The organism is Stenomitos frigidus ULC18 (assembly GCF_003003795.1).
GTDB lineage: Bacteria > Cyanobacteriota > Cyanobacteriia > Leptolyngbyales > Leptolyngbyaceae > Stenomitos > Stenomitos frigidus_A.
This window is the reverse complement of sequence record NZ_PVWK01000081.1, coordinates 1-56,607: the sequence shown is the minus strand read 5'-3', so window position 1 is coordinate 56,607 and position 56,607 is coordinate 1. Positions and strand designations below refer to the sequence as shown.

Genomic DNA, 56,607 nt, shown 5'->3' with positions numbered 1-56,607 from the left:
GTACTCTCACGCCAGAACTGCTGTAGCGTTCGTCGTACGTTTTGCCACTCTAAAGCGAGAGCCAATTCCTGCCAGAACACACGACGGCGGTTATTAGTCTGCAAGTGAGGAGGCGAGATCGCTTCCGTTGCCTCAATGTAAGTGATGGTGTCCCCAGCCTGCACGCGGGTATCCGGATCCCACTGATAGAAGGAATTTGCAGGCGGCATTACAGTCGCCCTAAAATGCCTCAGCACCCGTCGATTGGGTGTATTCAGTTCATACAGCAGGCGACGATCGCACCAGCGATGGTCTGGTTGAATGTGTGTAGTCGAGATTCGCAGCCGCTGCTTTTCTAGCGTAAACAAGCCTTGCGTTTCACTATCCAGGGCTGCCAGTGCAAAACTAGGGGCGGGAAGTTGGGTCGCTTCAAAGGCGATAAAATTCCCCAATTGCTGACCTAGCAACTCGTTGAGATTCTCCTGTGCTGAGCGCACCACCAGGCGAATATTGGGATTCAGCGATCGCGCCGCAAAGGCCGCTGCAATGTTGACACGCTCATCGCTGGTGACGAGTAAAATCGCCCGACAGTCGCGAATGCCTGCCTGTTCAAGCAGCTTTGGCTGCCGACAGTCTCCAATCAGCAGACAATCCATCAAATCATTCAGATCTGGGATTTCCCAGATGGGCGCTTGGGAGGCTTCGATCGCATTAACCGTCACTTCAAATTCTTTCAATACTGAGACGCAGTACTGCCCCAGACTGCCTAGCCCACAGACTAGAAAGGAATCTTTCCGACCCTTATTACTCTCTCCCATTGCTTACATCCATCAATGGCAACGCTATGCTTCATGCTCTTAGCAACGTGATAGCACAGTATTCAGATAGTCCGTGCCGATGCAGCCAAAAACGTTAGTTTATTAGAGGTGCGTGACTCAATTAACTGTTTATGGTGGATGCGTCTCGATCAGATCATGCCAATACGGCAACTGATTCGCTTTTGTCAGTGACCTTTGCTGATCTTGAAGCAGCAGCGGCTCGTCTCAAAGGGCAGGCACATCCTACGCCTGTGATGACTTCGACGACGATCGATCGCCAAACAGGGAGCCGGGTTTTCTTCAAATGCGAGAATTTTCAGCGCATTGGAGCCTTCAAGTTTCGCGGCGCCTACAACGCAATGGTGCAGCTACCAGAAGCACAGCGTCGGCGTGGTGTGCTGGCGTTTTCGTCGGGGAATCATGCTCAGGCGATCGCCCTTTCAGGTCAGTTGCTCAATATCCCAACTACCATTGTCATGCCAGAGGATGCACCAACCGTTAAGCTGATAGCCACGCGCGGCTACGGTGCTGAAGTCGTGACTTACAATCGCCTCACTGACTCGCGCGAAGCGTTGGCGCAGCAGTTGGCAGACGATCGCGGCTTGACGCTCATTCCACCGTTCGACCATCCTCATGTCATTGCAGGGCAGGGCACCGCGGCGAAGGAACTGATCGAAGAAGTGGGCGCACTGGATTTGCTGCTGGTCTGCTGTGGGGGTGGTGGGTTGCTGTCCGGTTGCGCGATCGCCGCTCATGCCCTTTCGCCCTCGTGTCGAGTCATTGGGGTAGAACCCAAACGTGCCGATGATGCCACGCGATCGTTCTATGCCAAAACGCTGCAAACGGTCGAGAACCCGGATACGATCGCTGATGGTGCCCGTACGTCGTCTCTTGGCACACTTACCTTTCCACTGATCCTGCACTACGTCCACGACATGGTGACGGTTTCAGAAGCTGCCATCCTCCGCGCCATGTTCTTCCTGTGGGAACGTCTCAAGATCGTGGTTGAACCGACTGGAGCCTTAGCGACTGCGGCGTTGCTAGAAGGCATTGTCAACGAGCCTGGTGCCCGTGTTGGGGTCATTATCAGCGGTGGCAATGTTGACCTGAAGCAAGCAGGCAAACTGTTTGCCAAAGTCACCAAAACGCCGAGACCCCAACCACACGCTCCATGGGCAGCAGAACTGAGCTAGAAGAGGTTCGGTTTATTTTCTTACAGATCTCTAAATGAAATTTTTGGGTATCGATTTGGGCTGGAGTTCGGGGGCAAGCGGGCTGTGCTGCCTCGATTGGCAGAATGGCAGGCTAGAACTGGTCGATTTGCGACGGGAGGACGCAACTGAGGACATTCTTGCCTGGGTTGATGCCTGCATAGCACCCGATGAGTCCGGCCTGATTGCCGTCGATGCGCCCACGCTGATTCCCAATGCGACTGGAATGCGGCTGTGCGATCGCCTCACCCACAAACACTTTGGACGCTACCATGCGGGTTCCTATCCTGCCAATTTGGGTTTACCGTTTGCCGCACGCACCGTTGCCTTTGGCCTCAGCCTAGAAGCAAAAGGCTTTCACCATGCGCCTACGATCGCACCGCAACAATCGGGACGACATCAAATTGAAGTCTTTCCCCATCCCGCGATCGTGCATCTTTTTGGGCTAGAGAAAATCTTGAAATACAAAAAGGGCAAGTTGGCAGACCGACGGTTGGAACTTGCTCGATTGCAGGAGTATATTTGCGATCGGCTCCCCACCCTGGAACCCGCCCTTGATGTCACCCAAAGCAAACTCTTCCCGCCAGAAATCCCACTCAAAGGAACGGCTCTCAAAGCAGTAGAAGATCAATTGGATAGCCTGATGTGTGCCTACGTCGCCGCGCACTGGTGGTACTGGGGACTGGAACGCAATCTAGCCCTCGGGAACCTCACCGAAGGCTACATTATCGTTCCAACACTCTCAAGAGGAGCTTCAGTAGTATGCTGATCGCTGATTGCTGACTACTGACCGCTAATCAATCTAAACCGGAGGCACCTGCGGCAACTTCGGATCTTGCTCCAAATTGCCCATATTAGGAACATCAACATCGCCAGTCGTCAGGAAGCGGAATGTCTCCTGATAGAGGCTTTGCCAGAAGCGGTTACTCATACTCTGACTGACTTCTGTGGGGTCAACCATTGGGTGCGGCACCAGATCCATAGCGCGGTAGAGATAGTAACGATTGCCGTCCTGCTCTGCGCCCGTTTCTTCGTAAAATGCCTGGTTTGTCTTGATATCAGCCGCGTCTTCGTTTTCAGTCAGGACCATGAAAATGGGCACTTTTTTGAGCGAGTCAAGCGACGCAGGACTCATCACGACACCACTGCCAAAGCGATCGGCGGCTGTAAAACATCCCACTGGAAAGAGAAGGTTCGGGTCCCATCCCATTTCTTTGATGTCGAGTGGGCCAGTGAGGTTGACGTATTGTCGCCGCTGTTCCCCATAGACCTGCAACAGCGGTGCAAAAACAACTGCTTTCTGCACACGATCGGGATCGGCTGCCGCCAATGCCAGTGCCACGGCTCCACCGACCGATAAGCCCACTGTGTAAACAGCACCAGGAATAGACGACACTTCTGCCAATCGCGCTTTTGCGTGGTTCAGATAGTCCAGATGAGAGGAGATATAGTATTCATCGAAGTCAGGATCATCGTCGGTCTCAATCGACTTCATAATATCCAGCATTCGCGGCTCAATCTTAACCAAACGCGACACGAGCGCTGCCTGCTGCACCGGATTGAGTTGGGCACCTTCGGGATTGTTGGCAAGGTTGGCAATAAAAGCTTGGAGCACTGGATCTTGCGAGGCTTTTTCCTTCAGCGGACCCGCGATCGCAGGCAGGAGGTCAATCTGCGGCCAGTTCCTGGCAGGATGGATGAATGGATGTCCGGCGATCGACGGCTGATAAACATTGAATCCGTTGCGAAACAGGTAGTCTGCTAAGCGCCACATTTGATGTGGTTTAGCGCTAAAACCGTGAAACAGCAGCACAGTGCCGAGAATTGGCCGTCCTGGTTCGTGAAACAGGTAGTAGGGATACGCGCCCTCACGACGATCGGGGTTGCTGTCAATGCTGTGGATATAGGCAGCAATCGCCCGCTTTGCCTGATCGAGTTGTGTAGCAGTCGGCGTAACAGATTTCGGACTCATGCGCAATTCTCCTGAGGACTAGAAGGATGAACCGGGTTGTTTCAAGAACGTTATCTCTGCTGGCATAGACTCACGACCAGGTATGGGGCTGCAGTGAGGAAACGACCCAACGACTCAATGACCGCCCAGTATTTTACAACCTGGTAATCAATACCCGTCGCAACCGAATTATTCCGCAGAGGGTGAAATAACTCAACGGCTTCATTCTAAATGTTCACTGCGTTTCAACGGCATGTAAAGAAACCAACGCACTAAAATTCCCCGTTTTTGATGATAGCCCCGACGTTCGATCGCCAGACACCTCCACCAACAACGGGGAAATCAATTTAGGATGACCTATCCTTACTCTTGACTCAAGACATCGCTTGAATGATGTAGTCAAAATAGGGCAACGCTTCTGCCGCATCATCAGCCGAAAGCAACCCTAGAGAGGCTACTTTCAGGCAACGAATGGCTTCTGCCATACCAGGAACCGGTACGCCTAGAGCGTTGTACATTTCGCGCGCACCAATTAAACCGATTTTTTCGATCGGATCCTTATCGCCAGCCAAAATGCCATACGTTACCAGACGCAGGTACCAACCGTAGTCACGCAGACAGAGGGCACGCTGCTTATCGCCATAAGCATTGCCACCCGGGGCGATAAAGTCTGGGCGTTTTTTCCAAAGCTGCTTACTCGCTTCTTGAACAATTTTTTTCTCATTTTCCGATAGCGTGGCAGCGATACGGGTACGCTGCTCGCCAGTTTTAAAAAAGCCTTGCAAGCCCTGGAGTTCGCCCAAGGTGGGATAACGCAGTTCATCGTCGGCTTGCAGGATGACTTGGCTAACTACACTCATAATTATGGCTGTCTCTGCAGATATCTCTCTGTAGTTTACTGACTCAGGGGGACAGAGCGAAAGAGTAAAGAAAAAATCGCTGAGTGAGGCTTTACAAAAGTTTACTTTTAGGGATATTTCGATCGCTCAGTTCCACTGGCCTCTTGACTGCTCAGCACTATGTTTGGCGGGCATTATAAGCATCTGCTTTTGCAAGCTTTACCCTCTAAAGCCAACCCGTTATATGTAACGATCCTAAGGAAAAGAGCTCCAACCCCTGGCTTAAGATTGCTTACTTTGCGGCAATCAAGTACACCAACTCAAGTGTAGGGACTTCCGGACAGATAGATTTGAGCGTCGGGGCAGTGCAATGCAATACCCCGACCAGAATTTGTGATTGACTGTTCGTTATTTCCACGCCTGTCCCTCAAGCGTGGCGATTCGCTTCTTCTTGCAGCCAGGCATCAGCAGGCTGACCATCTTTGCGACGCAGCTCGATCTCAACCGTCATGACCTGTCCAGAGCCAGGAGGTGCAGGCTTTTGATGAAACAAGATGTCATAAGCGTCGGGCTCTTCGTTGCGTTCCCTCAACCAATCCTGCACCTTTAGCGAGGCAAAAAACGACTGCCCCTGCTCAAACATGCGGGTGATTTCCATCTGGAGAGTGAAAGGGTTCAACCGGGGCATTGTCGCGACTCATCAAGTACCGTGCTTATTTTAGCCTACGGATTAACCGCGCTTCTAAAACGTCTGCGTGTTTGAATCATCTGAAAAGAGACCCAGCAGTGGACCCAACACCGCACCAAAAACAAAACCGCCTGCGTGTGCCCAATAGGCGACACCACCGCTTTCCATGCCAATGTTCATGGGTGCTTCCAGGCTAGCTAAGCCATAAAGTGCTTGCTGCAAAAACCAAAAACCCAAAAAAGCGAAAGCGGGTACTCGAAACGTCCAGAAGAAGAAGCCGAGAGGAATCAGGGTTAGCACTTCTGCTTTGGGGAAACGCAAGATGTAGGCCCCCATCACGCCAGCGATCGCGCCACTTGCACCTAACGATGGGATCGCTGACCCGGAGGAGAAAAACCATTGTGTTAGCGCTGCTAATGCGCCACAGGCGAGGTAAAAGATTAAATACTTAACATGTCCCAAACGGTCTTCAACATTGTTGCCAAAGATCCAGAGAAACAACATATTACCAGCGACATGTAAAAAACCGCCGTGTAAAAATTGAGACGTAAAGAGGGTAATCCACTCTGGTAGTGGCTGAGCTGATAGTTGACCGGAGAAACTAGCAGTCAACTCTCTAGGAACGACGGCCCAAACCCGAAAGAACTGCTCAAGCTGGGGTGGTGATAACGTCAATTCGTAGAGAAAGACCAGAACATTCGCAGCGATTAACGCATAGGTTACGACTGGAGTAATAGTCGTTGGATTATTGTCACGCAGAGGAACCACTAATTTTTCCTTCTCTGTAGCTAGCTAGAAGCGAGAATACTACACTTCGTTTCAAATAGACGTTGATCCAGAGATAGATTGCTAAAAAAAGCCCTCTACTGCGTTAAAGAGGGCTTACAGGGAAATAATTAAATGACTTACCAACCCATTTGAGACTGTTCCAGAACATAGGTTGCGACATCTTCAATCTGCAAACTATTCAAGCGTCCCCGAAAGGAAGGCATCGCGTTTTTGCCCTTGGTTACCTGATTTTTAATTGCGTCGATCGAAGCCATGCCGTATTGCTCCAACGCTTCTTTCTTAAGCGTCTTTTTAGCAAGAATGACATTGTTGCCACCCATATGGCAGGCGGCGCAATTGGCGTTAAAGAGTTTTGCACCGTTCGCAGAATTACCTGCCTGTGCCGGAGAGCCTGCCAGACCCATAAACAATCCGATCATTAGCAAGGCTATGAGCAACAGTCGCTTCAAACGGTTTCCCCTATGACTATATGTTTTTGTAAAGATTTCAGGTTACCAGCAAGAAGCTGATCCAGCGTGGTAATCGATCAATTTTGAATGGATAGACGAAGAGTGTTTTGGGAGTAGATTTTTGAGAGCGTTTAAACACCGTCAAAAAACCTGAACAGAACGCTAAAGTAACAGCGATCGGGGCGAAGAGATCACATGACAAAAATGGAACTATCTATACTCCTGGGAGATAGTTCCATTTGTTTTGTCAATTAGCCTGCAACAGTCACCTTACCAATCATGCCAGCGCCCCGGTGGGGGGCGCAGAAGTAAGAGTATTCACCCGGTGCAAGATCTTTGGGGATCGTCAACTCGTAACCTTTGCCGGGAGACATTTCGAGCTGAGGATGAGAAAGAGATTTAGCCAACGCTTTATCGTTGCCAGGGATCGCCTTGTCATCGAAGATCACGTTGTGAGGAGGCACTTTATTGACAACCCACTTCACGGTATCGCCTGGCTTAACGGTTACGTTAGCAGGCTGAAACACCAACAGCCCATTATCAGCGCCCATTTTGACAGTAACGGTTTCGGCAGCAGCCGGAGCAACAGACACGAAAAAGCTACCAATAACAAGCAAGGCAGCCATTAAGCTGAGGCAAAGGCTTTTCGTCACAGAATTGATTGATTTCATAGCTCTCTTGGGGATTTAAGCGCATATACACAATTAGATCTTAAACCAAATCTACGACAGCGCGTCGAAGAATCCAAACGGTTATGCAGCGCAAGCTACGAGAGTTTGACAATTAGCGATCGCCTACTTATCTGGAAACAGTGCGCCGCCCCATCCCGGCGCTGTTTGAGCCGCCCTCAGCACAAAGCCAGCAAGCTTTTCAACCTGTGCTTGAGACAACCAGGTTTCAGGCACTTGACGACACCAAAAGGTCTCTTCAGTACCGCTATAGGTCATGGGTTGCCTAAGATAAGCAACCAGACTGCTGATGGTATCGCGCCGTGGTGTTGCGCTCTGCAAGTCCTTCAACGAAAGCGACACAGATGGATCAGGCAGCGTCGCCCCGCCGACGTGACAATTAAGACAGTTACGTTCAAACAACTGTTTGCCAGTTGACATTTCCTCTGCTGCAAAGAGCCGAGTGTGACCTTGCTCATCCAAAACCAGAGGGACTGGTTCAACGACATGCAGATAGCGAGTGACATAAGCATCCGCTGCTGCATAGGCTGGAGACGCGATCGCTAGCAAACAGGAAGCGAAAAGAGCGAGTAGAAACAAATGCATTCCTAAAAGGCGATGCTGCATGGCTGAAAGCTCACTCAAACAAAACTAAAGCCTCCCATCGGCAAACCGTAAACTTCTATAAGCCTATAGCTTGCCGATGAGAGGCTTTCAGCACAAGTATTGATCAGTGGATCTTTGATACGTGCTTAATAATAAATCTTACCGCCGCCCCACTTATCGCCAACCACTTTGGGTTGCAGCAAGATGTGACCCGCGATCGCAACCAGATCATCTTCTGTCAGGTTACGCATTTCGGGGAAACTGTCTTTACTTTTAAGGCTAGGATGCACTTCAGCAATGGACTGGGCCCCATCGTAGGTAGTGGGGTCTTTCATATAATCCACCAGTGCATTGACACTATTGCGGGGTGGGGTTGCCAGCGATAGTGATTCTGGGTCAAGACCAACGTTTGGGTCTGTCTTGGTGACACCACCGGCATGGCATTGGGCACAAGCATATTGAAACAGACGTTTGCCTTCTTTGACTTGTTTGAGGCTTAGCTCAACGGTTCCACCGTTATCATCAAGCGCAATCGTACGCGTCGCTGGGTCCAGTTCAGCCGCTGAGACGCTGCCGACAAACATTTGAAAAGCGAAGAATACAGTGGCTACAACAAGCCAAATGTACCTTTTAAGCATGGTTCTCCTTACTGTGGCTCAGGTATTTGGGTTATTAAGACGCCGGACTCAGTCAACTTCCACCTGGATGCCTAAGAGCCTGCTTAAAAGCAGTATTCCAGGTAATAGCCAGCTGTGTTAAAAGCACAAGCACTAGGGAATGAAGAACGTTACCTTCACATCCGCCAAAGCCAGACGAGTCTGGGGTTTAAAATGAATTCCTTTCTGATTGTACAGGCGAAGCGTACCCTCAATAGAACGGTCAAAGTTCTTCACAAGTGCTGCTGTTGCTGGATCGCTCCAAACCCATGCGATCGCCCAACCGTATGGCTTGAGTGGACAGCTGTTGCTGCTTGTCTACAGCGCCTAAAAGCACCGACTCACACCATTCGCTCGCTCTCAATCAAACCCTCATACCTCTGGAGTAGTCACACTGAGCGATCGCACGCCTGACAGGTGAGCGGGCAAGTGAGCCAGTGGGGCAGAGGGTTGATGCAAGCGAATGAGTTGTGCCAGGGTTTTCTTGAGCTGAGTCCGAGGCACGATCGCATCAACGAATCCATGCTCCAGCAAATATTCGGCTGTCTGAAAATCATCGGGCAGCTTTTCTCGCAGCGTTTGTTCGACCACTCTGCGCCCAGCGAAGCCGATCGTTGCTTTGGGTTCGGCCAAGATAATATCTCCCAGCATGGCGAAACTTGCAGTAACACCACCTGTCGTCGGGTGCGTGAGTACAGGAATGTAAAGTAAACGAGCTTCTCGATGACGTTCCAGAGCGCCGGAAATTTTCGCCATTTGCATCAGGCTCAGCATGCCTTCCTGCATTCTGGCACCGCCCGAAGCACAAACAATAATGACTGACAGACGCTCACGAGTCGCACGTTCAATCATACGGGTCAGCTTCTCGCCAACCACAGACCCCATACTGCCACCCATAAACCGGAAATCCATGACGCCGAGCGCCACTGGCAACTCATCTAGTTGACCAATCCCGGTTTGCACAGCATCCAAAAGCTTGAGTTTGTCTTGCGTTTCGCGCAAACGATCGCTGTAGGGTTTGCGATCGCGAAATTTCAGCGGATCAGTTGCAGAGAGCCCTTCATCCAGTGCAATCCATGTATTAGCATCCACAAGCTGTTGAATCCGTTCGTCGCTATAAACCCGAATGTGATGGTTGCATTCTAAGCAAACCATTTGGTTCGTTCGGAGATCTTTAGCGTAAGTGAGCACGCTGCATGCTTCACATTTGGCCCAAAGCCCATCTGCGATTTCCCGTTCTTGCCGATCTTTGCTAATGGGACCAGCTTTTTGCCGATTAGCAAACCAATCAAATAACGACATGAGCGCGGTAGTTCCTTACTAACTCGCTACCTGTCCATACCTCAGCCAGAACTCTAGACATGCGATCAGAAGCCGAGCAGATAGCCTGATTTTTCAAACTTTAAACGTTGAGACAACAATCAAAAACATTTAGTTTCCGACTGATCATAGCAGGTTACTCAGACGCTTCTGTTGCCTCGTTGATAACACTGAGCAACTGGATGGCAAATTGCTCATCCTCAGCATGCACTTGTAACGCTGCCAGGCTGCCTTGCCCCATGTAAGATTCGATACCCAGATCGATAATGCGGGCTGGTACTTCGTGCGCTGCCAATACCTGCTCCATGAGTTCAGCTTCCCAACGCAGACTGGTTGTTTTCACAGTCGCCCAACGGAGGTGATCGATGCTGCTGTTAAAGCTTTTATTGGTTTGCAAGGCCACTCGACTGGAAAAGGGATCGGTTGCCTTCAGAACGCTAGCGACTCCAGTACAGAATTTAATCAATGTATTCAATAGCACGACGTTAATTTTAGCGGCGGCTGGGAATTCTAGAGTGAGGTCAAGATTAGCACAATGATATGAACGGCAGCACAATTTCAGGATTGGTGGGCTCTTCCGAACACGATGCGATCGCAGATGATTCGCTTAAAGACGAAGATAACGCGGCGTGGGTGATGGAGTTAGAGCCTTGTGTGCGCGAAGCCTGGATTGAGCGCATTGGCTGGATTCGCCTGATTGATCGACTCGCTGAGAATGAACTGGTTGATTCTAGCAGCTCTGAGTTCCGCAAGTTTTACTCTAGTTGGAAGTGGCTCTTGCTTTGGGGTCGGGTCAAGCCGGGATGCGCATATCAAGAGGTGCTGAACCGGATTTGCACCCTATGGTTTGGCACCTTCTCTAGCCCCGTCGATCGTCTCTCAATTTGGTCGTGGAACCGCTACTTGAAAGCGATCGAACGGTATCACGAGCACGATCTCATCATTGACACGCTCGAGCAGTATGAAGTCATGTTGAAAGATTTGGGTGGCGCGTATTTCCAAGTCTTACCATTCTTAGATCAACCTTACTGGCAAGCTGCCTGCTATTTTGGTGCCTTAGACCAGTTTTTTAATAACCTCCGTGACATTCAAGAAGATGCTCAGCGCGGTATTTGCTACATTCCCGCAGACGTGCTCATCCAGTTTGGTGTGACACGCGAAGAAATCATTCAGCAGACTGCCCTGCAGAACCCAAGCTACACAAAAATGATGGAGTTTTTGCTCGATAGCTATCTCACCGGGTTACGGCAAAAAGCCTATCCACTGATCATGGCGGAGAATTTGCACCCTTCATGGACGATCCTACGAGATTGGTCAGTGCATCGCTATCACCGCATTGAGCGTATCTTCCGCGATTGCAATTTTGACTACACCCAGTTTCCTAAGCTTTATTGGGCGGAAGTGCAACAAGACCTGCCGCTACTCATTGGCCAATTGCACCAGCAGCAACCGATGATGCGTAGCCCAGCCAAACGCTTTCTTGGTCGCGATACCTCAACGATGCCGCCACTACTGCGGGCGATCGGTCGCAAAGTTATTAGGGTTATTGGTATGGTTCTCCAGCGTCCATCCTTCTTTGGGCAGGAATCGAGCTAGGGTGTAACAGACGCTAAGTCTTGGCGCTAGCCTCCGAACCATAACGCTGCGAAAGAAATGCTGATGAGCCCACCATCGTTGAACCCACTGCTAGGGCGTGCCGTCGCGATCGCTGCTACTGCACACCAGAACCAAGTAGATAAGGCCAATGCGCCCTACATTTTGCATCCACTTCGACTGATGTTACGGGGGCAAACACCTTTAGAGCAGATTGTAGCGGTGCTTCACGATGTGGTGGAAGACTCTGACTGGACGCTAGAGCGACTCGCGGCTGAAGGGTTTCTCCCAGAGGCGATCGCAGCCTTGGACTGTCTCACGCGGCGTTCTGATGAGAGCTACGACGAGTTTATCGATCGCGTGCTGACCAATCCCCTGGCAATGCGAGTCAAGCGCTACGACCTGGAAGACAACATGACGCTGACCCGTATGACAGCGTTAACGAACAAAGATATCGAGCGGCTGCAGCGGTATCACACAGCACATCAACGTCTCTTGAGAGGCTTAGAGGCAGAAGAAAAGCGATCGTGAGCATGCCTGGAATCAGTCGTCAGGAGTCCGTCTCCACTGCTTCACGAAGTATAGACTACTGACACCACCAACCAGACGCCATTCCCAACCTCGCTGCCAATTACAGCAACCCGATCGCATGCAACGGACCACGCCCCATAAAGAGCTCTAGCAGCACCGCGAGAATGCCCAGCATGGCAAGACGACCGTTCCAGACCTCAGCTGAGATCGTCATGCCCCATTCCCATCGCTCTGGTGGATACATCTTCACTTGCTTCTCTGGATGCATGACTTGAGCCAGCTTCAAATGCGGTGCATCGAGGGCTTCTACCACCAAATTTGCCAGGTCATCAATAAAGCCAGGATGAGTATTGAGGGCAGGGACACGATGGAAATTTTCAATCCCTGCTTCCTCTGCCAACTCCCGGTATTCCATGTCAATTTCTTGCAGTGTTTCAATGTGCTCTGACACGAAACTAATGGGTACTACCGCGAGATCTTTCACCCCTTGCTCGGCAAGTTCCTTCAGCGCATCGTCGGTATAAGGCTGGAGCCATTCTACAGGGCCCACACGACTTTGGTAGGCCAGTACGTGAGGGTTGGGTCGGTTCAGTGTCTGCATAATCAGCGCCACGCACCCTTCAATTTCGCGCTGGTAGGGATCGCCTGCTTCTTCAACGTAACTAACAGGAACACCGTGAGCGCTGAAGAAAACGTGAACCTTGTCTGGTTCAGGGAATCGATCGAGTTCCGTAGCAATCAGGTCTGCCATTGCCTGTAGATAGCCTGGGCGATCGTACCAGGATGGAATCGCAGTGTAGTCAATTTGAGCCAGACTGGGATCTTCGTGCCAAATTTGCTCTAGCAGGCGGAAGCTGGAACCACTCGTACTGATCGAAAAATGGGGGTAAAGCGGCAGTATGACTAGGCGCTCGACGTGATCGCGCTTGATGCGGGCGATCGCTTCTTCGGTATAAGGATGCCAATAACGCATACCAACATAGACGTTAGCCTCGTGCCCTTTATTTTGGAGCTGTGCTTGGAGAGCTTGAGCCTGTTCTTCAGTAATACGTCGCAGGGGCGAACCACCGCCAATCTGCCGATAGTTTTCCTGAGACTTTTGGGCTCGTGTGGTTGAGATTAACCAGGCAAGCGGCCGTTGCAGCCAGGGAAACGGCAGCCGAATAATCTCCGGGTCGGAAAACAGATTGAACAGGAACGGACGAACGTCTTCTAATTGGTCTGGCCCACCCAGATTTAGCAGCAATACCCCAAATCGACCCATAACAGCTACAGCTTTTTCTTGCTCTCAGGTTTGTAACTGATTTTAACCTTATGTATGGAGCAAGGTAGGCTAGAGAACCACAGATCGCAGATTTTCTCTAAAAGTTCGTAACAGAACGTTAAATTTGATGATGATCAACGCGATAAACTTACCCCAGACAACGATCGCCCATTCTAGAATGAGGACGCAGGGGCTCAAGCGCTGCTGACCGATAACCGACTCTAGCTTTTCTATGACTGATGCGAATGCCGCGATCGATGCTCGGATTTTGCAGACCAATCAGCGCTTAAAAGCAGCACATATGGGCTTTCAGATTGAGCGTCGGGGACAGAAACTGGGTTTACGCGGAATGCTGCCACCCCGTCCTGGCAGCTTACGGCTCAAGCCGTCACAACAGCGCCTCAGCCTGGGACTGCCAGCAACGTCTGCTGGTTTGAAGCAAGCAGAGCAAACGGTGAAAGTCATTGTGGCACAGATCATCCAGAATTCCTTTGACTGGCGTCAGTACGACAGCGGTTCTGGCTGGGGACGCTTAGACCAGATCGGTTTAGCACAACAATTGCAAGCGTTTGAGCATCACTTCCTCACTGAACCATCGCGGCTAAGCCACCCTGCCTCGGCTAAAACGACTTGGGAGACTGCCTACTCTCCGTATCTCCGGAAACTGGAGGCGATCGCGCAGGCGAATCCTCAATTAAGCTTCGTCGAAGTTCTCTACGCTACAGTGCGTGCCACAGAAGACAATTCTCGCAGTCGTCAAGTTTGTTGTACCGCGTTAGGCGCTTTGGCTAAGTTTCTCAGCGTTGAGTTGCCGATCGACCTGAAATCGCTCTGGGGCAGTTATGGTCTGAGCCAAATGCGAGCCCGTACACTGCCCTCCGATGCACTGATTGCGTCCACCTGGGAGAGCATTCCCAATCCGGGTTGGCAGTTTGTCTATGCGGTCATGGCAACCTACGGCTTGAGAAACCATGAGGTGTTCTTCTGTGACTACTCCGCACTGCTGCAGGGCAAACCTGAAGCGACCATTCGCGTCCTTAATACCAGCAAAACGGGGTCTCATGATGTTTGGCCCTTCTACCCAGAATGGGTCGATCACTTTAATTTGCGATCGATTCAATTACCAGCGATTCAGACTGATCTCACCCAAACTACACTGCAGCGCATTGGGCAGCGTGTAACCTCTCAGTTCCGCCGCTACGACTTACCCTTCTCCCCGTACAATCTGCGTCATGCCTGGGCAGTCCGCACTATTCACTTTGGTTTAGCCGATACAGTCGCTGCTCGTATGATGGGGCACTCCGTCGCGGTGCACAATCGCACCTATCACCAATGGATGACTCATCGGGACCAGCAGCAGGCAGTAGAAACGGCATTGAATCGAAATCAGTTGGTCGCACCGGGAGGGGGAAAGGCCGAAGGCTAAAGGCTAAAGGCTAAAGGCTAAAGACAGAACTCAAAACTCCTTGCTCCTTACTCTTCTCCAACAACTCAAAACTCAAAACTCTCATCCCCTCTTATGGCAACGATTCTCAGAGACTGGAGTTACCAATATCAGTGGCTCTACGATGGCTTCTCGCGCTTAGCGGCATTAAGTGTAGGAGGTGAGCGGCGGTTTCGGCAATTAGCTCTGGAGGGGTTGCCGATCGCCCCTGAAACCACCATGCTCGATCTGTGCTGTGGCAGTGGGCAGGCAACGAAATTTTTGGTGGAGCGATCGCGCCATGTCACTGGCCTGGATGCTTCACCACTGTCGCTTAAGCGTGCGCGCAAAAATGTACCCCAAGCAGACTATGTCGAAGCCTTTGCGGAAGCAATGCCGTTTTCTGACAATCACTTTGATGTGGTGCATACCAGTGTGGCGCTGCATGAAATGGAGCCCCAACAACTCCAGCAAATTCTTCGGGAAGTGCATCGCGTTCTTCGACCCAATGGCTATTTCACATTGGTCGATTTTCACAAACCGACCAATCTGCTCTTTGTGACTGGTCTGACGCTCTTTCTGCTGCTGTTTGAAACGCAAACTGCGTGGACGTTGATTAGAAGTGACCTGACCGCACTATTGGAGAACGTTGGCTTTCAGGTTGACCAGCAAACGCTCCACGCAGGCGGCAGTCTCCAGGTCATTCAAGCGAAGAAGTTGTCTTAACCCGTTGGGTCAAGCTTATGCCTGCTGTGATGAACAAGAATGTTGTAATGGATAAAAAGGCGTTACGAAAATCGCTGCTACAGGCTCGTCAGTCGATCGCGCCCGAAATCTGGCAAGCGAAAAGTAGCCAGCTTTGTGACCACCTGCGATCGTCTGCTCTTTTCACGCAGGCTCAAACCGTCCTTGCCTACTTTAGTATTCGCCAAGAACCTGATCTTAGTTTGCTGTTCCCAGCGTCAAAAACCTGGGGCTTTCCGCGTTGTGTTGGTAAGCGCTTAACCTGGCATGTTTGGTCACCTGACGGTTCACTGGCACTACAAGCCGGAGCGTATGGCATCCCAGAACCGTGTCCAGATTCGCCTATTCTAGAACCCGATCAGGTGGATTTAATGCTGGTGCCCGCGATCGCCTGTGATACTGGTGGCTACCGTCTAGGCTACGGCGGCGGCTTCTACGATCGCTTGCTTGCTTCACCCGTCTGGGCAGAAAAAATAACGATCGGCATTGTCTTCGATAGCGCCTATCTGTCTATAGTTCCTGAAGATGCATGGGATCAACCACTCACAGCCGTTTGCACAGAAAAGGGGCTGTTTTTTTCGGAGCAGCGTTTATGACGTATGGTTTGACCAATCAGTAAGGAGACTTCCAAGAAAAAATGCCGTTGGGTACGGGCAGGTTTTGCCAGAGTCTTCCCCTCTAGCTGTTAACCTTGTGATCAAACCTGCTCCTACGGGGCTTTTGTTTGCTAGAAAGCTACCAAGCAAGCGCTGTGATTCGTGGTGCAGGCTTGACATTTCCCCTTAGAACTAGCGATACTGGAAAGCTGACTGTCTATTCCTGCTCGGATCAGGTCGGACATAATAAAAGCCCGAGAGTAGTTATGAGTTAGAAGCATTAAGTGTTGAGTTAGCGAACATTGTATTAACTCAAAACTTAGAACTCGGAATTCAAAGCTACTAAAGGCTACCTGTACGGCGACTCTTAAGGTACTTTCATGACTTCTTACGCGATTATTGAAGCGGGTGGCAAGCAGTTGCGCGTTGAGCCCGGTCGGTTCTATGACATCAACCGTCTTCCCGCTGAACCTGACACTCAAATCACCATTGACAAAGTGCTGTTTGTTCAGGATGACGGTAACATTAGCGTTGGGCAACCTCTAGTTGAAGGCGCAACGGTTGAGGCAACCGTGTTACAGCATCTGCGCGATCGCAAGATCATCGTTTATAAGATGCGCCCCAAAAAGAAAACCCGTAAAAAGCAAGGGCATCGTCAAGAGTTAACCCGTCTGATGATTAACTCAATCAGTATTGGCGGCTCTGATATCGCAGCAGGCAAAGGCAGTGCATCGAAATCAAAAGGTGCTGAGCCCGACGCTGCGGATACTGACGACGCATAACAACAAGAATCTGATGGCAGCAGCGACGTTTGATAGCTTGCATCTGCGATCGATGGGTAGCTTTCACTGGACTTCTTTTAGCAACGATTAGACTGAGGGAACTATGGCTCATAAAAAAGGTACAGGCAGTACACGTAACGGTCGTGACTCTAATGCTCAACGTTTGGGTGTGAAGCGCTATGGTGGGCAGACCGTTAAAGCAGGCAATATTTTGATCCGCCAGCGTGGCACCAAGGTTCATCCTGGCAACAACGTTGGTCGTGGTAGTGATGACACACTGTTTGCGCTCATTAACGGCATTGTGACCTTTGAGCGCTATGGCAAAAGCAAAAAGAAAATTAGCGTCTATCCTGTTGCTGAAACAGTCGCCACTGAGCCTGTAGCCGTTAACGCGTAGTCGTCTACTCAACTGTTTTTGGATCTCTCAGCGTGAAGCTCCTCTTGAGAAAGATTGGGCTCCGCTGAGAGCTTTTTTATGGCCACTTACTCAAGAAACTCTGCCGCCGCGAAACCCATAACCTTTGACAAGATAATAGTTTTTGATCCAGATGCCGAAGCGAATGATCGGAACTGTGATTGGTGCTGAAGTGCGGTCGAACTGAGCGAGCAATTCTGATTGTACAGGATGCCAATCATCCGATAGAATCAGCGCATTACGCCCTTTGAACGCCGCATCACTGGTGTACCAGAAGTCAAATTGGTCAACGCGATCGGAAATTGCGGTTACACTTTTGTCATTCAGTTGATAGGCTAATGCAGAAGCAGAGCGGTAGTCTGTTGTAGCTAAAAAGCGATCGTTACCAGCCGCTTCTGATTGGGTTTTAACTACATCTGCAACCTGACTCCAACCAAATAACATCCGAGAATCTGGGTCAGTTTCTTTGTCAAATAACGCAGATATTGGAAAGACGCTGTAATGCACTACTAACAACGTCGCAAACAGCAACCCATAGAACTGTGTGGCTAAGAAAAGAGGTTTCTGGGAGAGGCAATGAAGAAAGCTTTGAGTAGCGCTTTGCGCCGCTACGCTAAAGTGTTTTGAGGTTTGAATTTGAGCTTGAGGCTTAATAGCTGGACTTTGGGCATTCAGCTTTTCTGACTCCTGACTCCTGACTCCTGACTCCTGACTCCCTAATCCCCTGTCGGCTAGCTTCTGGCTAAAGAAAGCTGGCAGCAATGGAAATAGCAATAAATATGCCGTGATATTCCAGTAATAAAGCGCCGCAGAAGTTAGAGAGATCCCAGTGAGTATAATACTGGAGATCATGAACACCCAAAAAGCAACTGTCGGATAAACTGAGTGAATTTGATGCTGTCGAATTGAGCGTTTCAAGCCATGAAAGAAGCCGAAACAAAGCATCGGCGAAACGAGCAAGATCGAGAACAGCACAAAGTTAAAAAAGGGAGAGAACTTAAGATTAAAGCTACCTGTCCCAACGCTACGATCGATATAGTAGTGAAATGACTGAAAACGATTGGAGAGATTCCACAACACGATGGGAATGAGGGCAGTCAGCGCGATCACACTCGCCAAATACAGTCGACGATCGCGCCACAACGAACGTAGCCGCTTATCTGCTACCAATGTCGCGGCAAAACCCAAAACGACAAAAATTGCGTTGTATTTGGACAGCATTGCCAGCGCGATCGCTCCTGCTGCTGAATATAATCGCCAGCTTTCGCCCTTGCCGTTCTCTACATAGCTATCTAAAAAGCGAATCAATAGGTATGCCGAAACAAGCGATAGTGTGATCAGTAAATGGTCATGCCATGCAAGCGCCAGAAATAAGAAATAGAGTGGTGATGCCAGTATTAGTAACACTACTAGCCAGAATGATTGCCTGGCATTCTCACCATAGAGATAACGAATAATCTGATAGTAGGTGTAGAAAAAAGCAGCATTACTCAATAAGTTGGGCAACCGCAATGTAAAGGTAGAGCGTCCCAAAACAGCCGTAAATAATCCTTGTATCCAGGCTTCTAACGGTGGATGATCGTAGTAAGAGAACGCCGGATGCTGTCCCCACAGCCAGTAATAAGCCTCGTCGGGATTGGGAAAGGTCGTGAACCAAAAGACCAATCGCAGCAGAATAAAGGCAATGAGAAACGGCAAGACCGATAGCAGCATGAGTATTGATGCAAAGAGAAAGCAAAAGGCAGATACAGAGGAGCAAGGGTGATCGAACACGCTAGGAATAAGATAGTGTTCATTAGAGCTTGTTTTGACTACTCGGTTTAACCGCTGCCAAAAACCAATTTACTGTCTCCTAAATTCCCTATCGCTATGCTCACCCATCCTAGTGACGAAGTCCGGCCCTCCTGGAAAGCACGGTTTCTGCCAACCCTTTTGGTCGTTTTTACGTCTCTGCTCTTGACCGCCACAGGCTGTTTAGCACCCGTCGCTTCAGCCTCTGCGTTACCGCTTCCCTCTGCACCTGTGCTTAGTGCCTTGTTCTCTTTGGCAGGCACTCGTCCCGCAAACTTGGGCGTTGTAGACGGTAAGTTTGCGCCCTGCCCAACCACACCGAATTGTGTCAGTAGCCAGAGCCAGGATAAAGAACACGCGATCGACCCACTCCGCTACACCTCAACCTCAGAGGATGCGTTTAGTAAGCTCAAAGCAATGCTTGAGGCACAGCCGAGAGTCAACATTCTGACGACGACAGACGATTATATCCGTACTGAATTTACCATCCCGATCGTGGGCTTTGTCGACGACGTGGAATTCTACCTCGATCGTGCCGCCAACCTGATTCAAGTCCGCTCCGCATCCCGCCTGGGCGAATCTGACCTCGGCGTCAACCGCAAGCGTATTGAGACCTTGAGGACGAAGATGAGGGATGAAGGCTAAAGGCTACACTCTTACACCTCTCACCTCTCACCTCTCCTGAAGCTCAAAACTCAAAACTCTTCTTCTGCCTTCTGCCCCCATACTGACAAACTACGTACTCCCCTCTCCTCTCATTCTCAGGGAAACAACGGAGTTGTAGTCGAGCACCTGTGGCTATAGTTGAGCGGTAAATTGCTACCGATCCCCAACTATGAACGCAGAAGCTTTCTTCAATCAGGGGTTAGCCAAGGCTCAGAAAGGTGATCACAAAGGAGCCATTGCTGACTTGACCGAGGCGATCGCACTGTATCCCAAGTATGCCGGGGCACTGTTGCATCGAGGCAACTCGCGGACAGCGCTACATGATCACAACGGCGCAATCACTGACTTTAATGAAGTTTTGCAAATCAATCCCAAAATTGCCGAAGCGTTTATGGGACGCGGCACCGCCTTGGCTCATGCCGGTGACAAGCAGGGTGCTGTGGCAGATTTTAATCAGGCGTTGCAGCTTAAGCCCAAGTCTGCGGCTGTTTACGTGCAGCGTGGGATGGTCCGGGCTGATCTGAAAGATCCCGCAGGCGCACTGGAGGATTTCAATCAGGCACTGCAGATTGCACCCAACGCCGTTTCTGCCTACATTCAGCGCGGCACAGTGCAGGCAGGGATGAAGCACTTTTTAGACGCCCTGCAAGACTTGAATCAGGCGTTACAGATTGCACCTAACGCGATCGCGGCCTATGTTCAGCGCGGCATCGTTTACGGAGAAATGGGCGAGACGGCACGGGCGATCGCTGACTTTGATCAAGCGCTACAGATTAGTCCCAAAGCAGCCAGCGTGTATGTGCAACGGGGCATAGTGCTGGCGAAGCAAAAGGATCAACTGGGCGCGATCGCCGACTTTAACCACGCGCTCACGCTCAATCCCAATCTGGTGACGGCTTACATCCAGCGTGGGCTGATTCGAGCCACGCTGGGCGATGCACAAGGTGCGTTGGAAGACTTGAATCGAGGGCTGCAACGGAATCCGCATGCGGTGGTGGCCTACATTCAACGGGGGATTGTGTGTGCGGCACTGGGCAACACACCCAAAGCGCTAGAAGACTTTAATCAGGCGTTGATGTTAGATCCGGGTTCAGTAGAGGCACTTTTGAACCGGGGCAAAATGCACGCTGCGTTGGGCGATCGCGAGGCCGCCGTTGCCGACTTCACCCAGACGCTTGAGCTTGATCCCACGACTGCCAGTGCTCATCTCTACCGCAGCGTGATGCAGCTTGAACTGGATGATCGCCAGAAAGCCTCCGAAGATTTCAACCTGGCAGTACAGTTACTACCCAATGCGGCAGATGCGTACATTGAACGGGGTTTGTTCCGCGCCGAAATGGGCGCGCAGCGAGAAGCTCTGGAAGATTTCAACCGCTGCCTGCGAATGCACGCTGATTCTGCGGCTGGTTACCTGCAACGAGGCATTTTGCGAACAGCGCTAGGAGAAGTGGAGGGCGCGATCGCTGACTTTGATCAGGCCATCACGCTGAACACGCAGTTCGATCAGGCGTATCTCCAACGTGGCATCGCGAAAGCTCAGCTGGAGGATTACGAGAATGCGTTGGTCGATCTAGACCACGCCCTTCAAGGCGACCCAAATTTGGTGAATGCATACCTCAACCGCAGTGCCATCCATCTGAAACTGGGCAATCCAGATGCGGCGGCGATCGCTTTGCAGGCGGTGCTCAAACTAAGCCCCAATCCGGCAACAGCTGCGTTGAATCGTGGCTTAGTTCTTGCCAAACTAGGCGATAAGCAGGGCGCGATCGCAGACTTCAATCAAGCACTGCAGACAAACCCAGCGACGATCGGCGCACACCTCAATCGAGGCATCCTGCTGGCAGATCTGGGCGATCAGCAAAACGCTTTGGCAGATTTCAATCAAGAACTCAAAATCAATCCATCGTCTGCTGACGCGTATCTCCAGCGGGGTGTCTTACTGGCAGCATTGGGCGAATCGGCGATCGCCTTGCAAGACTTTGACCAGGCGTTACGGCTCAATCCCCGTGTCCAGGCCGCACGCTTCCAACGCGGTAAACTGCTGACCGAGTTCGGCACGCCTCAAGCCGCGATCGCAGATCTTAGCCAAATCCTCACCAGCAAGGCGTCTTCAATCCCCGCTTACGTCCAGCGCGGTCTGGCGTCTGTGGAGTTGGGCAAGCGCAAAGCGGCTACAGATGACTTTGGCGAAGCGCTACGCCTCCAGCCTCGCACGCCTGACGACTATCTGTATCTCGGTCTGGCACATACCCAATTAGCCGAAACCCGTGCCACCGAAAACGATTTCAATCAAGCCGTCGAATGCAGTCACTATCCGGTCAAAACCTGCCTCCAGCGCGGTATTTTGCAGGCGCAGTTGGGCAATAAGCTCGGCGCACTGACTGATTTTGACTACGTGGCGCAGGTGAACCCCAAACTGGTGACAGTTTACCTGCAACGGGGCATCGTACGAGCGATGAATGCCGATACAGAAGGCGCGATCGCTGACTTCACAGAAGTGCTGCAACTGTATCCCACCGCTTGTGCGGCGTATCTGTACCGCAGCGCTGTCCAGAGCATCATGGGCAACCCAACCGCTGCTGACGATTTGAACCACGCACTGCAAAACGGTGCTGAGCCTGCCAATGCCTATTACCAAAGGGGCATGGTGCGGCTAAGGCTGGCAGATAACAAAGGAGCCATCGCTGATTTTGATGCCGCGATCGCTGCCAACCCCGACTTTGCCGCCGCCTACTTCAAACGCAGCAAACTACGAGCAACGCTAGGCGATCAAGAAGGTGCTGAAGCCGATTTGCAACGGGTCGCAGAACTAACAACCCACCTCACCATTTCCAGCAAAGAAGCTGACCGCTGACCGCTGACTGCTTTTTCCCCTACTACTTACAACACGTCACACTGAGCGATACACTCTGAGGAAGTTGGATGACTTGCAAACCTCCTCACACTGACGCTGTAACCCGTGAAGCCCTTTCTTTTTGTGACCGACCTGGATCATACGCTGGTGGGCGACGATCGCGCCATGCACGATCTCAACCAGCACTTAGAGCAGCATCGCCAGCAGTATGGCACCCAAATTGTGTACTCCACGGGGCGATCGCCCACTAGCTATCGCCAACTGATTAGCGAAAAACCGCTCCTGACGCCCGATATCCTCATCTGCGCAGTCGGCACCGAAATTTACCATCAAGGCAGCGACAAACCTGACTCCATCTGGGTACAAAAGCTAGCCGTTGGGTGGCAACGAGACTTGGTCGCTGCCAGTGCTGCCCGCTTTGTTGACCTCGTACCACAACCCGATTCGGAGCAGCGACCCTTTAAAGTCAGCTACTTTTTGAGCGAACAGGCTGCTGTAGAAGTTATCCCTGACTTGGAAGCCCTTCTGGAAGAACAAGGGTTAGATACGCAAGTCATTTTCAGCGGCGGGAAGGATCTGGATATTCTGCCACGTCAGGCAGATAAAGGGATGGCAATGACCTTTGTGCGCCAATTCCTGGAGTTTGAGCCGATGCATACCATTGCCTGTGGTGATTCGGGGAATGATGTGGCGTTGTTTCGCGATCGCTCCGAACGCGGCATCATCGTCGGTAATGCCCGTCCCGAACTGCTCCACTGGCACCGTACGAATCCCAATCCCAACCGCTATCTGGCACTCGCCGAATGTGCCGGAGGCATTTTGGAAGGATTACAACATTTTGGGTTTATTGTAGGTTGTTGATTGTTTGTGATTAAAAGCACTGAAGCTTGCTGTTCGGCGATCGAGGTTGGGCTTTCAACTACACTGATGATATGAACTTGTAATTGCCCTTGTTGCTCCGCTATGCCCGAAACGATCGAGATACCCATTGAGTTGGCGCATTTTGAATTACCTGAAGGTGTGCAAGAGCGCCTGCAATTTTTGCTCAATCGTCAGGACTCTGGTGAAGCGTTGACTCAGCCAGAGCGACAGGAAGCAGAGGGGTTGGTTGAGCTAGCAGAATTCCTCTCTTTGCTGCGGCTGCAATCACAGCGAGTCATGCAGCAGGGGTAAATGACCTCGATTCCAGCGTCTCTAAGGCGTTTAGTCATTCAAAAAGCGGGCGATCGGTGCGAGTATTGCGGGCTGTCTCAAGCCGGTCAGGCTGCGACCTTTCACATTGATCATGTGATTCCAGTGATGGCAGGAGGCGAGACAATTGCCGAAAACCTTGCACTCGCTTGTGTCTCGTGTTCCCTTTACAAAGGTGCTCGACAGACGCTTGAAGATTCAGAGACAGGGGAAAGCGTCCCTATTTTTAACCCTCGAAAACAAGTTTGGCGAGAACATTTTCGCTGGGAAGGTGTTCGTGTAATTGGGTTAACTGCCGTAGGACGAGCAACCGTTGATGCACTCAGACTGAAGCGCACAATCATCTTGGCAATTCGAGCAGAAGAAGCATTTTTCGATCGCCACCCACCAGCTTAAACTTTAGTTTGGTCAGATGCTCCTCTGTTGAAAACGCTCTAACACACCGCACAAGAACGCAAAGAGCCTCAGAGGGCTACCTGCAAACCCTTACGATCGCAGTCTCACAGATATCTCAGCGGACTCACAACTTGCATGATCGGTTACCTCAAGGGCACTGTTGCGTACATTCAAAAAGCCAATAACCGCGTCACGTTGACGTTGGAGGTTGGGCAAATCGGCTATGACATCCAAATTGTGCCGCGACTGTTGCAGCAGGTGTCTGGCGGAGAGACGGTGCAGATTTTTACCCACCTGCATGTACGCGAAGATCAGATCGTGCTGTTTGGCTTTGACTCTGCTGCCGAGCGCGATCTGTTTCGGCAACTGGTCAGCGTCAGTGGCATTGGTCCCCAACTGGCACTGGCATTGCTCGACACAATGGGGCTGCAAGATTTGGTACAGGCGATCGTCGTTGGCAATACTCGTGCCCTCTCTCGCACTCCAGGCGTCGGCACCAAAACCGCCGAACGCATCGCCTTAGAGCTAAAAACCAAGCTAGCAGAATGGCGACAGCAAGCGGGCATGATTACCGCACCATCTGCGGGACCAACACTCTCCATCCAAGAAGATGTCGAGATGACGTTGCTGGCCTTGGGGTATACCAACAGCGAAATCACCCAGGCATTGCAAACGGTTGGGCAAAGCAGCACCCTCTCAAAAACTGCCGATGCTGAAGAGTGGATTCGCAGCGCGATCGCGTGGTTGAGTCGGTAAGAAGTTTAGCTATAGTCAACTGCCAGGAGTGCTACCTGACAGTTGACTACAGCTAACTTGCAATCCGTAGTCATAACGAGTATGATTTAAGGGTGAGATCAAGAGAGATGATATGGTCAAGCTACAGGAAGTCCCCATTAGCAAGATTCGTCGCCCGTTGTTTCGGCAAAACGATCAGGCAAAGGTTGCGGCCTTGATGGAGTCGATTCAAGACATTGGGCTGCAAGAGCCGATCGATGTGCTTGAAGTTGACGGAGAGTATTACGGTTTTTCAGGCTGTCACCGCTACGAAGCCTGTAGTCGTTTAGGGCAAGAGACGATTCTTTGCCGGGTGCGCCGCGCCCCACGTTCGGTTTTACAACGACACCTGGCTTAGGCTGAACTTAACCGCAAGATGCGTCAATGGTGGCGTCAAGGTCTTTGCTAGAAAGCGTTAGAAGGTTCTAGAATCCCTTGAGAGACTCAATCGGCGTTCGTTGCCGCATACAGCGCCTTTCTACAATGTTCATCAGCTCATTTCAGAGAATTTTCATTTAATCGGAGAACAGTATGTCAGTTCCAATTGCAACGATTCCAATCAACACTGGTATTGACGAGAAATCGAGGGGTGCGATCGCGGAGGGGTTATCCCATCTCTTGGCAGACACCTATTCTCTTTATCTCAAGACCCACAACTTTCACTGGAACGTCACGGGGCCAATGTTTCAAACGCTTCACCTGATGTTTGAAGGGCAGTACACCGAATTGGCACTTGCAGTAGACCTGATTGCTGAACGCATTCGGGCACTGGGTTTCCCAGCACCTGGCACCTATTCAGAGTTTGGCCGTCTGAGCTCTATTCCTGAACCAACGGGTGTGCCTAAGGCTGAAGATATGATTCGTGAGTTAGTCGAAGGGCAAGAAGCCGTTGTGCGAACCGCACGATCGATCTTTCCGACTCTTGAACAAGTGCATGATGAGCCAACCGCTGACCTGTTAACCCAACGGATGCAGGTGCACGAGAAGACAGCTTGGATGCTGAGAAGCCTGCTGGAAGGTTAAGAGTGCAGAAAGTTAAGAGTTTTGAGTTTTGAGTTTTGAGTGAGGGGTAACCACTTAAAATTCAAAGCTTCTTACTCAAAACGTCTTTCCCTATGTCTCAAGATTTCACCCACCGTTTGCGCGAGTTGATGCAGGCGGTGGGTTTTTTAAGTTTTAGGGCACTCAGCCGGGCAACGGGCATATCAGAACAGCAAATTAGGCATCTGCGGCGAGGGGAAACGGCTAATTTGCGGGTTGATACTCTGTTGCGACTAAGCCAAACGTTGCAAGTGTCGGTGATGGAACTGTTAGCGCTGAGCGCTCAGGAGTCAGCGCTCAGCGCTCAGGAGTCGGGAGGTGAGCCTAAAAGCTCGGAACTCAAAACTCAAAACTCAAAACTCAAAACTCAAAATTTAGAACTCAAAACTCAAAACTCTGCCACGCTGCAAGAGCTATCAGATTTGAGGCAGGAGTACGATCGCCTCCAGCAACAGCTCGTACAACAGCGCCAGACGCTTTGGCAGGAGTTTCAGCAGGCAAGCATACAAACGTTGGAATCTCTGCTGCTACAACTGCCGACAGCGGCGTATGCAGCGCAGCAAAATCCCCAGGCTCCTGCGGTCAAGCTGCTCCCGTTATTGCGTCCGCTCGATCGACTGCTGGAAGACTGGGGCATTGAGGCGATCGCCCCGGTTGGGGCTGAAATTCCCTACGATCTCCAGTACCACCAGTTGATGACGGGTACTGCTCAGATTGGGGAGCCGGTCAAAGTGCGCTATACAGGGTATCGGCAAGGTGATCGCTTGCTTTACCGGGCGAAAGTGAGCCCGATCGCCTGATACAAGGGCGTTTGATGAAGAATCGTGCCGTTTGAGTGAGAGCGCATTATCGTAGGATGGAGTCATCTTTCAGACCCTTCCTGCTGAATGCAACGAGATTACTGCGATCGGGTTTCTTCACGGCTGTTAGTGCCCTTTATCCAATCCTTGCGATCCCAAAAAGGATGCTGGGCTACATTGTCAGCAATTTTCCTGTTGGGTCTATCGGCTGGATCAAGTGTTGCGGCCGACCGTAAAGATATTACTTTACAGGTAGGAGTGGAGCAGCGTTTCGGCAGCAAACCAACCGACGCACTCGCGTTGCAGGCACAGTCAGGCGATCGCCTCACCTTCCTCTTTGAAACAGAGGGTAAGCCGCAAACCGTCACTGGCACCAGCGCCACACTGGATGTTGTACAGCAACCATTGCCAGAACCAGCACTGCAAGAACGGGTCGTACTCACCACCCACCGCAGCTTTGAAAGCGCTGAAGATAGCGCCAGTCGTTGGCAGGCTCAAGGCATTCCGGTAGAAGTGGCCCAACCTGAGCGCTGGCAAGTGTGGGCAAAGCGAGAAACCTACTCCACACCGCTGTTGCGCCGCTTGCTGCTGCAAAGCTTGCAGGAACGCGGCATTCAAACGGCTTATATTGACACACAGGTTTTGCCCAAGCAACCGCGTGCATCGCTGGTGGTGAATGGTTACCGCTATACACGCGATCGCATCGAAATCGCGTCGGGGCAGGGCGTTATTCAAGTGACCCAGAAAAGCGGTGACAAGAATCGACACCTCTACACAGGCAGTTTGCGGTTACAGCCCAACACTTACGGCACGTATACATTAGTCAATCAGGTGCCGCTCGAAGCCTACCTTCGCGGTGTCGTACCTTACGAAATTGGCACGTGGGCCGTCCAACCAGTGCTGGAGGTACAAGCAATTCTGGCGCGGACGTATGCCCTTCGGAACCTGCGACGCTTTGCGATCGACGGCTATCAGCTTTGTGCCGATACCCAATGTCAGGTCTATAACGGCATTACGGGTGCGCATCCAGCCACCGATCGGGCGATCGCGGCGACTCGTGGCAAGGTGCTGACCTACAACAACGAACTGGTTGATGCCGTCTATTCTTCTTCTACAGGCGGGATTACAGCTCCCTTTAATGATGTGTGGTCCGGTGCCGAACGGCCTTACTTGAAGGCAGTCATCGATTCGGTCGGTACCCCCTGGGATCTGTCGCGCCAGAGCTTAGCCGATGAGAAAAACTTCCGCCGCTTTATCAGCCAAACCAAAGGCTTCAACGAAGCGGGTGGTGAGCTGTTCCGTTGGCGCATCGAGAGCCCAAAGGAGACGTTGAACCGGGACTTGCGGCGCTATTTAACAACGATTAAAAGCCCGTTGGCAACCTTCAAAACCATTCAACGCCTGGATGTAGCGCAACGATCGCCCGCTGGACGAGTGCTTAAGCTAACCGTCACAACTGATGCTGGCAAAGTCGAGCTGGCAAAGGACAATATTTTAGTGGCGCTCTATGCCCCCAATAGCACCCTCTTCTATCTAGAACCGCTTTATGGCATGAACCGAGTGTTGAAGGGGTATACCTTCATTGGCGGTGGGTTTGGGCATGGCGTTGGGCTGAGCCAGACAGGCACCTATCATTTAGGCAAGCTCGGCTGGTCGAGCGATCGTATCCTCAGTTTCTACTTCCCTGGTACGCAATTACAGCCAATCAACAACACCATTACCTTTTGGCGGGACGATCGAGGCAAAGCCAGTGGCGGATAAAACACGCTAACACCCCTCCAGTAGCCCCGTAGCGCCTGCAGACGCACCAAGCAAAAAGAGGCAAAGAGATGGTTAAGTCTCCTTGCCCCTTCTACAGATAGGTACTATGGCTGAAACAATCAGTTAGTACAGCTCTTCTTCTTGATGCGTGATAATTGTGACATCAGAGGTCGGATAAGCGACGCATGTCAACACGTAACCAGCTTCAATCTGATCATCATCCAGGAAGGATTGGTCAGACTGATCAACGGTGCCCTCTTTAATTTTGCCAGCACAAGTAGAACAAGCCCCCGCTCTGCAGGAATAGGGTAGATCAAGCCCCTGTTCTTCGGCGGCGTCGAGAATGTACTCGTCTTCGGGAACTTCGATCGTTGTGTTCAGCCCTTCGGCCTCGTTGACTAACGTGACCTTAAAAGTTGCCATGCAGTGGTCCTCTCAATTATTAATGGAAACAGCACTCTAAGCTCATTGGAAGCTGGCTCTGTAGCTCTGTTTGAATAAAGTCTGCTTCCTGAATCAGCTTTACTCTTGATACTACGGGAAAACAACAGCTTTAGAAACGTCAATGTATCAGTGGGATGAATGGTATTCGTAATAAAAGCACCAGCTTTAATCTAGTTAGCTTATATAACGACCCGTACAATAATGCCTCTTTAGCAAGGCAAACGATTGCTGGGAAACCAACTCACTGGGGTCAAGCCTCTGGATGCCCCCTTTAACTGAGCTTAAGTAGCGCCTTTAGGATTCATGCACCGATCGCACCGATCAACGCAGCCAGTACGGAAATTGTCGCCTCGACGCAGTGATGAAACGCAGCCGACTCAGCAATGTTCTTAGCAAAATGCATCTAAACACCCTAAACCCTCGTATTAACCCTGAAACCCCGTATTAACTCTGTAGGGTGTACTGGGTTTTCGAATTTTACCTGCCAGCACGATCGCCCTAGTGACGAGTAAAGGCGAGCTTTTTGAGTGCCCAAACCAGTCTCTAGAGCAGGGTTAGGAAACAAAGACCATTATTGAGCTTACAAGGAATATCATGAGTAGAAGCAGAAAAACTTTGGTTGGCCTGGTGCTTGGGCTAATGACTTGTCTGATGATTGTGGGCGTCTCAACACCTTCCATGAGCAAGAGTTTTGACAGTCTTGCGATCGCACCGATCGACGCCGAGAGCCGTCTCATAAGAGATGCTGCCCCCCAATTGGCAACGCACCTGCAAGCAGCGGAAACGGCGTTGTTGGCACAAGCGGAGCCAGCAGCACCAGCACCGACGCCTACAGACATGGCTCCGGTGCCTACAGAGGTGGTGCCGATGCGAAGTGCCCCGATGGTCAGTTATGTCGCTGTGATGACAGGCAAGGCGACCGTGCCCTCTGCATCAACCTTTGCGTTTGGCTCCGCAGGCGCTGTCTTGGTTGGCAATCGCTTTGTCGTTCGCGGCGATTTCAGTGGTTTGAATAGCCCACTACGTGACTTTGCAACCGATCCCGTTAATCCACCAAATCCCAATGTTAATTCGGGCATCCACGTTCACAAAGGCGACCCCTCGAAGAACGGGCCCTTCCAATATGCTTTAGAGGTGCAGCCAGGAGCCGACCAACTCAGCGGCAGATTTAAGGGCGAGTATACGCTGACAGAGGATCAACTGCAAGCGCTGTCCAACGGTACGCTGTACATGGATTTGCACACCAAACAAAACCGTGCTGGTGAACTGCGCGGGATTTTCAAAGCTTACTAGCCAACCGTCTCACGCCACAGAGTAGAGGCGTTGCCTGTAACGCTTCTAAGGACAACCGATCGATCTAGAAGACAATCAAACGGTAGACGACGGATATATCTGTCCTCTACCGTTTTTTGTGATGATAGGGTTTGTGATGACAAGGAACATTGAAAGTACAGCCCATGACCAAAACCCCGTTGTCTTTCTCGCTTCCTCTCCAGGTCGGTTTAGTCGGCACGGGTTATGCGGCAAAGCTACGATCGCAAGCCCTACAGGTAGAACCACGAGCCACCTTGACTGCCGTCGCTGGACACACCTTCGAAAGCACTGAAGCATTCAGCCAAACCTATGGTGCAGAGCCGATCGCCTCCTGGACAGAATTGGTGCAGCGATCAGCTTTGGATGTAATCATCATCGCTACAGTGAATCGGGATCATGGGGCGATCGTCCGTGCAGCACTAGAAGCAGGGAAACACGTCATCGTTGAATATCCCTTAGCGTTAGATGTTACCGAAGCAACCGCTTTAATCGCGCTGGCAAAAGCTCAAGACAAACTGTTGCATGTTGAACATATCGAGCTGTTGGGCAACATGCATCAAGCGTTGAAAACGTCTTTACCTGCGATCGGCAAGCCTTTTTTTGCCCGTTACGCCACCATCAAACCCGAAAACCCCGCCCCCCAGCGCTGGACGTATCATCCTGAACTGTTTGGCTTCCCGTTAGTCGGTGCCCTCTCACGGCTGCATCGCCTCATTGATCTGTTTGGCACAGTGGTAACGGTAAGCTGTCAGTCGCAGTTTGGCGATCGCGCCGAAGCCGCACCCTACTACGCAACCTGTTACTGCACTGCTCAACTACGCTTTCAGTCGGGTCTACTGGCAGAAGTGGTGTACGCCAAGGGTGAAGCGATTTGGCAGTCAGAGCGAAAGATGGCAGTGCATGGCGACAAAGGAGCACTCATTTTTGATGGGGATCAGGGCACGCTGGTGCAGGCAGACGGCAGCGAACCGATCGCGCTTGGAAGTCGGCGTGGCTTGTTTACCAAAGATACGGCAATGGTTTTGGATTACTTAATCTACGGAAAGCCGCTCTATGTCACACCCGAAACGAGTTTGTATACGCTAAAAGTGGCAGACGCAGCACGGCGATCGGCAGAATCAGGACAGACCGTGAAGCTTTAACAAGCGGGCATTAGACCAAAGGCTTCATAAAAGAAGAGGCTGTTTCAATCGAGAGGTTGCTATGAGGAATGCAAGCTCTCACGATAAAATGAGAAACTCAGGCACGATCGCCTCCTGCCGCGCTGTCAGCTTTTTACTACACTCGCCGTTTTTAAGCTAATCTCCAAGTCCATGAAGCACACCCTCTCTGTTTTAGTTGAAGACGAAGCGGGGGTTCTCACCCGCATTGCTGGTTTGTTTGCCCGTCGCGGGTTCAACATCGAAAGTCTGGCGGTTGGTCCGGCGGAACAAATGGGTGTTTCGCGCATTACGATGGTCGTCCCTGGTGACAATGACAGCATTGAGCAGTTGACCAAGCAGCTCTATAAGCTGATCAACGTCCTCAAAGTGCAGGATATTACCGAAGTGCCCTGCGTTGAGCGGGAACTGATGTTGATGAAAGTCAATGCAACCAGCACCACTCGTTCCGAAATTGTGGAACTGGCACAGATTTTTCGGGCTCGCGTAGTGGACGTAGCCGAAGATTCTGTCACGCTGGAAGTCGTCGGTGATCCAGGCAAGATGGTGGCGATCGTCCAGGTGCTTAACAAATTTGGCCTTCGTGAAATTGCTCGCACTGGCAAAATCGCCCTCCCGCGCGAATCTGGCGTGAATACAGAGTACCTGAAGTCGTTGGAAGCGAAAGTCTGAGGGGAGATGAGCGGTCAGCTATCAGCGGTCAGCTATCAGCTTGAGTGCTGTCCGCTGATCACTATCCAGTAGCAGACAAAAACCAATACTGTTTGTTTCCATCATATTCCACGACAGCCATCCAGTTTTAGTGCTGACCGCTGACTGCTGACTGCTGACAGCCACTCCTAAGCTGCCACCCGAAGTTGATGCATCCATGCAAACAGATCATCAAGGGCACGATCGCGGTACAGACCATAGCGCTCTTGCTTGTTGCGAATACGCTTGGGTAATTCGGGCAAGATCCCAAAATTTGGTGGCATGGGCTGGAAGTGCTTCGGCGAGGCAGAGCTGATGAACTCGAAGAGGGCACCCATCATGGTGGTTGCAGGCAGGGCGATCGGAGCCTGTCCTAATGCTACCCGTGCAGCATTGGTGCCAGCCAACCAGCCACCTGCTGCTGCGGCTGTGTAGCCTTCGGTGCCGACCAGTTGTCCGGCGGCAAAGAGCGTTTCGCGCTGCTTGAATTGCAAAGTTGCGTGCAGCAATTCGGGTGCGTTAACAAACGTATTGCGATGCATCACGCCCATCCGCACAAACTCGGCGTTTTCCAGGCCAGGAATCAGTTGAAAGACGCGCTTTTGCTCGCCCCAACGCAGATTCGTCTGAAAGCCCACCATATTCCACAGTTGTCCTGCCCGATCTTCTTGCCGCAGTTGCACAACGGCATAGGGACGTTTGGCTTTGTTTTCGGGATCACGAAAGTCGCCTTGACGAGCATCGAACAAGCCCACAGGTTTGAGGGGGCCGTAGCGCATGGTGTCTTCGCCCCGTCGCGCCATTTCTTCGATCGGCAAACACCCTTCAAAGAACTTCGCCGTTTCTTGCTCAAAATCCTTCAGTTCTGCCTGCTCTGCCTGACACAACTCTTGCCGAAAGTGAAGATACTGTTCCCGGTTTATGGGGCAGTTGAGATAGGCAGCTTCACCCCGATCGTACCGAGACGCCAGAAACGCCACATCAAAGTCAATGGATTCGCCCACGACGATCGGGCTAGCAGCATCGAAAAAGCTCATGTACTCCATGCCTGTAAAGCGATGCAGATCCTCTGCCAGAGCCGGACTGGTTAAGGGGCCCGTCGTTAACACGCTAATCCCTTCCGTCGGAATTGCGGGAACTTCCTCACGTCGCAAGTCAATCAACGGATGCTGATCCAACGTTTCCGTTAGATTGCGGCTAAAAATGGCACGATCGACCGCCAGGGCTCCACCCGCAGGCACTGAGTGTTCATCTGCTTTCCCAATCACGATCGACCCCAACCGCCGCAATTCTTCGTGAAGCAAACCAGAGGCGCGATCGCTCGACTGTGCCCCAAAGGAGTTACTACACACCAGTTCTGCCAAATGCTCAGAATGATGCGCCGGACTCGATCGCTGCGGTCGCATTTCGTAGAGAATGACCGGGATGCCTGCCTGGGCAATCTGCCACGCAGCCTCAGTCCCTGCCAAACCACCGCCAATCACATGAATGGGTTTAATGTCTGCCATTGCCATCTCGAAACGTGGGGTCTCTATTATTAGGATAAGGGGTTCAGGGAAGATAGCGGAGGATTAGCTATCAGCGGTCAGCGGTCAGCAATTAGAAGGCAGAGGGAGCAGAGGGAGCAGAGGGTCAGGGGGAGCAGAGGGAGCACTCAACTCAACACTCTCTAGCTTGTCGGCTTGAAGCGCTACTCAAAACTCAAAATTCAAAATTTATATTCAGCAGCACCTTCATCACTGACCGCTGACCGCTCCCTACTTCAACCACGACAGCGCTTCAAAAGCAGTAAAATCAGCTTCTAGCTGCCACTGGGCGCGGGCGCGATCGCTCTCTTTGAGCAAGGCTGTACAGGGTTTAGAAAGGGCGGTTGAGCCAGGGTTATCCGTTGTACAAGCCGATGCAACGGCGGTATAGCGAGGCGATTGCCAGAGGCTCTGCCCTTTCAGAAAGCTATATTCCAGGCTGTTGCGGGCTAAGCGCTTGAGATCCTCATATTTCAACGCATACCGTTGCACGGCTAACTGGTATTCGTTGCTGAGGTCAACGCGGGAAATGCCTTCATCATCGGAGGCTAAGGTCACGGGTACACCAGCCGCCCAATAAAGCGGAAAGGGGTGATCCTTACCCTTCACATTCAAAATCGCCTCATTGCTGGTGAGGCAGATTTCGACCAAGACGCCCCGTTTTCGCATCAACTCCAGCAAACCAAACGGGTTGTCTTCATAAAGCAGATCGACGCCATGTCCAATGCGATCGGCTTGCGCCATTTCCACTGCCTGCCGAATGTGAAAGCGCAGTTGCTCGGGGGGTACCAGTCCCAGCGTTAATTCACCCGCATGGAGCGAGACTTTCACCGATGGCGACTGCTGATGGAGGAATTGCAGCATTTCCATCTGTCGTGTGTAGTCTCGGAGGGCGATCGGGTGATCTTCGGGTGCCACTAAATTAATTCCGACCACGCGTGAATCAGTCTTCGCCAACTCAAACGCGTACACAAACTGAGCAAAGACTTCGAGCGGTGCTTTGAAGCGATTGGTCTGCTGCAAAAACCGCACGGTCACCTGACAACCGGGTTGCGCTTTAGCAGAGCCGCATCCCAGCGCTTTCGCTGTGCGTCCCTCTAGCTGGTCGAGTTCTTGCTTGCCATCGTTCACTAGCTTGAGCAATCCTTTTGCCAGGAGTTGGCGACGGGTTTCGGCGAGGGTTGTCTGCCAGCCCACCGATCGCGCCAATTGTGTCGTCGCGCTACCCTGAGTCGTTAACAGCAACTCTAAATACGAGACATGCTGAGAGGCGGCTCGATTGGCCACTTCAGCGACCATATCACCCCGACGTGAAGGTGAAGATGAGATGAGATCAAACCCTTCAAACGCTTGAAAAAATTGGTCATGTCCCGACTTTCCAGCAAACGCCAGACTGCGTGTAGACCAGCGATTGACCAGAGCATCGTAAACACTCGATCGCTTAAACAACTCCGACGCTGGGAAATAGTTGGGAGCCTTACCACAATCCGTTGGTGTCACCAATTTAATGGCGACTGGATCGACACAATAGCCATCGGCGATCGCCCATTCCAGGTAATGCTCGGCATACACTGCACCGCTCAAATGGGTGTGAATATCACCGCCTTTGGGCATCCGCTGTACAAAGGCACGGATGGCGGGTGGGCTATCGCGATGTTGCTCTAACCAACTGGCGGCTTGGGCTTCAGAACGACGCAGCGTAGGCGGATTGGCATCTTGCGCTGCCACGCCCGATATTGCTAAACCAGAGCCGACCAACAAGCCAAGAAACAACGGTATGTGAGCGGCTTTGGACATTGAGCGACAACCTTTGCAAAGAGACCAGTTGCATCAAACCATATTGCCGTTCGCTTGCCAAGAAATTAAATTTTCACTGCAATTAATGTTTACGCGAGAAGAACCCAGCGTTTTGGTCGCTCTATAAGAACACTAAGTATCGTGGATTAATTAATCTGAACCATTTCCCTTCTGTAGGGACGACATCCCTACAAAAAGAATTGCACCTGATTAAATCCGCGTTCCTAAAGAAGACTTGGATATCTCGTCAGCCTTGGGAGCAAGGCTAGATACGTCGATCGGCAGATTGTCCGACAATTAATTTCCGACTAATTTACTGTAGGAACATAAATAAACGTAACTTTATGGGGTCACAGCAATGTCTGAACTAAATGGCGTAATGATGCAGTACTTCCATTGGTATATCGAACCCGATGGAAAGCTCTGGAAGCAACTCGCTGAATCTGCCGATGAATTAGCAAAAGTTGGAGTCACTTCCGTTTGGTTACCCCCAGCCTACAAGGGAACCGGGGGTGGTTATGACGTTGGCTATGGCGTTTATGATTTATTTGACTTAGGCGAGTTTGATCAGAAAGGCTCGGTGCGCACGAAGTACGGCACTAAAGAAGAGTATCTGCAGGCCATTAAAGTGGCACAAAAAGCAGGCATTCGGATTTATGCCGATGCGGTTTTTAACCACAAATTAGGAGCCGATGAGGAGGAAGAAGCGCAAGCGACTCCCTTTAGTATGGAAAACCGTAATCAGCCGATCGGTGAGTATCAAACCATCAAAGCCTGGACGCATTTTAAGTTTCCCGGTCGTAAAGGCAAATATTCCAAAATGGAATGGCATTGGTGGCACTTTGACGCGATCGATTACAACGCCTACAACGAGTCTGAAAGGGCGATTTACTTACTGAAAGGCAAAGAGTTCGATCGCAATGTCGATTTAGAGAATGGCAATTTTGACTACCTCATGGGTTGTGACCTGGATATGGCGCACCCCGAAGTGCAGGGCGAGTTAAAGTACTGGGGTGAATGGTATGTCGATACCACAGGGGTTGATGGGTTTCGGTTTGATGCCGTTAAGCACGTTTCAGCCGACTTCTTCCGCGAATGGTTAGACCATGTGAGCCACTACGCTCAGCGTGACCTGTTCGCTGTAGGTGAATACTGGTCGTACGATGTGGAAGCATTGCACAGCTTTGTGGAAACCACCAACGGTCGCGTCACACTGTTTGATGCACCGCTGCATTACAACTTCCATGTCGCCAGTAAAGCAGGCAACAGCTATGACATGCGGCAAATTTTTGACAATACCCTGGTGCAACAGCAACCAACGCTTGCGGTAACGCTGGTCGAAAACCACGATTCTCAACCCTTGCAGTCGCTGGAATCAGTGGTTGAAGCCTGGTTTAAGCCGCTTGCCTACGCGTTGATCTTGCTCCGTAGTGAAGGCTATCCCTGCATCTTCTATGCCGATTACTACGGTGCGCACTATACAGACAAAGGAAAGGACGGTGAAGACCATGAAGTGTGGTTAGACAGCCATCGAGCGGTGCTGGATGCCATGCTTGAAGCACGTCAAACCTATGCCTATGGTGAGCAATATGATTACTTTGATCATGCCAACACGATCGGCTGGACGCGTTTAGGCGATGAGGAACATCCCGGCGGACTGGCAGTGGTGCTCAGTAATGGGAGTGAGGGCACCAAGCGGATGGAAGTGAAGCAACCAAATGCGACCTATGTGGATATCACTGGACATGTGGATGGAGCGGTGACTACTGGTGATGATGGTTGGGGTGAATTCCGCTGCAATGGTGGCTCTGTTTCTGTGTGGGTGCCTCAGACAAAGTAGTTGGGTTCAATCTGTAGGGACGTGACATGTCACGTCCCTTGTGTGTAAGCGCAGCTTTCAGCAAAAATGATGCAAGAACCGTCAGATTGAGTGAACTCAACTCAATTCCCGGCATTGGTTCGCTGACGGCCGCTGGGATGCTGGCTGAAAGTGGGGCTTGGCGCGCCTTTGTCTCAGCCCGTCAACTGGCCGCTGCTGCGGGGTTGACTCCCCAAGAAAAGTCGTCAGGTACCTCGATTCATAGCAAACCTCTCCGCTCCAAACTCGGCAAGGCACGATGGCGAACAGTGTTGTTTTTTCCTGCCCTCTCCTGGTGGCGCTGGAATCAAGCCATGCGCACCTGGCGCGACCAACGCCTCGCACGCCAGAAAACCAAACGTCAAGTCCTCGGAGCCGTGATGCATAAGCTGATGCGCTGGGTGTTTGGGGTGCTGCACTCCGGTAAACCCTTTGACCCAACGCTCTGCTTCCCGCCGCCTCTCGCTTGACAGGCTTCACTATCCACAGTATCTACAGAAGGAAATGACTTCCAACGGCAAATAGGATTACCAGTGAAAAAACGGGTCACGCTCACGTTTCCCAAGCGCTCTGTGCAGATGCCAGTCACCTATCGACTGGCAAAAGATTTCAATGTGGCGGCAAATATTATTCGTGCCCAGGTTGCCCCCAATCAAATTGGCAAGCTGGTAGTCGAGTTGTCCGGCGACATTGACCAACTGGATGCCGCGATCGACTGGATGCGATCGCAAGACATTGGCGTGTCGTTCTCTAACCGCGAAATCCTGATCGACGAAGACAGTTGCGTGCACTGTGGCTTGTGTACCGGCGTTTGTCCCACCGAAGCTCTGAGGCTTGACCCAGAGTCATTTAAACTGACCTTCACGCGATCGCGCTGCATTGTTTGTGAGCAGTGCATTCCGACCTGTCCCGTGCAGGCGATTTCGACGAATTTTTAGCTGACAGTAGCGGTCAGTCATGAGCTACCAGCGGTCAGCTAAGTTAGAAGTCAGAATTCAAAATTCAGGAGCGAAAAAGCCTACACATAGGGCTCGAAATCTTAGATGTGTACTAGCTTCTGACTGCTGACTGCTAACCGCTGACCGCTGACCGCTCTTAATCATTGTCATCGACTGCAGAAGGATTGCGGGCTTGAACGATCGCTGCCTTATCTATCATCGTCATCATCGCAGGCATATCGGGGCCAGCGCGATCGCTAATGCCCAACTCCGACACAATGGCTGGGAACGTTTTGCCCTGAGTCATACGAAACCCAATTTCCTCAACCTCTGCCCATGTGAGGTCACTCTCAACGTAGGCTTTAGCCATCAAGTAGAGGAGGTCTGCCGATTGGTTGCCTTCGGCGACTGTCATCATCGTATGAGGCACTTTGTACGAGCGATCGAAGCAGTGATACCAGCACTTGGGCTGCAATCGGAGTGCGTCTGCAAAGAACGCTTTGTGGTCGTTGGTATCGACTGAATCATCAATTTCAGTCGAGAACGTAAACATGGGTGCCGCAGGTGTTGTCCGGGCTTGCTTCATTAGTTGCGCACCCATATCTAAAAACAATCGCAGTGCTGGCACCTGAAAGCTCGTATAGCCGATCGCCCGATCGGCATCGCCACCCCAGGAATAATAAGAACTCGATAACTTGATAAATAGCTTATCGATGATGGTGTCGCCGCTGAGGTAGGGAGCAAAAAGCAGGGCGCGATCGATTAATTCACGATGGTTCAGCGCCACCCATGCCGCTAAGGTGCCACCGCCCGACAGCCCACCAATGACCACCTCTTGCCCCAACACCTGTGCTTGCTGAATCCACTGAAGTGCAAAGTCTTGATACACTTTCGGATCGGTTGGCAGCGGCGTAGGGTTATCGCGAGTCCATTTGCCTGCTTTTCCATGCCCTGGCAGCAGCGGAATCAGCACATTGTATCCCCGCTGAAACAGTGCCTTACCCAGCGGTAAAAACTGATCTGGGTAGGCCGTAAACCCGTGAAAAAACAGGCAAACTTTTTGCGTTGGAGCGTTGTGAAAGAGAAACTTGGAGCGGCAAGACTCGTTACGGAGCGGCAGCGCGTCTTCGTTGACTTTTGCTTTAGCCACGATCGCAGTTGTCAGGTCAGAATAAGTAGACATAGGGGGAAAGGCTAAAGGATAAAAGATAAATTCGGGTCAGAGAAACTGTTGCTGATCTTAATTCATGTCAGGAAGGCTTGAGTTCACACGAAGCGGTACTGTCGTTATCTTTTTTAGCCGTCAGCCGTCAGCCGTCACCCTTCATCCTTTAGCCTTTCCCCCTCATCCTTCATCCTTTAGCCTTTCCCCTTTCCCCCCTCATCCCATAAACTCCGATGCGACGATCATGGAGCCAATCCCCGCGTCGGTAAAGATTTCTAGGAGCAAGGCATGGGGAATGCGTCCGTCGATAATATGAGCAGCACGTACTCCTTGCGCGAGCGATCGCACACAGCAATTGACTTTGGGAATCATGCCACCCGAAACGGTGCCATCTTCAATCAGCTTCCGTGCTTCCTGAATGTCTATTTTGGGAATCAGGGTTGCCATGTCTTTGTAGTCACGCAAAATGCCTGCTGTATCGGTGAGTAGGATCATTTTTTCGGCACCCAACGCAGCGGCAATTTCGCCTGCCACCGTATCAGCGTTGATGTTATAAGTCTGACCCGTCTCATCGGCTGCCACGCTAGAAACAACGGGAATATGCCCCGCCTTCACCAATGACTCCAGAATGCGAATATCTACACTGGTGACTTCGCCCACAAAGCCCACGTCAACAGCATCCACAGGACGAGCTTTAATTAAGTTGGCATCCATGCCGCAAAGTCCAACAGCCGAGCCACCTGCTTGATTGATCAGCGCCACCAGTTCTTTGTTCACTCGACCCACCAGCACCATTTCCACGACCTCCATCGTGGCGGCATCTGTTACCCGCAGACCATTTTTGAACTGTGGTTCAATGCCCAATTTAGCGAGCCATGTGTTGATCTCTGGTCCACCACCGTGAACGACGATTGGACGAAGCCCCACACAGGCCATGAAGACGACATCTCGAATTACTTTGTCTTTCAGGTTGCTGTCTTTCATCGCAGCACCACCGTACTTAACCACCACTGTCCTACCAGCAAACTGCTGAATATAGGGCAAGGCTTCACTTAGAAAGCGAACTCTGGTCGCTTCCGCTTTGCGGATATACTCACTCTCGTTAGACATGGCAGCAGGATCGATACAAATCATCTGCAGTGTAGAGGAGCTTACCGCTTTCGGCTATGTCAATTGCAACAATCTCAAGAATCAAACAGTGATCAGCGGTCAGCGGTCAGCAGCTAGTAGACCTGGGCTGGAGTAGAGCTACCATTTAGGTAGGGTTGACCAAAGGAGGGTAAAACCATGCCTAGACTAGCTCCAACACCCTTGCAACTAGGCGAGACCGAGCGCTCGCAACTGCAACAGGTTGTTAATCGCCATAGTACTCCCCAGCAGATTGCCCTGAGAGCGAACATCATTCTGTTGGCAGACGAAGGACTCAATCATCGAGACGTTGCACGGAAAGTGAACATCAGTCGAGACATGGCAAGGCTGTGGCGGAACCGATGGCTGGAATTGAGCCAGAAGGACATTCCAGTGGTGGCGCGCTTAGTCGATGCACCTCGCTGTGGTGGACCGTCCAGCTTCAGTTTGGAACAAATTCTACGACTGTTTGCGCTTGCCTGTGAGAAGCCTGAAACCTATGACCGCCCCATCAGTCAATGGACTGCAAGAGAACTGGCTGATGAGGTGATGAAACAAGGCATTGTTGAGAGTATCTCCCCCCGTCATGTCGGACGCTTAATGAACGAAGCAGACTTAAAGCCGCACCAGTCGCAGTACTGGTTGAATCCCCCCCCGACCCTCAGTTCGACGCAACGGTCAAAGACATCTGTGCGGTCTATCTGAAGACGATAGAGCGTGCAAAAGCGGGAGAACGAACGGTTTCGCTGGATGAGATGACGGGCATTCAAGCTCTGGAGCGGCAAGCCCCTGACAAACCCATGCGTCCTGGCAAACGAGAACGACGAGAATTTGAGTACATTCGCCATGGAACGCAAACGTTAATTGCGAGTTTTGATGTGGCCCAAGGCCGGGTGGTGGAAGCGACCGTAGGGGCTAGACGCACAGAGGTGGATTACCTTAATCATGTGCAACAACTGCTTGCCACCGACCCGAAAGCGATTAAGTGGCATCTGGTGATGGATTGCTTGAACACTCATCAATCCGCATCCTTGGTGCGATTGGTGGCCCAAACGGAAGGGCTTGATGTCGATCTGGGCCTCAAAGGGCAATCTGGCATTCTCCAATCGCAGCAAACTCGGTCAGATTTTTTGCGTGACCCGAGCCACAAAATTGTGTTCCACTTCACGCCCAAGCATTGTTCCTGGTTGAATCAGATTGAGCTTTGGTTCGGTATCTTGGTTCGTAAGTTACTCAGACGAGGCAACTTTGTGAGTCAAGCACAGCTCAAAACCCGTATCCTTGAGTTCGTCGCTTACTTCAATCGCACGATGGCTAAACCCTTCAGATGGACTTATGAGGGTAAAGCATTAAAGCAATGACAACAGGTAGCTAGACTCATGCCCTACTCTACTAGTACAATCTAAGGCTAGGAGCTTTACGTGTAGGCTTTTTCGTCCTGACTCCTGACTTTTGCCTAGCTGATCACTGATGGATCTTCCTTAGTAGCGTGGGCAGTGCCCACAGACCTTGCAGCGAGGCTTTTTGAAAAATTGTGGGCACTGCCCACCTACTGCAAATCGCTGTAAGTCTCGACAGCGATCGCTACAATTGAAGAACCCTTCACTGCACTAGCCTCTCCTATGACTGCAAATTTGCCAGAGCCGACACAGACATCGCCAGTAGTCACGCAAGCTACGACGGGGACACGAGTGCGAAACTTCCTGATCGTTCTGGTGGCGATCGTCCTGACTGTATCGGTTTTCCTAGGGCTGAAGACGGAAACCGGATCAGGGCTTTTGTCGACAATGGCGGAAGAAGCAGTGCCGCTGGAGGTTGCGCTCGGCAATGACAAGCCTACACTTGTAGAGTTCTACGCAAACTGGTGCACGAGTTGCCAGACGATGGCACCGGATGTCGCAGAGTTGAAGGAGCAATACGGCGATCGCGTCAATTTTGTCATGCTGAATGTAGACAATAGCAAATGGCTGCCAGAAGTGCTGTCTTACCGTGTGGATGGAATTCCCCACTTTGTCTTTTTAGGGCAGGATGGTAGCGCGATCGCTCAGTCGATCGGTGAACAACCACGTTCTGTCATGGAGGCAAATCTCGTGGCGCTTGCCTCTGGCGATTCACTTCCCTATGCTCAGGCAAGTGGGCAAACCTCTGCGTTCTCTGCTTCGGTAAAAGCTGCTCCAGTCAGCGGTAGCGATCCTCGTAGCCACGGTAGCCAGGTGGTGAATTAGGGTCTTGCAAACAAAGGTATCCCAGCATACGGACATGGTAATGCTGTGCCCGTAACAGCATTCGTGGTTGACTGAGGATCGTGGATTAATTAACCCGAATCATCTCCCTTCTGTAGGAGGTTCCATGGAACGTCCCTACAGAAAGAATTGCATCTTATTAAGTCCGCATTCCTGATACTTCATTGCTGCGCCTGTCGCTTCATATTACTAATCATCTCCTACCTTCAGATTGATGAGTGCTTTGGCGGCTGGTGGCGTTGGTCGCTTATTTGCGCTCAGCCCTGACTTTTAGGGCTTGACGAATGACCTGAGCTAGTTGTTCAGCGCTATCTGTCACTGCTAGCTTTCCAGCTTGTTCAGCCATTTGTTTGAGTCCCTTTGATGGGTGCATGTGCGTCGAGTCACCACCAAGCAGGCTCATCACTTCGGCTGTGAGACGCTCTGGTGTGAGGTCTGCTTGTTGAAAGAGTTTGGCTGCACCGACCGAGCTGAAAACTGTGGCATTGTAGGTCTGGTGATCTTCAGCAGCAAAGGGATAGGGAATCAGGATGGAAGGCTTGTGGGTCATTGCCAATTCTGTCAGCGTACCAGCGCCCGATCGGCTGATCACCAGATCCGCACGGCGCAGCAACCCTGCCATGTCATCGTAGAACGGTAGCACCTCGTACTGAGGGTGCTGTAGGCTTTTCGAATCCGGATCATTCTCGCCCGTCAGATGCACTATCCAAATATCGGCCTCAAACCAAGCAGGCGCACACTGTCGCACTAGCCGATTCACGCCAACCGCTCCTTGACTACCACCGACGACAACTAGCAGTGGTGCCGTTTCAGGTAGCGCGATGGGCAACGCTGAGTCCTTTTGTGTTTGAAACTGCGATCGCACGGGCGTTCCAGTACAGACTGTTTTGGCGCGGGGAAGGTAGGCTGCAGCGGCAGCAAAGCCGATCGCGACTGTGCTGCACCAGGGCCCTAAAAAACGGGTGACTTTACCCGGTAGCGCATTCGATTCATGCAAAATGACGGGCAAGCCCAGAGAACGAGCCGCTAGCACAGCGGGTGCAGCGATATAGCCTCCCGTTGTAAACACGCCTTGAAACCGACCTTTGTGGAGTAACTGGCGCACTTGCCAGATCGACCCAATCAGCTTGAGGGCGACACGCAAACTATCCAAGCCACGCTTCTGAAAGCCTTCTGCAGCAACGGTATGTAAGGGATAGCGCTCTGGTACAAGCTGGGTTTCCAAGCGGTTAGACACTCCCAACCACTCAACCTGACAATCTGTCAGCCGCTCTGCCACGGCGATCGCTGGAAAGACATGTCCACCCGTACCGCTGGCAGCAATGAGCAGTCGTGTTAGAGAAGTTCCGGCTGCTACAGCGCTAGCCTTAGCTGGCAGAGTAGAATCAGGGGGATCGTTTACAGTTGTCTCAAGCATGCTGCATTCGTGACTAATGTCTAAGCAGGGAAACCGATCGAGCAATCTTGCTGCGATTAAAGCACCTACCACCTTAAGATGCTAAGTTGCAGATTGTACTCCAAATCTTTGTCAGCCACTCACCCAATTGCCACATTTATGCCTAAGTCTTCGCACTCTCTGCCTACTGTACCTCAGTCAACCTTACGTCAAACCCAGACAACACGGGGACGTTGGCAGTCTGTTCTCGTTGCATTAGGCTTAGTGATGGTCTTTGGCGGAGCCTTTCAGGCTAATCGCGCTAGTGCAGAGCCGCCAGAAACAGCTCCCGCTCCGCTGAAGGAAACTCTGGCTGCGATCGATAAAGCGGCCAGTAGCCACAATGTTCAGGCAGTGCTGGCATTCTACAGTCCTAATTTTACGCACTCAGATGGCTTAACTCGTCAAACTCTGGAGCAGGCCTTGACCCAGCTCTGGAAACGCTACCCAAATTTGACGTATCGTACTGAGCTGAAAGCCTGGAAAACTCAAGGCAGTGGCCTGATGGCAGAAACGGTTACTCACGTGACGGGTGCTCAAAAAGTCGGCGATCGCGAACTTACGATCGAGTCCACCTTGGAGGCACAACAACAGTTTGAAAACCAAAAAATTGTGCGACAAGAGATTCTCGCCGAACACAGTCAAATTACCTCTGGCACCAATCCTCCAAAAGTGAAGCTAACGTTACCAGAGCAGATCAATGCTGGACAGGAATTTAGCTTCGACGCGATTGTGCAAGAGCCCTTAGGAAATGACCTTTTGCTGGGAAAAGCCCTTGAAGAACCCGTTAAAGCCGATGGTTTCGTCAGCCCCACAACGGTTGATTTAGAACTTTTGCCCGCTGGTGGCCTCTTTAAAGTCGGTCGTGCTCCACTCACGGCTGATAATCGCTGGATTTCGGCGGTGCTAGTACGGCATGACGGCATGACAATGATTACCCAGCGACTGCGCATTGTCAGTCGTGCTAAGGCGTTGCAATAGGCACAGGGCAGAGTCAGATGGGGGAAAGGAGGCAGAGGGCAGGAGGGTAAAGTCTTTCCAAACTCGCCCCTTGCCTCCCCTGCACCCCTATCCCCTCATTCAAAAGACGTTAGCGATTTAACGCGATCGTCGCTTATACGCTGGTATAAACCTGCTCATAGTAAGCCTGATACTCGGCTGAAAGGAGTGGTTGCCACCAGTCGCGATTTGCCAGGTACCACTCGACAGTCTGACGCAGACCCGTTTCAACGGTTTGAGCAGGAGCCCATCCCAGCTCAGTCTTGAGCTTGGTAGCGTCGATCGCATAGCGTCGATCGTGTCCCGCGCGATCGGTCACAAACGTGATGAGCTTGCTAGACGGCCGTACGGGTAATTCAGGCGCGAGTTCGTCCAGCAACTGGCATAGCATATGCACGAGATCGATGTTCTTGACCTCATTGTTGCCACCAATGTTGTAGGTTTCGCCTGGGGTACCCCGATTAATGACGACATCTAACGCGCTACAGTGATCGCCCACATAGAGCCAGTCGCGAACGTTCTGCCCATCGCCATACACAGGTAGCGGCTTGCCCATCAAGATGTTGATACACATCAGCGGGACAAGCTTTTCGGGAAAGTGATAAGGACCGTAATTGTTAGAGCAGTTCGTGATCAGCGTTGGCAGACCATAGGTATGGTAGTAAGCACGCACTAAGTGATCACTCCCGGCTTTGGACGCTGAGTAAGGGCTATTGGGTGCATAGGGCGTCGTCTCCGTAAAAGCCGGATCGTTCGGTCCCAGGCTACCGTAAACTTCATCCGTTGAGACGTGATGGAAGCGAAAATGAGCGGGCTGATTGTGAGCCTTCCAGTGTTGCCGGAACGCTTCAACCAGGGTGAATGTGCCGTTAATATTTGTCCGTACAAAGGCATCGGGGCCGAGAATTGAACGATCGACGTGTGACTCAGCAGCAAAGTGAGCGACTGTATCAATCGCTTCCTCTTGCAGCAAGGCATCTACCAGCGCACGATCGCAAATATCACCGTGAACAAAGCGTAAATTCGCCTGTGCTTCTTGCTCAGCGAGAGTTTTACGATTGCCAGCGTACGTGAGGGCATCGAGCACCACTACGCGATCGCCGGGATAGTGCTGGCACCAATGATGAACAAAATTAGCACCGATGAAGCCTGCTCCACCAGTAATTAAAATAGTGCGGGGCTTTCTCGATAAAGCTTGTTCGTGTTCTACAAGTGTCATAAGTTTAAGTACTCACATTAGTTTAAGCTGGCCTGAGAAGACTGCAACCGTTGGGCTTCACGGGGAATATGCAATCTTCTTGCCGCTGGTCAAAATTCACACCCTGCTAATAGCGCTCCCTGTGTTCTCTGGGCTGATCAATGGTCGAGTGGGCAAGGTTGCCTTCAAGACATCCCGATAAATGTCTAGAATGGCATCGACTTTGACATCCCAGTCGAAATGACTCATCACCCGATGACGAGCCATTTGTCCCATTGATCGGCGCAAAGCAGGTGATGCCGCCATCTGGATCATGGCGGCAGCAAGATCATTCACAAACGACTGTTGCGATCGTGGCTCAATTAAAATGCCACACGATTCATTCAAATAGTCTGACGGTCCTCCCCAATTTGTAGCAATTACTGGGACGCCCATCGCCATTGATTCTAAGATCACAGCACCACCGCACTCCAGCATACTTGGCAGTACCATGACATCTGACTGTTGCAGCCGTTGGGCGCAGTCAGCTTGAGACAGCCAACCCAGAAAACGGACTGAACTATACGGTTCAACCGGGTCACTTTTGGTCTGGTCGCCGCTTTGGGATTTATGCAATGACAGTAATCCCAGAGCTTTTGCTTGCTGTTGCAGGCTGATACTTTCAGGACCATCGCCAATGATTTCCAGCTCTACGGGCCAGTGCTGAGCTACCTGCGCAAACGCAGTCAGCAACAGGTTAACTGCCTTCCAATGGACTAACCGACCCACAAAAATAAATTTAGTGCTTTGGCTGGATGGCTCGTTAGGCGGACGCCTCGTTGCTTGAGTGGGTTTCTCAGGCTTGGGCTGCCACACCGATAGGTCAACACCATTCTCATGGAGCTTAACAACATCGCTACAGGTACCGTTTGGTAGAGCAGCGCGTGTACGTGTGTTGGCAACTAATAAGATAGCCGCCCGACGTTTGCCTGGTATGAGCCAATTGAGCCAGTTGGAAAGGAAGCGACCCGCATTAAGCGTCAGGTAGACAAGACGGCTTTGCATCCACTGAAAGTCTGGTGGGTAATTCATGTCACCATTCATCGGGCCGATGATCACAGGTGCTCCCACATCAAAAATTAATGACGGCTCTTTGGGCGAAACGGGGATTGGCTGGTGCACAACCGTAATCTGATGGCTTTGCACAATCTGTTTTACAAGTCGGCGTTGAACAAACTGCGTCAATAAGCGCAAAGGAAACCAAATGGTGAAGTAAGCCAGGCGCTGTGGTAAAAATTGCCCAATTCTCCATAGCAAGCGATGCATAATCGTGTCAGGGACAAAAAAGATGCGATCAAAGTCGTCTCCAAAATACAGTTGCAGTTCATCACGAGTGCGCTCATGTACAACTAGCCAGGCTTCAATTTGGCGCTTCCGGAGCACTCTAAAATAATGGAGCGGCAAAGCTGCCTCACCACCAAACTTAGCCGAAGCATGTTCTGCCACAATCAGTACACGGGGTTTATCGCTAGTCATATCAAACTCTTCAAAGGTGGTAACACACCCATTGACTTAAGCAGAATCTACAACACGGCGCTTGCTCTAGAACTCTCTCTTCGTTGGTATCTGAGTGGGCTCCTTTAAGAAAAACAGGAAACAGTGGGGTGATGATTATGCTGCAAATGCTATGGCTGTCATGCTAACTTCAGTTACGCTAGCTCGATCTGACAGTCATCACCGATCATGAATCGCAGCGCTTTTGGACGCTGCGGTGCCGTTTTAAGGTGAGCGCGTTGTCCAATGACGCTGTCAACGATACGCTGATGGATGCCTACAATCTTTGCACCGCGAAGAATCACACTGTGTTCTAAATCAACGTCAATGAGCGTGACTTGATCAGCAATGCTACTGTAAGGACCAATAAAACAGTTTTCCAGGTGGCAATCTTTGCCAATTGTCACAGGCCCACGAACGGTACAGTTAATGAGTTTTGAACCGGTGCCAATCTGGACACGCCCAAACACTTGACTTTGCTCATCCAGTTCGCCACACAGGTCGGATTTAAGGCAGGTGTCTAAAATAATCTGATTGGCTTCCAGCAGATCATCTTTTTTGCCCGTATCGAGCCACCAGCCTTCGATCTGGCGTGCTTCAACATGCATTTTCTGGTCGATTAGATCTTGGATGGCATCGGTAATTTCAAGCTCACCTCTAGCAGAGGGCTGAATGCGATCGATCGCCGCATGAATGGTATTGGCAAAAAAGTAGATGCCGACCAGCGCTAGATTCGATGGTGGCACTTTGGGCTTTTCGACTAAGTGCACCACTCGCCCCTGCTCATCGACCTCGGCAACCCCAAAGGCAGATGGGTTGGCGACCGGACGCAGCAAAATGAGGGAATCCATTTGCTGTTCCTTGAAGTGAGTCAGAAACTCGCCGAGTTCGTTTTGAATCAGGTTATCGCCCAGATACATTACAAAGGGGGCATCCCCTAGAAAGGGGCGAGCAATCTTGACGGCATGCGCCAGACCCGCTGGCTGCTCCTGTAAAATATAGGTAATTCTGGCACCAAAACGCTCGCCATCGCCAGTTTTGGCTTTGACTTCTTCGCCTGTTTCAGGGCTAATGATAATACCAATGTCTGTAATGCCCGTTGCCACAATGGCTTCAATGCCGTACCAAAGAATGGGTTTGTTAGCAACTGGCACCAGTTGCTTTGCGCCAGTGTACGTCAGGGGTCGTAGTCGTGTACCTTTACCGCCGCTGAGAATGATTGCTTTCATAAGACGAATCTCTGGGAAGAGGGTTGTGTGTCACGGGTAGACTTCAGCTAATTTAAGAGTCTTCCCTGCTTGATCTTTAGTTGACAGTATGGGCTCTTCTGTGAGGGACCAATCAATTGCTAAATCAGGATCGTTCCAAAGAAGGCAGCGTTCGTGTTGCGGGGCATAGTAGTCTGTTGCCTTATATAGCACTTCGGCGACTTCTGAGATGACCACAAAGCCGTGGGCAAACCCAGGCGGAACCCAAAGAACGCGCTTATTTTCGGCGCTAAGACGACAACTGATCCATTGACCAAAGGTGGGTGAGTGCCGACGAATATCAACGGCTACATCCAATATAGTGCCCACAATTGCCCGCACCAGCTTCCCTTGGGGTTGCTGAACCTGGTAATGTAGTCCCCGCAAAACGTTCTGACAGGAACGCGAGTGGTTGTCTTGAACAAATTGGACGTTAATCCCGGTTTTATCAGTAAAAACACGTTCGTTAAAACTTTCAAAAAAGAATCCACGATCGTCCTCAAAGACGCGAGGCTCGAAAACTAATACATCTGGAATTTCGGTAGGCAAAACATTCATCACAATTTCCTCACAACACGACTTCTTAAACTAAGTGCTTAGAGCGTTTTATGAGAACTTTACACTATACGTCTACCAAAATTTGTTCACTACTCTAAGCGTTATAGCCTGCTGACCAATCAAGGCTCAACTGATTGAGGTGATCTTCATTGAAAAATGAAGATCACAGCGACAAATGATCTATGCTACGCGGCGCAACATCAGTAACCGTATTGCCATGATGTGTAGCGATAATCAATGAACATTACAAGGCTCATAAACCTGCGTAGGCAAGTCCAACCCGTTCAGTTCTGGTGCTTGATTTCCTTGATTTGCCGTACCACACCGAACGCCATGAAGCGATTCAACACGACTGTGTGTATTCAAGATGGTTGTGAAGGGTTAGCTAAGAATTTCGTCAACTCTTGACAGTTTAAATCCTTACTAAAACCGAGTTGCTTACCAGAATGCCTGTCGTCTACCCCTTGATGCAGTCTTGTTGAGAGGCTCAGTTTCTTTGAGATTCTCTTCGATCTGTGTAAGTGCTGACACCTGAATGGGGTGTCAGCATCTTTTTCACACAGTACGTAGTGACTTGGATATTCAGTACCTGCTTAGAACGCAGTATCTACTTGACTTGATCGATTCCAGACCATACCAGCTGCATGAGGGAGAGGCACAATGAATCCGCAAAGCGCTGTGATCATGTCAGTAAGTCTGGCTTTCTAAGATACTGCTTGGATACATAGTCCTAACCTTTAAAGCGGTTACTTGACCACTACCAGACATGTTGAAAAGGCCAAGGCAGAAGCGTAGCAAAGCGAGTTGAATCAAGCGATATTGGTTAGTGCTTACTTTACTACGCTTGCTCTGGCAGAATCGGAGCCTGTAAACCTAGAGACTGCAAACAGGCTTGTCGTTTGCGTTGAGCTTGATCGTACCTTCTGAGCCGCCAACGACAAAAGGCACTTGCTCATCGCCAACTTTTCTGACGAAGATTGGCTTTTGCAGTGAACATTCTTTAATCTTCGCACCCCAGGCTGCATAGTCGCTCTTGAGGCTGTCAGTAATAGGTGTATTTGTAGTCACTGCTGGATCTTTCACAATCGCCAACTCGATTGGCAGGGTGAAGTAGATGGGTGTGATCGGTGGAGTGGGTAGATCGACCGATCGACCGCCGACAATGGTTTCTTTGTCTGGGGCAGTAGTCACTGCCAAGGGTGCTGCCGATGCTACAAGAGCATGGCCCATCGAGAGTGTAATAACGGCAGCAGCAGCAAACTGTTTCAACATAGGGGAATTCTCCTCAATGATTGTGTGATGATTGATTTTTTCTGAGCGATCGGACGAAGGTTGATGTCCCTGTAATTTATACAACTACAGACTAGCTAGTGTTTATACCTCAAAGGGGATAAATCCTGAGCGATCGTTCATGTGCCAGACGAACGCTATGCACATTAACATAGCTTAAGGGCTTCAGGCACCATAATGCTACGCAAGCGAACCTTGTGAAAGGCGATACGTTCAGTGACAGGTTTGCTTGCCTGACTTAATGAATCAACGCGCTAGCGCGTGCAGCCAATGTTGTAGCGGTGATCCCGTTGACTGCCATCAGTTCGCTGGGGCTAGCAGTCGTCTCGCCACGCTTCCAGGCGAAGGTATCTCGTTTTGCTGTACTCCTCAGCAAAACTGGTTCTAACATGCCGCTGGCACCACCTGTCACACCAATCAGCGCCTCACCACTAAAGAGCTGTTCAAACTCGGTGTCACTCAGGAAGGCACTGTCGGGTTCAGAGCAAAGATCCCAGGAGACATCAGACGAACGGTAAAGGCGACGAGGGTTAATCACTGAAACAATACGAACGCCTAACCCTTCTGCCGTCAAGCGTGTGGCTGCTTCAAAAACGGGTATCAGGGGCATGTCGCCGATGACTGCAAAGACAACGGTTTTGTCGCCGCTCGTTTCGTATAGGGTGATTGCGCCCTTGTCGATCGCCTGACGCGTTTGCGCAAAGGTTGTCCGGATCGGTAAGGGTGATTTGCTGGCTGTAATGACAACGCCTTTATTTTTTTGAGTCAGCGCCCACTCGTAACAAACCTGAATGCTATTGGCATCGGGTGGAAAGAGCGGAAAGACATTGCCGTTCCGCATCATAGCAGCGAAGTATGCCTCAATCTCTGGACGTTGATGTGTCCAGCCGTTACGTCCCTGCTCCAGTGCACCAGCGGTAAAGAGCGTGACGGTCGCGGGTGTGGGGCGACGGAGTTCTGCCATTGCTTGCGTCACCGTTTGCCAGATGGGTAAGCCGTTGATTGCGAATGACTCATAGGAGCACCAGAGCGATCGCGCCCCCATAAGCGCTAATCCAGCGGCTAAGCCTGCGCAAGCATCTTCGCTGAGTGGCTCATAAACCTGACCGATGGGCTTTTGGTAGTAAAGCGGATCTTCGGTTGGGTGAATGATCTTAAGTGCCTGGTTGATGTTGGCGATGCCAGACGCTTCATTACCATCCGCATTGGTGACCACAAAGCCAGAATCCGCTTGACCCACAGCAGCAACAAGTTTGCCCATCGCAGTCGTAGACACTTTCGGAGCGCCACCAACCGTAAATTCCTCTAGCGGCAGTTGACCTAAATCAGGCAGGGGTAAGACTGATTCGGTGACAGCTGTTTTGCTGGCAGGGCCACCACCGGCACGTTCACAGTTAATGCGCACTAGCTCCCAGGCTGGGATGGTCAACGCACGTGTATGAAGCGCCGCAATGATGTCGGGGTTGTCTAACGTGTGCTGAGGGTAGAGGTTATGGGATTTTGACCCGCGAGCATGAACGCCAGCCCCCTTGAGCTGCTTGATGATGAGTACGGTGAGTTTGCCACCCAACGCAGACCGAGACGCTTCGTCGGTTTTTGCCAGCACCGCTTGACCAAAAGCAAGCCGGTGCTCCAACGAGAAGGCAGTATTGTCTACGTAAGCTCCAGGTTGATTCTGATCATCAAAGTCCTTGGCGTCAATCAACACTACATGCTCAAACCCGTTACCGCGCCAGTATGCCTCCATTTCCTCATTTGTCTTGAGCGACACCATGCTGTGGTGTTCTTGGGAATAGCCATTCCATACCAGGACGGGCAGGAAGTTGGTTGCATGAGGATAGGCCGTGTGGAAGTGGGCGATCGCGCTCACAATATAGGGCTCACCCAAACCACCATCGCCGACAGTGAACGGAAAAAGTTTGTCACGGTGGAGGAGTGCGGCTGACATGGCGAAGTGCTGCCCCTGTCCCAAGGGGCCAGCAGGTGCAAGAATGCCTGGGATGAAGCCCGAAAGATGACCGAGTAAACCGTGCTGTTCTCGGAAGCGATCGCGCAACTGCTGCACCGTGGTAATGCCCATATCTTCCAGCGATCGATCCAGAAACATGGCGCTGTAGAAACCAGGCGCATGATGCCCGACTTCGGTAATGATATTTTTGTAGCCCAGCATCACCAAAGCAGCGTAAGCCTCTGCCTGACTGGCAAAACCGCCCGGATGCCCGGAGGCCTTACTCGCCGTCACCTGCAAAATCAGATAGCGCAGTGCATCGGCATACAACAGCGTTTGGTACGCCGCGGCAGGATCAGCGAGATCAGCGATCGCGGTTTTTCCTTCTCCAATCACCGGAGTTTTACCGTAGGCGTCAAATCCTGGGACTGAATCACTGAAATATTGGATGCCGTCACAAAACGCTGGAACGCTCACGGATTGGGGATTGGGAGTAACTGCCGTCATGCTGAGATACCTACTGCAACGAAGAGTCTGGCGATCGCCTTTTAACAATAGTACACATCCGATAGCACAAAAAGATGATGGGAGTTTGGATGGTCTGCCCTGGAACTGACTGATGCCTCAACCACGATGGCGACCGGTTAGACTCAATGCCATCTCGATCACTGCCTCCCAGCTACTAACGATGCAGGAGCACGCGAAGAAAGATAAACACAAGCCAGAGGGCGAACACACCAAACCCGACAAGCCCAGTCACCGCGTTCTTCGCATTGGTCGGTTGATTGAGCGACGAAACATTTGTGGTTTCGGCAGTGTTGATGAAGGTATCTTGATCGCGAATGATGGCTTGTGGTGGCAAGGATTCGGACTGTGTGTTGATGTCTGGCATTTTTTTCACGGCTGTACCGATCGCCATAAATTCAATAATCCCACCGCCCAGGTTGTAAACATAGGTCTTAATACCGACAACCTGATCAGCACTGTAGCGACGGGCTTCTTCGGCAATGTGGGCGAGCGCTTCTTCACGCGCTTCATAGATTAGTGTAGTTAACTCGTGAATCTCACCACGCACAAAGGACTTGAAGAAGGACGTGATGCCGCCGACTAGACCGAGGGAATAGACTGAGACGCCGAGAACGAGTTGCACTGGCATATAGCCTTGATTGATCAGTCCCCACATTTCATCATTGGTCAAATCGCTCGTAATGGGGTTTTGGTTAAAGCCGATCGGCAAGCCTGGATGCTTCGATGCCGTGCCGATCATCACCATTTCTTGCATGCCTGCAAAGGGCAAAATCGATGTTTGGATGCCCACAACCGCATTTGCACCCGCTTCTCGCGCCTCTGCTTTGATGCGTTTCAGCGCGAGATGTCGCGTTTCGTTGAAAATCTAAGAAAACTCCTTAATCTCGCCGCGCTGTAGGCTTTTCAAGATGCCGATCAAGCCGCCACCTAAGCCGATCGAGTAAGCAACGTTCCCAAACACAAACCGCTTTGGCTCAAAACCTGCATCCAATTGGCAATAGAGTGCCTGCCCATCAGCAGACGTCGAAAACTCAAGCTGTTGGGCTTTGGCTTCGGCACGGTGGATGCAGGAGCCGATCGCCAAGAATTCGACATTCGTACCGTGCAGGACTAACTCATTCGAGACTCCAGTAATGCCAACGCCACCGTGTCGCTTTGCTTCTGCAACCATCCGCGCATAGGCTCGTTGCCGCCCTTCATGAATAATGCGCGTCACCTGGTGTACTTCGCCGCCAAAGAGCGTTTTGAGTCCCGAACTGATGCTGCCAATCAGCCCTAGCGAAATCACACTATTGCCGATGACAAGATCGCCAGGTGTTAACCCCTGACGCCGGAGACAAAAGATTTCATTTCCCGATAAACCGGTAATCACTGTCATACGCTGTGTCCTCAAAACGTGGGGGCGAGCCATTGAGCGCGTTCTCGCTGACGCAGGCTGTAGCATCTTCTCAGTTGTATCCCCAAGCAGGAGGATGGAGAAAGCTTAGAATTACGGAATAATGGAGTTATAAGGCAAAAGAGGTTTTTATGTCTGCCCCTGCTGCTTCTCCTTGTACGGTTATTCTCAATCAACGACGGGAGCAAGCCATCCAGCATCACCACGAACAGTGCGATCAGGCGGCGATTGCTCCATGTACGACTTTGTCGCGCTATTGTACAGTGGTCGAAAACGGACAGGTCGTTGTTAAACTGATGTCGGTTCAACCGACTCAACCATTAGTGGATACGGAGCCTGCATCGTAACTGCATTACTCAGTCAGTTCTAATGGTAGAACGTCATGAAAGTAGTTGTAGTCGATGTAGCGATGTCCATCAGCAGTGTGACGAATGATGTCAACAAACTGGCTGTTCCACACAATTTCGCTGGCTGTATACGTATGACGTGCATGAACAACTTGTGCCACGGTTTCGTCAATGCCACTAAGTGAAATCACGATCGTTGCATTGGTTTGGATGAGTGACTCTGCTGTAATGCCATAAAGGGGGCTGGATTCGTCGATTGGATGAACAGCCAACCAACTCAACATAAAGCTTGGTGACTGATCTCGCAGCAGCCGAATGTCATAGATGCGACGCATAAACTGTCCATCAGCCCGAGTTTCGTCGCGGACAAAATACACTCGGAGTTGTGCTTCCAGGATTTGATTGCGACGCTGATTAGCGGCGCGGAAGATGAGTGCGGGTGTTCCTTCGTGGGGCACAATCACTGCAACGTGACTGAACATAACGCGAGCCGTTGGTCGAGAGAAACGAGCAAACGCCAGTCCAGTAAGTACCGCAATGCCAACCAGGCTGACCATTGCCTCAATGGTGACGATCGTGTTGGCATAGTCGGTTTTGGGATACATCGCACCATAGCCAATGGAGGCGATCGTTTCCACGCTGAAGAAAAAAGCATCCAGAAACGATCCAGGACGAGCGTTGGCAATGCATTCCCCACCGGCCAGATACAGCAGCGCAAAGAGAGAATTAATTGCAACATACGAAAGGACGATGAACGCAAGAAAACCACTCCAGGGCAGCGTTAAGAGAAGGTGATAAGGGTCACGCCAATAGGAATACCAGGCACCTGCACCATCCACTTGAAGCTGACCATCTTTGACTTTGATATGAACGTGTGGAATGTAATGTTCGCGTCTCTTTGTTTGCAGTTTCTTGGCTCGACGTTTCATGATGAAAAGACGTGTAGGTAGTCAGTCTTAATCTCTTACGTTGTAGCGCACGCATTGGCGAACGTTCGCGATCGAGGGCAGGCAACGAACATCATCCTTAGATGCAACACCAACTGGGGGTTGGCGGCGATTGGCCAGTCGGAGCCCAGTCGAAACATAGAGACTTTCTAGGCTCAGCAGTTGTGTTTTGGTCGATCGCGCCCTTCTGATCAACCTGAAGGACATGCATCCTTACAGTCAGCTCAGCGTCGTTTAGATGAGGTTAAGTAGCTGAGGGTTACAAAGCTCAGGTATGTAACGGTTCATGAATGAGCCAATTTCGAGGGAAACCGAAATCGTT

General features: G+C 51.2%; 60 protein-coding genes (1 of these 60 only partly in view). 30 read left to right on the top strand and 30 right to left on the bottom strand.

What is annotated here, in order from left to right:
* A protein-coding gene (locus C7B82_RS14020) for a potassium channel family protein (RefSeq protein ID WP_106256907.1) crosses the window boundary here: on the bottom strand, positions 1-797 show its 5' end (the start). The gene continues 1,204 nt to the left of window position 1, outside the view; 797 of the gene's 2,001 nt are visible here — the first part of the coding sequence; it begins with the start codon at positions 795-797; its stop codon lies beyond the left edge, outside the window.
* Positions 798-928: 131 nt separating this feature from the next.
* On the opposite strand from C7B82_RS14020, the gene C7B82_RS14015 reads away from it, so the two are divergent.
* Together C7B82_RS14015 and C7B82_RS14010 are read left to right on the top strand one after the other, a co-directional pair.
* Positions 929-1,990 (top strand): threo-3-hydroxy-L-aspartate ammonia-lyase, encoded by a 1,062-nt coding sequence (locus tag C7B82_RS14015; RefSeq protein WP_106256906.1) that lies wholly within the window; start codon positions 929-931, stop codon positions 1,988-1,990.
* Positions 1,991-2,024: 34 nt separating this feature from the next.
* A complete protein-coding gene (locus C7B82_RS14010; RefSeq protein WP_106256905.1) occupies positions 2,025-2,777 on the top strand; it encodes a DUF429 domain-containing protein in 753 nt (250 codons plus the stop codon).
* Positions 2,778-2,810: 33 nt separating this feature from the next.
* On the opposite strand, the gene C7B82_RS14005 is transcribed toward C7B82_RS14010, so the two are convergent.
* The 11 genes from C7B82_RS14005 to C7B82_RS13960 form a co-directional block, all read right to left on the bottom strand.
* Positions 2,811-3,980, bottom strand: coding sequence for an alpha/beta fold hydrolase (locus tag C7B82_RS14005; protein ID WP_106256904.1), 1,170 nt, complete (start codon positions 3,978-3,980; stop codon positions 2,811-2,813).
* A 353-nt stretch (positions 3,981-4,333) separates the two neighbouring features.
* Positions 4,334-4,819, bottom strand: a complete 486-nt coding sequence (gene apcD, locus C7B82_RS14000; RefSeq protein ID WP_106256903.1) for an allophycocyanin subunit alpha-B — start codon at positions 4,817-4,819, stop codon at positions 4,334-4,336.
* Positions 4,820-5,225: 406 nt separating this feature from the next.
* Positions 5,226-5,486, bottom strand: coding sequence for a hypothetical protein (locus C7B82_RS13995; RefSeq protein WP_106256902.1), 261 nt, complete (start codon positions 5,484-5,486; stop codon positions 5,226-5,228).
* Between the two features lie 54 nt (positions 5,487-5,540).
* Positions 5,541-6,254 (bottom strand): rhomboid family intramembrane serine protease, encoded by a 714-nt coding sequence (locus C7B82_RS13990; RefSeq protein ID WP_106256901.1) that lies wholly within the window; start codon positions 6,252-6,254, stop codon positions 5,541-5,543.
* A gap of 137 nt (positions 6,255-6,391) precedes the next feature.
* On the bottom strand, positions 6,392-6,712 hold the full coding sequence (gene petJ, locus C7B82_RS13985) for a cytochrome c6 PetJ (protein WP_422632137.1): 321 nt from the start codon (positions 6,710-6,712) through the stop codon (positions 6,392-6,394).
* A 263-nt stretch (positions 6,713-6,975) separates the two neighbouring features.
* A complete protein-coding gene (petE, locus tag C7B82_RS13980) occupies positions 6,976-7,395 on the bottom strand; it encodes a plastocyanin (RefSeq protein WP_106256899.1) in 420 nt (139 codons plus the stop codon).
* Between the two features lie 123 nt (positions 7,396-7,518).
* A complete protein-coding gene (psbV2, locus tag C7B82_RS13975) occupies positions 7,519-8,019 on the bottom strand; it encodes a photosystem II cytochrome PsbV2 (RefSeq protein ID WP_106256898.1) in 501 nt (166 codons plus the stop codon).
* A 125-nt stretch (positions 8,020-8,144) separates the two neighbouring features.
* Positions 8,145-8,636 carry a photosystem II cytochrome c-550 gene (gene psbV, locus C7B82_RS13970; protein ID WP_106256897.1) on the bottom strand — a complete coding sequence of 164 codons (492 nt, stop codon included), beginning with the start codon at positions 8,634-8,636 and terminating at the stop codon, positions 8,145-8,147.
* 241 nt (positions 8,637-8,877) lie between these two features.
* Positions 8,878-9,018 (bottom strand): hypothetical protein, encoded by a 141-nt coding sequence (locus C7B82_RS32310; protein WP_181357491.1) that lies wholly within the window; start codon positions 9,016-9,018, stop codon positions 8,878-8,880.
* Positions 9,019-9,026: 8 nt separating this feature from the next.
* Positions 9,027-9,956 carry an acetyl-CoA carboxylase, carboxyltransferase subunit beta gene (accD, locus tag C7B82_RS13965; protein WP_106256896.1) on the bottom strand — a complete coding sequence of 310 codons (930 nt, stop codon included), beginning with the start codon at positions 9,954-9,956 and terminating at the stop codon, positions 9,027-9,029.
* Between the two features lie 154 nt (positions 9,957-10,110).
* A complete protein-coding gene (locus C7B82_RS13960; protein ID WP_146141152.1) occupies positions 10,111-10,449 on the bottom strand; it encodes a hypothetical protein in 339 nt (112 codons plus the stop codon).
* A 65-nt stretch (positions 10,450-10,514) separates the two neighbouring features.
* Here C7B82_RS13960 and C7B82_RS13955 point away from each other — a divergent pair, with 65 nt between their 5' ends.
* Both C7B82_RS13955 and C7B82_RS13950 read left to right on the top strand, forming a co-directional pair.
* Complete coding sequence (locus C7B82_RS13955) at positions 10,515-11,570, top strand: squalene/phytoene synthase family protein (RefSeq protein ID WP_106256894.1); 1,056 nt, start codon at positions 10,515-10,517, stop codon at positions 11,568-11,570.
* A 63-nt stretch (positions 11,571-11,633) separates the two neighbouring features.
* On the top strand, positions 11,634-12,098 hold the full coding sequence (locus C7B82_RS13950) for a phosphohydrolase (protein ID WP_219904380.1): 465 nt from the start codon (positions 11,634-11,636) through the stop codon (positions 12,096-12,098).
* Between the two features lie 100 nt (positions 12,099-12,198).
* On the opposite strand, the gene hemH is transcribed toward C7B82_RS13950, so the two are convergent.
* A complete protein-coding gene (gene hemH, locus C7B82_RS13945) occupies positions 12,199-13,362 on the bottom strand; it encodes a ferrochelatase (RefSeq protein ID WP_106256893.1) in 1,164 nt (387 codons plus the stop codon).
* A gap of 232 nt (positions 13,363-13,594) precedes the next feature.
* Between hemH and C7B82_RS13940 the strand changes: the two genes are divergently transcribed.
* From C7B82_RS13940 to rpmA, 5 genes are all read left to right on the top strand, one after another.
* Complete coding sequence (locus C7B82_RS13940) at positions 13,595-14,788, top strand: integrase (RefSeq protein ID WP_106256892.1); 1,194 nt, start codon at positions 13,595-13,597, stop codon at positions 14,786-14,788.
* 93 nt (positions 14,789-14,881) lie between these two features.
* Positions 14,882-15,511, top strand: a complete 630-nt coding sequence (locus C7B82_RS13935; RefSeq protein WP_106256891.1) for a class I SAM-dependent methyltransferase — start codon at positions 14,882-14,884, stop codon at positions 15,509-15,511.
* A gap of 29 nt (positions 15,512-15,540) precedes the next feature.
* Entirely contained in the window at positions 15,541-16,125 is a 585-nt protein-coding gene (locus C7B82_RS13930; RefSeq protein WP_245939891.1) for a 5-formyltetrahydrofolate cyclo-ligase, read from the top strand.
* A 380-nt stretch (positions 16,126-16,505) separates the two neighbouring features.
* Positions 16,506-16,907, top strand: coding sequence for a 50S ribosomal protein L21 (rplU, locus tag C7B82_RS13925; protein WP_106256890.1), 402 nt, complete (start codon positions 16,506-16,508; stop codon positions 16,905-16,907).
* A gap of 103 nt (positions 16,908-17,010) precedes the next feature.
* Entirely contained in the window at positions 17,011-17,304 is a 294-nt protein-coding gene (rpmA, locus tag C7B82_RS13920; protein WP_106256889.1) for a 50S ribosomal protein L27, read from the top strand.
* 90 nt (positions 17,305-17,394) lie between these two features.
* On the opposite strand, the gene C7B82_RS13915 is transcribed toward rpmA, so the two are convergent.
* Positions 17,395-19,035, bottom strand: coding sequence for an ArnT family glycosyltransferase (locus C7B82_RS13915; RefSeq protein ID WP_106256888.1), 1,641 nt, complete (start codon positions 19,033-19,035; stop codon positions 17,395-17,397).
* A 156-nt stretch (positions 19,036-19,191) separates the two neighbouring features.
* Here C7B82_RS13915 and C7B82_RS13910 point away from each other — a divergent pair, with 156 nt between their 5' ends.
* The 10 genes from C7B82_RS13910 to C7B82_RS13865 all read left to right on the top strand — a co-directional run bounded on the left by C7B82_RS13910 (position 19,192) and on the right by C7B82_RS13865 (position 28,596).
* Positions 19,192-19,758: a DUF1499 domain-containing protein gene (locus C7B82_RS13910; protein WP_106256887.1), complete on the top strand. Its 567-nt coding sequence runs from the start codon at positions 19,192-19,194 to the stop codon at positions 19,756-19,758.
* A 190-nt stretch (positions 19,759-19,948) separates the two neighbouring features.
* Positions 19,949-22,633 (top strand): tetratricopeptide repeat protein, encoded by a 2,685-nt coding sequence (locus C7B82_RS13905; RefSeq protein ID WP_106256886.1) that lies wholly within the window; start codon positions 19,949-19,951, stop codon positions 22,631-22,633.
* A gap of 105 nt (positions 22,634-22,738) precedes the next feature.
* Positions 22,739-23,494 (top strand): sucrose-phosphate phosphatase, encoded by a 756-nt coding sequence (locus C7B82_RS13900; RefSeq protein ID WP_106256885.1) that lies wholly within the window; start codon positions 22,739-22,741, stop codon positions 23,492-23,494.
* Between the two features lie 102 nt (positions 23,495-23,596).
* Complete coding sequence (locus C7B82_RS13895) at positions 23,597-23,806, top strand: hypothetical protein (RefSeq protein ID WP_106256884.1); 210 nt, start codon at positions 23,597-23,599, stop codon at positions 23,804-23,806.
* Positions 23,807-24,220, top strand: a complete 414-nt coding sequence (locus C7B82_RS13890; RefSeq protein WP_106256883.1) for an HNH endonuclease — start codon at positions 23,807-23,809, stop codon at positions 24,218-24,220.
* Positions 24,221-24,355: 135 nt separating this feature from the next.
* Positions 24,356-24,976 carry a Holliday junction branch migration protein RuvA gene (gene ruvA, locus C7B82_RS13885; RefSeq protein ID WP_106256882.1) on the top strand — a complete coding sequence of 207 codons (621 nt, stop codon included), beginning with the start codon at positions 24,356-24,358 and terminating at the stop codon, positions 24,974-24,976.
* A gap of 112 nt (positions 24,977-25,088) precedes the next feature.
* The gene (locus C7B82_RS13880) at positions 25,089-25,352 is read left to right on the top strand and encodes a ParB N-terminal domain-containing protein (RefSeq protein ID WP_106256881.1); all 264 of its coding nucleotides are present in this window, start codon (positions 25,089-25,091) and stop codon (positions 25,350-25,352) included.
* Between the two features lie 173 nt (positions 25,353-25,525).
* Positions 25,526-26,017 (top strand): Dps family protein, encoded by a 492-nt coding sequence (locus C7B82_RS13875; RefSeq protein ID WP_106256880.1) that lies wholly within the window; start codon positions 25,526-25,528, stop codon positions 26,015-26,017.
* 92 nt (positions 26,018-26,109) lie between these two features.
* Entirely contained in the window at positions 26,110-26,835 is a 726-nt protein-coding gene (grpE, locus tag C7B82_RS13870) for a helix-turn-helix domain-containing protein (RefSeq protein ID WP_106256879.1), read from the top strand.
* 177 nt (positions 26,836-27,012) lie between these two features.
* Positions 27,013-28,596 (top strand): SpoIID/LytB domain-containing protein, encoded by a 1,584-nt coding sequence (locus C7B82_RS13865; RefSeq protein ID WP_245939890.1) that lies wholly within the window; start codon positions 27,013-27,015, stop codon positions 28,594-28,596.
* 123 nt (positions 28,597-28,719) lie between these two features.
* On the opposite strand, the gene C7B82_RS13860 is transcribed toward C7B82_RS13865, so the two are convergent.
* The gene (locus C7B82_RS13860; protein ID WP_106256877.1) at positions 28,720-29,019 is read right to left on the bottom strand and encodes a ferredoxin; all 300 of its coding nucleotides are present in this window, start codon (positions 29,017-29,019) and stop codon (positions 28,720-28,722) included.
* 699 nt (positions 29,020-29,718) lie between these two features.
* On the opposite strand from C7B82_RS13860, the gene C7B82_RS13855 reads away from it, so the two are divergent.
* The 3 genes from C7B82_RS13855 to ilvN all read left to right on the top strand — a co-directional run bounded on the left by C7B82_RS13855 (position 29,719) and on the right by ilvN (position 32,186).
* The gene (locus tag C7B82_RS13855) at positions 29,719-30,333 is read left to right on the top strand and encodes a CHRD domain-containing protein (RefSeq protein WP_245939889.1); all 615 of its coding nucleotides are present in this window, start codon (positions 29,719-29,721) and stop codon (positions 30,331-30,333) included.
* A gap of 164 nt (positions 30,334-30,497) precedes the next feature.
* Positions 30,498-31,496, top strand: a complete 999-nt coding sequence (locus C7B82_RS13850) for a Gfo/Idh/MocA family protein (protein ID WP_106256875.1) — start codon at positions 30,498-30,500, stop codon at positions 31,494-31,496.
* A gap of 171 nt (positions 31,497-31,667) precedes the next feature.
* A complete protein-coding gene (ilvN, locus tag C7B82_RS13845) occupies positions 31,668-32,186 on the top strand; it encodes an acetolactate synthase small subunit (protein ID WP_106256874.1) in 519 nt (172 codons plus the stop codon).
* Positions 32,187-32,207: 21 nt separating this feature from the next.
* Here ilvN and C7B82_RS32305 read toward each other — a convergent pair whose 3' ends face one another.
* The 3 genes from C7B82_RS32305 to C7B82_RS13835 form a co-directional block, all read right to left on the bottom strand.
* Positions 32,208-32,384, bottom strand: a complete 177-nt coding sequence (locus C7B82_RS32305; protein WP_181357489.1) for a hypothetical protein — start codon at positions 32,382-32,384, stop codon at positions 32,208-32,210.
* The gene (gene trmFO / locus C7B82_RS13840; RefSeq protein WP_106256931.1) at positions 32,354-33,712 is read right to left on the bottom strand and encodes an FADH(2)-oxidizing methylenetetrahydrofolate--tRNA-(uracil(54)-C(5))-methyltransferase TrmFO; all 1,359 of its coding nucleotides are present in this window, start codon (positions 33,710-33,712) and stop codon (positions 32,354-32,356) included. Before trmFO ends, C7B82_RS32305 begins: the two co-directional genes overlap by 31 nt.
* Before the next feature lie 249 nt (positions 33,713-33,961).
* Positions 33,962-35,527: an adenosine deaminase family protein gene (locus C7B82_RS13835; RefSeq protein ID WP_106256873.1), complete on the bottom strand. Its 1,566-nt coding sequence runs from the start codon at positions 35,525-35,527 to the stop codon at positions 33,962-33,964.
* Between the two features lie 358 nt (positions 35,528-35,885).
* Here C7B82_RS13835 and C7B82_RS13830 point away from each other — a divergent pair, with 358 nt between their 5' ends.
* The 3 genes from C7B82_RS13830 to C7B82_RS13820 all read left to right on the top strand — a co-directional run bounded on the left by C7B82_RS13830 (position 35,886) and on the right by C7B82_RS13820 (position 38,323).
* Positions 35,886-37,367: an alpha-amylase gene (locus C7B82_RS13830; protein WP_106256872.1), complete on the top strand. Its 1,482-nt coding sequence runs from the start codon at positions 35,886-35,888 to the stop codon at positions 37,365-37,367.
* 26 nt (positions 37,368-37,393) lie between these two features.
* Positions 37,394-37,855 carry a transposase gene (locus tag C7B82_RS13825; protein ID WP_106256871.1) on the top strand — a complete coding sequence of 154 codons (462 nt, stop codon included), beginning with the start codon at positions 37,394-37,396 and terminating at the stop codon, positions 37,853-37,855.
* Positions 37,856-37,918: 63 nt separating this feature from the next.
* Complete coding sequence (locus C7B82_RS13820) at positions 37,919-38,323, top strand: NIL domain-containing protein (RefSeq protein WP_106256870.1); 405 nt, start codon at positions 37,919-37,921, stop codon at positions 38,321-38,323.
* A 157-nt stretch (positions 38,324-38,480) separates the two neighbouring features.
* Here C7B82_RS13820 and C7B82_RS13815 read toward each other — a convergent pair whose 3' ends face one another.
* Both C7B82_RS13815 and argB read right to left on the bottom strand, forming a co-directional pair.
* A complete protein-coding gene (locus tag C7B82_RS13815; RefSeq protein ID WP_106256869.1) occupies positions 38,481-39,506 on the bottom strand; it encodes an alpha/beta hydrolase in 1,026 nt (341 codons plus the stop codon).
* Between the two features lie 198 nt (positions 39,507-39,704).
* Complete coding sequence (gene argB, locus C7B82_RS13810) at positions 39,705-40,598, bottom strand: acetylglutamate kinase (RefSeq protein WP_106256930.1); 894 nt, start codon at positions 40,596-40,598, stop codon at positions 39,705-39,707.
* Between the two features lie 177 nt (positions 40,599-40,775).
* On the opposite strand from argB, the gene C7B82_RS13805 reads away from it, so the two are divergent.
* From C7B82_RS13805 to C7B82_RS13795, 3 genes are all read left to right on the top strand, one after another.
* Positions 40,776-41,321, top strand: coding sequence for a helix-turn-helix domain-containing protein (locus tag C7B82_RS13805; protein ID WP_106256868.1), 546 nt, complete (start codon positions 40,776-40,778; stop codon positions 41,319-41,321).
* The gene (locus C7B82_RS13800; protein ID WP_339375065.1) at positions 41,255-41,977 is read left to right on the top strand and encodes a transposase; all 723 of its coding nucleotides are present in this window, start codon (positions 41,255-41,257) and stop codon (positions 41,975-41,977) included. The genes C7B82_RS13805 and C7B82_RS13800 overlap by 67 nt, the downstream gene beginning before the upstream one ends.
* Positions 41,978-42,238: 261 nt before the next feature.
* Entirely contained in the window at positions 42,239-42,841 is a 603-nt protein-coding gene (locus C7B82_RS13795) for a thioredoxin family protein (protein WP_106256866.1), read from the top strand.
* A 265-nt stretch (positions 42,842-43,106) separates the two neighbouring features.
* On the opposite strand, the gene murG is transcribed toward C7B82_RS13795, so the two are convergent.
* Complete coding sequence (gene murG, locus C7B82_RS13790) at positions 43,107-44,276, bottom strand: undecaprenyldiphospho-muramoylpentapeptide beta-N-acetylglucosaminyltransferase (protein ID WP_106256865.1); 1,170 nt, start codon at positions 44,274-44,276, stop codon at positions 43,107-43,109.
* Positions 44,277-44,414: 138 nt separating this feature from the next.
* On the opposite strand from murG, the gene C7B82_RS13785 reads away from it, so the two are divergent.
* The gene (locus C7B82_RS13785) at positions 44,415-45,275 is read left to right on the top strand and encodes a hypothetical protein (RefSeq protein WP_106256864.1); all 861 of its coding nucleotides are present in this window, start codon (positions 44,415-44,417) and stop codon (positions 45,273-45,275) included.
* A 133-nt stretch (positions 45,276-45,408) separates the two neighbouring features.
* Here C7B82_RS13785 and rfbB read toward each other — a convergent pair whose 3' ends face one another.
* The 8 genes from rfbB to C7B82_RS33170 form a co-directional block, all read right to left on the bottom strand.
* The gene (rfbB, locus tag C7B82_RS13780) at positions 45,409-46,512 is read right to left on the bottom strand and encodes a dTDP-glucose 4,6-dehydratase (protein WP_106256863.1); all 1,104 of its coding nucleotides are present in this window, start codon (positions 46,510-46,512) and stop codon (positions 45,409-45,411) included.
* Positions 46,513-46,608: 96 nt separating this feature from the next.
* Positions 46,609-48,006, bottom strand: coding sequence for a glycosyltransferase family 4 protein (locus C7B82_RS13775; RefSeq protein ID WP_106256862.1), 1,398 nt, complete (start codon positions 48,004-48,006; stop codon positions 46,609-46,611).
* 173 nt (positions 48,007-48,179) lie between these two features.
* Entirely contained in the window at positions 48,180-49,253 is a 1,074-nt protein-coding gene (locus C7B82_RS13770) for a glucose-1-phosphate thymidylyltransferase (RefSeq protein ID WP_106256861.1), read from the bottom strand.
* Between the two features lie 30 nt (positions 49,254-49,283).
* The gene (gene rfbC / locus C7B82_RS13765) at positions 49,284-49,829 is read right to left on the bottom strand and encodes a dTDP-4-dehydrorhamnose 3,5-epimerase (protein WP_106256860.1); all 546 of its coding nucleotides are present in this window, start codon (positions 49,827-49,829) and stop codon (positions 49,284-49,286) included.
* An 873-nt stretch (positions 49,830-50,702) separates the two neighbouring features.
* Positions 50,703-51,101 carry a hypothetical protein gene (locus C7B82_RS13760; RefSeq protein ID WP_106256859.1) on the bottom strand — a complete coding sequence of 133 codons (399 nt, stop codon included), beginning with the start codon at positions 51,099-51,101 and terminating at the stop codon, positions 50,703-50,705.
* Positions 51,102-51,357: 256 nt separating this feature from the next.
* A complete protein-coding gene (locus tag C7B82_RS13755; RefSeq protein WP_106256858.1) occupies positions 51,358-53,574 on the bottom strand; it encodes a phosphoketolase family protein in 2,217 nt (738 codons plus the stop codon).
* A gap of 175 nt (positions 53,575-53,749) precedes the next feature.
* Complete coding sequence (locus C7B82_RS33175) at positions 53,750-54,460, bottom strand: heavy metal-binding domain-containing protein (protein ID WP_219904385.1); 711 nt, start codon at positions 54,458-54,460, stop codon at positions 53,750-53,752.
* On the bottom strand, positions 54,461-54,973 hold the full coding sequence (locus C7B82_RS33170; protein WP_219904378.1) for a heavy metal-binding domain-containing protein: 513 nt from the start codon (positions 54,971-54,973) through the stop codon (positions 54,461-54,463).
* Positions 54,974-55,122: 149 nt separating this feature from the next.
* On the opposite strand from C7B82_RS33170, the gene C7B82_RS13745 reads away from it, so the two are divergent.
* Positions 55,123-55,338, top strand: coding sequence for a hypothetical protein (locus tag C7B82_RS13745; RefSeq protein ID WP_106256857.1), 216 nt, complete (start codon positions 55,123-55,125; stop codon positions 55,336-55,338).
* Positions 55,339-55,343: 5 nt separating this feature from the next.
* Here C7B82_RS13745 and C7B82_RS13740 read toward each other — a convergent pair whose 3' ends face one another.
* Positions 55,344-56,267, bottom strand: a complete 924-nt coding sequence (locus tag C7B82_RS13740; protein WP_106256856.1) for an ion channel — start codon at positions 56,265-56,267, stop codon at positions 55,344-55,346.
* Positions 56,268-56,607 lie beyond the last annotated feature (340 nt).

Bases quoted from the DNA above. Each gene is read 5' to 3' on its own strand.
- apcD (WP_106256903.1), bottom strand. From the start codon at position 4,819: ATGAGTGTAGTTAGCCAAGTCATCCTGCAAGCCGACGATGAACTGCGT.
- C7B82_RS13740 (WP_106256856.1), bottom strand. From the start codon at position 56,267: ATGAAACGTCGAGCCAAGAAACTGCAAACAAAGAGACGCGAACATTAC.
- C7B82_RS13805 (WP_106256868.1), top strand. From the start codon at position 40,776: ATGCCTAGACTAGCTCCAACACCCTTGCAACTAGGCGAGACCGAGCGC.
- C7B82_RS13950 (WP_219904380.1), top strand. From the start codon at position 11,634: ATGAGCCCACCATCGTTGAACCCACTGCTAGGGCGTGCCGTCGCGATC.
- C7B82_RS13895 (WP_106256884.1), top strand. From the start codon at position 23,597: ATGCCCGAAACGATCGAGATACCCATTGAGTTGGCGCATTTTGAATTA.
- C7B82_RS13830 (WP_106256872.1), top strand. From the start codon at position 35,886: ATGTCTGAACTAAATGGCGTAATGATGCAGTACTTCCATTGGTATATC.
- accD (WP_106256896.1), bottom strand. From the start codon at position 9,956: ATGTCGTTATTTGATTGGTTTGCTAATCGGCAAAAAGCTGGTCCCATT.
- C7B82_RS13935 (WP_106256891.1), top strand. From the start codon at position 14,882: ATGGCAACGATTCTCAGAGACTGGAGTTACCAATATCAGTGGCTCTAC.
- psbV2 (WP_106256898.1), bottom strand. From the start codon at position 8,019: ATGCAGCATCGCCTTTTAGGAATGCATTTGTTTCTACTCGCTCTTTTC.
- rpmA (WP_106256889.1), top strand. From the start codon at position 17,011: ATGGCTCATAAAAAAGGTACAGGCAGTACACGTAACGGTCGTGACTCT.
- ruvA (WP_106256882.1), top strand. From the start codon at position 24,356: ATGATCGGTTACCTCAAGGGCACTGTTGCGTACATTCAAAAAGCCAAT.
- C7B82_RS13755 (WP_106256858.1), bottom strand. From the start codon at position 53,574: ATGACGGCAGTTACTCCCAATCCCCAATCCGTGAGCGTTCCAGCGTTT.
- C7B82_RS13745 (WP_106256857.1), top strand. From the start codon at position 55,123: ATGTCTGCCCCTGCTGCTTCTCCTTGTACGGTTATTCTCAATCAACGA.
- C7B82_RS14015 (WP_106256906.1), top strand. From the start codon at position 929: ATGGTGGATGCGTCTCGATCAGATCATGCCAATACGGCAACTGATTCG.
- C7B82_RS32305 (WP_181357489.1), bottom strand. From the start codon at position 32,384: ATGGATGCATCAACTTCGGGTGGCAGCTTAGGAGTGGCTGTCAGCAGT.
- C7B82_RS13760 (WP_106256859.1), bottom strand. From the start codon at position 51,101: ATGTTGAAACAGTTTGCTGCTGCTGCCGTTATTACACTCTCGATGGGC.
- C7B82_RS13930 (WP_245939891.1), top strand. From the start codon at position 15,541: ATGAACAAGAATGTTGTAATGGATAAAAAGGCGTTACGAAAATCGCTG.
- C7B82_RS13815 (WP_106256869.1), bottom strand. From the start codon at position 39,506: ATGTCTACTTATTCTGACCTGACAACTGCGATCGTGGCTAAAGCAAAA.
- C7B82_RS13905 (WP_106256886.1), top strand. From the start codon at position 19,949: ATGAACGCAGAAGCTTTCTTCAATCAGGGGTTAGCCAAGGCTCAGAAA.
- C7B82_RS13880 (WP_106256881.1), top strand. From the start codon at position 25,089: ATGGTCAAGCTACAGGAAGTCCCCATTAGCAAGATTCGTCGCCCGTTG.
- rfbB (WP_106256863.1), bottom strand. From the start codon at position 46,512: ATGACACTTGTAGAACACGAACAAGCTTTATCGAGAAAGCCCCGCACT.
- C7B82_RS14005 (WP_106256904.1), bottom strand. From the start codon at position 3,980: ATGAGTCCGAAATCTGTTACGCCGACTGCTACACAACTCGATCAGGCA.
- petE (WP_106256899.1), bottom strand. From the start codon at position 7,395: ATGAAATCAATCAATTCTGTGACGAAAAGCCTTTGCCTCAGCTTAATG.
- hemH (WP_106256893.1), bottom strand. From the start codon at position 13,362: ATGGGTCGATTTGGGGTATTGCTGCTAAATCTGGGTGGGCCAGACCAA.
- C7B82_RS13955 (WP_106256894.1), top strand. From the start codon at position 10,515: ATGAACGGCAGCACAATTTCAGGATTGGTGGGCTCTTCCGAACACGAT.
- ilvN (WP_106256874.1), top strand. From the start codon at position 31,668: ATGAAGCACACCCTCTCTGTTTTAGTTGAAGACGAAGCGGGGGTTCTC.
- C7B82_RS13995 (WP_106256902.1), bottom strand. From the start codon at position 5,486: ATGCCCCGGTTGAACCCTTTCACTCTCCAGATGGAAATCACCCGCATG.
- trmFO (WP_106256931.1), bottom strand. From the start codon at position 33,712: ATGGCAGACATTAAACCCATTCATGTGATTGGCGGTGGTTTGGCAGGG.
- C7B82_RS13770 (WP_106256861.1), bottom strand. From the start codon at position 49,253: ATGAAAGCAATCATTCTCAGCGGCGGTAAAGGTACACGACTACGACCC.
- C7B82_RS13890 (WP_106256883.1), top strand. From the start codon at position 23,807: ATGACCTCGATTCCAGCGTCTCTAAGGCGTTTAGTCATTCAAAAAGCG.
- C7B82_RS13835 (WP_106256873.1), bottom strand. From the start codon at position 35,527: ATGTCCAAAGCCGCTCACATACCGTTGTTTCTTGGCTTGTTGGTCGGC.
- rfbC (WP_106256860.1), bottom strand. From the start codon at position 49,829: ATGAATGTTTTGCCTACCGAAATTCCAGATGTATTAGTTTTCGAGCCT.
- grpE (WP_106256879.1), top strand. From the start codon at position 26,110: ATGTCTCAAGATTTCACCCACCGTTTGCGCGAGTTGATGCAGGCGGTG.
- C7B82_RS13775 (WP_106256862.1), bottom strand. From the start codon at position 48,006: ATGACTAGCGATAAACCCCGTGTACTGATTGTGGCAGAACATGCTTCG.
- C7B82_RS13875 (WP_106256880.1), top strand. From the start codon at position 25,526: ATGTCAGTTCCAATTGCAACGATTCCAATCAACACTGGTATTGACGAG.
- C7B82_RS13825 (WP_106256871.1), top strand. From the start codon at position 37,394: ATGTCACGTCCCTTGTGTGTAAGCGCAGCTTTCAGCAAAAATGATGCA.
- C7B82_RS13915 (WP_106256888.1), bottom strand. From the start codon at position 19,035: ATGCTGCTATCGGTCTTGCCGTTTCTCATTGCCTTTATTCTGCTGCGA.
- psbV (WP_106256897.1), bottom strand. From the start codon at position 8,636: ATGCTTAAAAGGTACATTTGGCTTGTTGTAGCCACTGTATTCTTCGCT.
- C7B82_RS33170 (WP_219904378.1), bottom strand. From the start codon at position 54,973: ATGACAGTGATTACCGGTTTATCGGGAAATGAAATCTTTTGTCTCCGG.
- rplU (WP_106256890.1), top strand. From the start codon at position 16,506: ATGACTTCTTACGCGATTATTGAAGCGGGTGGCAAGCAGTTGCGCGTT.
- C7B82_RS13785 (WP_106256864.1), top strand. From the start codon at position 44,415: ATGCCTAAGTCTTCGCACTCTCTGCCTACTGTACCTCAGTCAACCTTA.
- C7B82_RS13860 (WP_106256877.1), bottom strand. From the start codon at position 29,019: ATGGCAACTTTTAAGGTCACGTTAGTCAACGAGGCCGAAGGGCTGAAC.
- argB (WP_106256930.1), bottom strand. From the start codon at position 40,598: ATGTCTAACGAGAGTGAGTATATCCGCAAAGCGGAAGCGACCAGAGTT.
- C7B82_RS14010 (WP_106256905.1), top strand. From the start codon at position 2,025: ATGAAATTTTTGGGTATCGATTTGGGCTGGAGTTCGGGGGCAAGCGGG.
- murG (WP_106256865.1), bottom strand. From the start codon at position 44,276: ATGCTTGAGACAACTGTAAACGATCCCCCTGATTCTACTCTGCCAGCT.
- C7B82_RS13910 (WP_106256887.1), top strand. From the start codon at position 19,192: ATGCTCACCCATCCTAGTGACGAAGTCCGGCCCTCCTGGAAAGCACGG.
- C7B82_RS13940 (WP_106256892.1), top strand. From the start codon at position 13,595: ATGACTGATGCGAATGCCGCGATCGATGCTCGGATTTTGCAGACCAAT.
- C7B82_RS13850 (WP_106256875.1), top strand. From the start codon at position 30,498: ATGACCAAAACCCCGTTGTCTTTCTCGCTTCCTCTCCAGGTCGGTTTA.
- C7B82_RS13855 (WP_245939889.1), top strand. From the start codon at position 29,719: ATGAGCAAGAGTTTTGACAGTCTTGCGATCGCACCGATCGACGCCGAG.
- C7B82_RS13795 (WP_106256866.1), top strand. From the start codon at position 42,239: ATGACTGCAAATTTGCCAGAGCCGACACAGACATCGCCAGTAGTCACG.